The sequence below is a fragment of the Pseudomonas sp. HMSC057H01 genome, from assembly GCF_001836405.1.
Classification (GTDB): Bacteria; Pseudomonadota; Gammaproteobacteria; order Pseudomonadales; family Pseudomonadaceae; genus Pseudomonas; species Pseudomonas aeruginosa.
The window spans coordinates 134,367-190,695 of record NZ_KV828379.1; the positions used below are offsets into that span (position 1 = coordinate 134,367).

Annotated in this window: 53 protein-coding genes (1 of these 53 running past the window's edge); 16 read left to right on the top strand and 37 right to left on the bottom strand. The window is 65.5% G+C overall.

Going from position 1 to position 56,329, the window contains the following annotated elements:
* Positions 1-94: 94 nt before the first annotated feature.
* Entirely contained in the window at positions 95-601 is a 507-nt protein-coding gene (locus tag HMPREF2581_RS01075) for a CinA family protein (RefSeq protein ID WP_003092262.1), read from the bottom strand.
* Positions 602-748: 147 nt separating this feature from the next.
* On the opposite strand from HMPREF2581_RS01075, the gene HMPREF2581_RS01080 reads away from it, so the two are divergent.
* From HMPREF2581_RS01080 to fdxA, 3 genes are all read left to right on the top strand, one after another.
* Positions 749-1,756, top strand: a complete 1,008-nt coding sequence (locus tag HMPREF2581_RS01080; protein ID WP_003092265.1) for a TolB family protein — start codon at positions 749-751, stop codon at positions 1,754-1,756.
* A gap of 125 nt (positions 1,757-1,881) precedes the next feature.
* Positions 1,882-4,449 carry a DNA mismatch repair protein MutS gene (gene mutS / locus HMPREF2581_RS01085; protein ID WP_003122151.1) on the top strand — a complete coding sequence of 856 codons (2,568 nt, stop codon included), beginning with the start codon at positions 1,882-1,884 and terminating at the stop codon, positions 4,447-4,449.
* Positions 4,450-4,515: 66 nt separating this feature from the next.
* Positions 4,516-4,839, top strand: coding sequence for a ferredoxin FdxA (gene fdxA / locus HMPREF2581_RS01090; protein ID WP_003092272.1), 324 nt, complete (start codon positions 4,516-4,518; stop codon positions 4,837-4,839).
* Positions 4,840-5,264: 425 nt separating this feature from the next.
* Here fdxA and rpoS read toward each other — a convergent pair whose 3' ends face one another.
* The 8 genes from rpoS to HMPREF2581_RS01130 form a co-directional block, all read right to left on the bottom strand.
* Positions 5,265-6,269 (bottom strand): RNA polymerase sigma factor RpoS, encoded by a 1,005-nt coding sequence (rpoS, locus tag HMPREF2581_RS01095; RefSeq protein ID WP_003113871.1) that lies wholly within the window; start codon positions 6,267-6,269, stop codon positions 5,265-5,267.
* A gap of 104 nt (positions 6,270-6,373) precedes the next feature.
* Positions 6,374-7,267, bottom strand: a complete 894-nt coding sequence (locus HMPREF2581_RS01100) for a peptidoglycan DD-metalloendopeptidase family protein (protein WP_003138035.1) — start codon at positions 7,265-7,267, stop codon at positions 6,374-6,376.
* A 45-nt stretch (positions 7,268-7,312) separates the two neighbouring features.
* On the bottom strand, positions 7,313-7,948 hold the full coding sequence (locus HMPREF2581_RS01105) for a protein-L-isoaspartate(D-aspartate) O-methyltransferase (protein WP_003098558.1): 636 nt from the start codon (positions 7,946-7,948) through the stop codon (positions 7,313-7,315).
* Positions 7,949-7,980: 32 nt separating this feature from the next.
* The gene (gene surE / locus HMPREF2581_RS01110) at positions 7,981-8,730 is read right to left on the bottom strand and encodes a 5'/3'-nucleotidase SurE (RefSeq protein ID WP_003092341.1); all 750 of its coding nucleotides are present in this window, start codon (positions 8,728-8,730) and stop codon (positions 7,981-7,983) included.
* Positions 8,718-9,785, bottom strand: coding sequence for a tRNA pseudouridine(13) synthase TruD (gene truD / locus HMPREF2581_RS01115; protein WP_003092343.1), 1,068 nt, complete (start codon positions 9,783-9,785; stop codon positions 8,718-8,720). The genes surE and truD overlap by 13 nt, the downstream gene beginning before the upstream one ends.
* On the bottom strand, positions 9,782-10,255 hold the full coding sequence (ispF, locus tag HMPREF2581_RS01120; protein WP_003092346.1) for a 2-C-methyl-D-erythritol 2,4-cyclodiphosphate synthase: 474 nt from the start codon (positions 10,253-10,255) through the stop codon (positions 9,782-9,784). Before ispF ends, truD begins: the two co-directional genes overlap by 4 nt.
* 70 nt (positions 10,256-10,325) lie before the next feature.
* Positions 10,326-11,177, bottom strand: a complete 852-nt coding sequence (gene fghA / locus HMPREF2581_RS01125; protein WP_003138034.1) for an S-formylglutathione hydrolase — start codon at positions 11,175-11,177, stop codon at positions 10,326-10,328.
* 53 nt (positions 11,178-11,230) lie between these two features.
* Complete coding sequence (locus HMPREF2581_RS01130; RefSeq protein ID WP_003124150.1) at positions 11,231-12,343, bottom strand: S-(hydroxymethyl)glutathione dehydrogenase/class III alcohol dehydrogenase; 1,113 nt, start codon at positions 12,341-12,343, stop codon at positions 11,231-11,233.
* A gap of 131 nt (positions 12,344-12,474) precedes the next feature.
* On the opposite strand from HMPREF2581_RS01130, the gene gfnR reads away from it, so the two are divergent.
* From gfnR to yedF, 3 genes are all read left to right on the top strand, one after another.
* A complete protein-coding gene (gfnR, locus tag HMPREF2581_RS01135; RefSeq protein WP_003138033.1) occupies positions 12,475-13,383 on the top strand; it encodes a glutathione-dependent formaldehyde neutralization regulator in 909 nt (302 codons plus the stop codon).
* 75 nt (positions 13,384-13,458) lie between these two features.
* A complete protein-coding gene (gene yedE, locus HMPREF2581_RS01140) occupies positions 13,459-14,685 on the top strand; it encodes a selenium metabolism membrane protein YedE/FdhT (protein WP_003138032.1) in 1,227 nt (408 codons plus the stop codon).
* The gene (yedF, locus tag HMPREF2581_RS01145) at positions 14,651-14,899 is read left to right on the top strand and encodes a sulfurtransferase-like selenium metabolism protein YedF (RefSeq protein ID WP_003138031.1); all 249 of its coding nucleotides are present in this window, start codon (positions 14,651-14,653) and stop codon (positions 14,897-14,899) included. Before yedE ends, yedF begins: the two co-directional genes overlap by 35 nt.
* Before the next feature lie 60 nt (positions 14,900-14,959).
* Here the strand turns inward: yedF and ispD are convergent, their stop codons facing one another.
* The 24 genes from ispD to rpsB form a co-directional block, all read right to left on the bottom strand.
* Complete coding sequence (gene ispD / locus HMPREF2581_RS01150) at positions 14,960-15,664, bottom strand: 2-C-methyl-D-erythritol 4-phosphate cytidylyltransferase (protein WP_003138030.1); 705 nt, start codon at positions 15,662-15,664, stop codon at positions 14,960-14,962.
* A 19-nt stretch (positions 15,665-15,683) separates the two neighbouring features.
* Positions 15,684-15,968, bottom strand: a complete 285-nt coding sequence (ftsB, locus tag HMPREF2581_RS01155) for a cell division protein FtsB (protein ID WP_003098569.1) — start codon at positions 15,966-15,968, stop codon at positions 15,684-15,686.
* Between the two features lie 64 nt (positions 15,969-16,032).
* Positions 16,033-17,322: a phosphopyruvate hydratase gene (eno, locus tag HMPREF2581_RS01160; RefSeq protein ID WP_003092364.1), complete on the bottom strand. Its 1,290-nt coding sequence runs from the start codon at positions 17,320-17,322 to the stop codon at positions 16,033-16,035.
* A 45-nt stretch (positions 17,323-17,367) separates the two neighbouring features.
* Positions 17,368-18,213 (bottom strand): 3-deoxy-8-phosphooctulonate synthase, encoded by an 846-nt coding sequence (kdsA, locus tag HMPREF2581_RS01165; RefSeq protein WP_003092365.1) that lies wholly within the window; start codon positions 18,211-18,213, stop codon positions 17,368-17,370.
* Between the two features lie 2 nt (positions 18,214-18,215).
* Complete coding sequence (locus HMPREF2581_RS01170) at positions 18,216-19,844, bottom strand: CTP synthase (protein WP_003092366.1); 1,629 nt, start codon at positions 19,842-19,844, stop codon at positions 18,216-18,218.
* Between the two features lie 170 nt (positions 19,845-20,014).
* Positions 20,015-21,343, bottom strand: coding sequence for a tRNA lysidine(34) synthetase TilS (tilS, locus tag HMPREF2581_RS01175; RefSeq protein WP_003138026.1), 1,329 nt, complete (start codon positions 21,341-21,343; stop codon positions 20,015-20,017).
* A gap of 69 nt (positions 21,344-21,412) precedes the next feature.
* A complete protein-coding gene (gene accA / locus HMPREF2581_RS01180) occupies positions 21,413-22,363 on the bottom strand; it encodes an acetyl-CoA carboxylase carboxyl transferase subunit alpha (RefSeq protein WP_003109333.1) in 951 nt (316 codons plus the stop codon).
* Between the two features lie 149 nt (positions 22,364-22,512).
* Positions 22,513-26,034, bottom strand: a complete 3,522-nt coding sequence (dnaE, locus tag HMPREF2581_RS01185) for a DNA polymerase III subunit alpha (protein ID WP_003098578.1) — start codon at positions 26,032-26,034, stop codon at positions 22,513-22,515.
* Positions 26,035-26,163: 129 nt separating this feature from the next.
* Positions 26,164-27,579, bottom strand: coding sequence for an alanine/glycine:cation symporter family protein (locus tag HMPREF2581_RS01190; RefSeq protein ID WP_003138024.1), 1,416 nt, complete (start codon positions 27,577-27,579; stop codon positions 26,164-26,166).
* Between the two features lie 216 nt (positions 27,580-27,795).
* Positions 27,796-28,401 (bottom strand): ribonuclease HII, encoded by a 606-nt coding sequence (gene rnhB, locus HMPREF2581_RS01195; RefSeq protein ID WP_003092371.1) that lies wholly within the window; start codon positions 28,399-28,401, stop codon positions 27,796-27,798.
* Positions 28,401-29,537: a lipid-A-disaccharide synthase gene (gene lpxB / locus HMPREF2581_RS01200; protein WP_003109334.1), complete on the bottom strand. Its 1,137-nt coding sequence runs from the start codon at positions 29,535-29,537 to the stop codon at positions 28,401-28,403. Before lpxB ends, rnhB begins: the two co-directional genes overlap by 1 nt.
* Positions 29,538-29,540: 3 nt before the next feature.
* The gene (gene lpxA, locus HMPREF2581_RS01205) at positions 29,541-30,317 is read right to left on the bottom strand and encodes an acyl-ACP--UDP-N-acetylglucosamine O-acyltransferase (protein ID WP_003092373.1); all 777 of its coding nucleotides are present in this window, start codon (positions 30,315-30,317) and stop codon (positions 29,541-29,543) included.
* Positions 30,314-30,754 (bottom strand): 3-hydroxyacyl-ACP dehydratase FabZ, encoded by a 441-nt coding sequence (gene fabZ / locus HMPREF2581_RS01210; protein ID WP_003092375.1) that lies wholly within the window; start codon positions 30,752-30,754, stop codon positions 30,314-30,316. Before fabZ ends, lpxA begins: the two co-directional genes overlap by 4 nt.
* Positions 30,755-30,799: 45 nt before the next feature.
* Positions 30,800-31,861 carry a UDP-3-O-(3-hydroxymyristoyl)glucosamine N-acyltransferase gene (lpxD, locus tag HMPREF2581_RS01215; RefSeq protein ID WP_003092378.1) on the bottom strand — a complete coding sequence of 354 codons (1,062 nt, stop codon included), beginning with the start codon at positions 31,859-31,861 and terminating at the stop codon, positions 30,800-30,802.
* Positions 31,861-32,367 carry an OmpH/Skp family outer membrane protein gene (locus HMPREF2581_RS01220; RefSeq protein WP_003098586.1) on the bottom strand — a complete coding sequence of 169 codons (507 nt, stop codon included), beginning with the start codon at positions 32,365-32,367 and terminating at the stop codon, positions 31,861-31,863. The genes lpxD and HMPREF2581_RS01220 overlap by 1 nt, the downstream gene beginning before the upstream one ends.
* 50 nt (positions 32,368-32,417) lie before the next feature.
* Positions 32,418-34,802 (bottom strand): outer membrane protein assembly factor BamA, encoded by a 2,385-nt coding sequence (bamA, locus tag HMPREF2581_RS01225; protein WP_003138020.1) that lies wholly within the window; start codon positions 34,800-34,802, stop codon positions 32,418-32,420.
* A 70-nt stretch (positions 34,803-34,872) separates the two neighbouring features.
* Positions 34,873-36,225 (bottom strand): sigma E protease regulator RseP, encoded by a 1,353-nt coding sequence (rseP, locus tag HMPREF2581_RS01230; RefSeq protein WP_003138017.1) that lies wholly within the window; start codon positions 36,223-36,225, stop codon positions 34,873-34,875.
* Between the two features lie 25 nt (positions 36,226-36,250).
* Positions 36,251-37,441: a 1-deoxy-D-xylulose-5-phosphate reductoisomerase gene (gene ispC / locus HMPREF2581_RS01235; protein WP_003109337.1), complete on the bottom strand. Its 1,191-nt coding sequence runs from the start codon at positions 37,439-37,441 to the stop codon at positions 36,251-36,253.
* Positions 37,438-38,253 carry a phosphatidate cytidylyltransferase gene (cdsA, locus tag HMPREF2581_RS01240; RefSeq protein WP_003092388.1) on the bottom strand — a complete coding sequence of 272 codons (816 nt, stop codon included), beginning with the start codon at positions 38,251-38,253 and terminating at the stop codon, positions 37,438-37,440. Before cdsA ends, ispC begins: the two co-directional genes overlap by 4 nt.
* On the bottom strand, positions 38,247-39,002 hold the full coding sequence (gene uppS / locus HMPREF2581_RS01245; RefSeq protein ID WP_003129937.1) for a polyprenyl diphosphate synthase: 756 nt from the start codon (positions 39,000-39,002) through the stop codon (positions 38,247-38,249). The genes cdsA and uppS overlap by 7 nt, the downstream gene beginning before the upstream one ends.
* Before the next feature lie 15 nt (positions 39,003-39,017).
* Complete coding sequence (gene frr, locus HMPREF2581_RS01250) at positions 39,018-39,575, bottom strand: ribosome recycling factor (protein ID WP_003092390.1); 558 nt, start codon at positions 39,573-39,575, stop codon at positions 39,018-39,020.
* Between the two features lie 2 nt (positions 39,576-39,577).
* Positions 39,578-40,315 carry a UMP kinase gene (pyrH, locus tag HMPREF2581_RS01255; RefSeq protein ID WP_003092391.1) on the bottom strand — a complete coding sequence of 246 codons (738 nt, stop codon included), beginning with the start codon at positions 40,313-40,315 and terminating at the stop codon, positions 39,578-39,580.
* A 198-nt stretch (positions 40,316-40,513) separates the two neighbouring features.
* Positions 40,514-41,383 (bottom strand): translation elongation factor Ts, encoded by an 870-nt coding sequence (gene tsf / locus HMPREF2581_RS01260; RefSeq protein WP_003092393.1) that lies wholly within the window; start codon positions 41,381-41,383, stop codon positions 40,514-40,516.
* 130 nt (positions 41,384-41,513) lie between these two features.
* A complete protein-coding gene (gene rpsB / locus HMPREF2581_RS01265) occupies positions 41,514-42,254 on the bottom strand; it encodes a 30S ribosomal protein S2 (RefSeq protein ID WP_003092394.1) in 741 nt (246 codons plus the stop codon).
* A gap of 264 nt (positions 42,255-42,518) precedes the next feature.
* On the opposite strand from rpsB, the gene map reads away from it, so the two are divergent.
* The 3 genes from map to dapC all read left to right on the top strand — a co-directional run bounded on the left by map (position 42,519) and on the right by dapC (position 47,399).
* Positions 42,519-43,304 carry a type I methionyl aminopeptidase gene (gene map / locus HMPREF2581_RS01270; RefSeq protein ID WP_003092395.1) on the top strand — a complete coding sequence of 262 codons (786 nt, stop codon included), beginning with the start codon at positions 42,519-42,521 and terminating at the stop codon, positions 43,302-43,304.
* Between the two features lie 166 nt (positions 43,305-43,470).
* Entirely contained in the window at positions 43,471-46,173 is a 2,703-nt protein-coding gene (locus tag HMPREF2581_RS01275; RefSeq protein ID WP_003138013.1) for a [protein-PII] uridylyltransferase, read from the top strand.
* Positions 46,174-46,190: 17 nt separating this feature from the next.
* Positions 46,191-47,399, top strand: a complete 1,209-nt coding sequence (dapC, locus tag HMPREF2581_RS01280; protein WP_003138011.1) for a succinyldiaminopimelate transaminase — start codon at positions 46,191-46,193, stop codon at positions 47,397-47,399.
* A 50-nt stretch (positions 47,400-47,449) separates the two neighbouring features.
* Here dapC and HMPREF2581_RS01285 read toward each other — a convergent pair whose 3' ends face one another.
* Positions 47,450-49,195, bottom strand: coding sequence for a Na+/H+ antiporter (locus HMPREF2581_RS01285; RefSeq protein ID WP_003109341.1), 1,746 nt, complete (start codon positions 49,193-49,195; stop codon positions 47,450-47,452).
* A 237-nt stretch (positions 49,196-49,432) separates the two neighbouring features.
* On the opposite strand from HMPREF2581_RS01285, the gene HMPREF2581_RS01290 reads away from it, so the two are divergent.
* Positions 49,433-49,792 carry a hypothetical protein gene (locus HMPREF2581_RS01290; protein WP_003092416.1) on the top strand — a complete coding sequence of 120 codons (360 nt, stop codon included), beginning with the start codon at positions 49,433-49,435 and terminating at the stop codon, positions 49,790-49,792.
* Positions 49,793-50,113: 321 nt separating this feature from the next.
* Positions 50,114-50,407 (top strand): hypothetical protein, encoded by a 294-nt coding sequence (locus HMPREF2581_RS01295; RefSeq protein WP_003138008.1) that lies wholly within the window; start codon positions 50,114-50,116, stop codon positions 50,405-50,407.
* 14 nt (positions 50,408-50,421) lie between these two features.
* On the opposite strand, the gene HMPREF2581_RS01300 is transcribed toward HMPREF2581_RS01295, so the two are convergent.
* Positions 50,422-50,775 (bottom strand): YkgJ family cysteine cluster protein, encoded by a 354-nt coding sequence (locus HMPREF2581_RS01300; RefSeq protein WP_003092421.1) that lies wholly within the window; start codon positions 50,773-50,775, stop codon positions 50,422-50,424.
* 302 nt (positions 50,776-51,077) lie between these two features.
* Here HMPREF2581_RS01300 and HMPREF2581_RS01305 point away from each other — a divergent pair, with 302 nt between their 5' ends.
* The 5 genes from HMPREF2581_RS01305 to HMPREF2581_RS01325 all read left to right on the top strand — a co-directional run bounded on the left by HMPREF2581_RS01305 (position 51,078) and on the right by HMPREF2581_RS01325 (position 54,844).
* Entirely contained in the window at positions 51,078-51,425 is a 348-nt protein-coding gene (locus HMPREF2581_RS01305) for an ArsC family reductase (protein ID WP_003092424.1), read from the top strand.
* A gap of 12 nt (positions 51,426-51,437) precedes the next feature.
* Positions 51,438-52,061 carry a LysE family translocator gene (locus tag HMPREF2581_RS01310; RefSeq protein ID WP_003109344.1) on the top strand — a complete coding sequence of 208 codons (624 nt, stop codon included), beginning with the start codon at positions 51,438-51,440 and terminating at the stop codon, positions 52,059-52,061.
* Between the two features lie 29 nt (positions 52,062-52,090).
* Positions 52,091-53,125, top strand: coding sequence for a 2,3,4,5-tetrahydropyridine-2,6-dicarboxylate N-succinyltransferase (dapD, locus tag HMPREF2581_RS01315; RefSeq protein ID WP_003092431.1), 1,035 nt, complete (start codon positions 52,091-52,093; stop codon positions 53,123-53,125).
* 94 nt (positions 53,126-53,219) lie between these two features.
* Complete coding sequence (locus tag HMPREF2581_RS01320) at positions 53,220-54,425, top strand: cysteine desulfurase (RefSeq protein ID WP_003098634.1); 1,206 nt, start codon at positions 53,220-53,222, stop codon at positions 54,423-54,425.
* Positions 54,422-54,844, top strand: coding sequence for a SufE family protein (locus HMPREF2581_RS01325; protein WP_003092439.1), 423 nt, complete (start codon positions 54,422-54,424; stop codon positions 54,842-54,844). Before HMPREF2581_RS01320 ends, HMPREF2581_RS01325 begins: the two co-directional genes overlap by 4 nt.
* Positions 54,845-54,850: 6 nt before the next feature.
* Here HMPREF2581_RS01325 and HMPREF2581_RS01330 read toward each other — a convergent pair whose 3' ends face one another.
* Together HMPREF2581_RS01330 and HMPREF2581_RS01335 are read right to left on the bottom strand one after the other, a co-directional pair.
* Positions 54,851-55,831, bottom strand: a complete 981-nt coding sequence (locus HMPREF2581_RS01330) for a DUF4340 domain-containing protein (protein WP_003138004.1) — start codon at positions 55,829-55,831, stop codon at positions 54,851-54,853.
* A 3-nt stretch (positions 55,832-55,834) separates the two neighbouring features.
* A protein-coding gene (locus HMPREF2581_RS01335) for a GldG family protein (protein WP_003092447.1) crosses the window boundary here: on the bottom strand, positions 55,835-56,329 show its end. It continues 1,353 nt past the right edge of the window; the window shows 495 of its 1,848 coding nt (coding positions 1,354-1,848); the start codon falls outside the window, past its right edge; its stop codon occupies positions 55,835-55,837.

Here is a 56,329-nt window from a genome sequence, read left to right on the forward strand (position 1 = left end):
ACAACTGTATAAGTAGACAGTATTATTCCACAGGGCAAGTCGCTCGCCTACCCCCGACGGGAAGAATGTTCCGAACGGTTGCCCGCAGGCGCGGCTAGCCCGGGTTCTCGCCGTTGCTCATGCGCAGCAGGCCGGTCAGCGCGGTCGCCACCGTCTGCCGGCGCACGGCGTCGCGGTCGCCGTTGAACTGGCAGCGCTCACTGACCAGCCGCTCGCCGTCGGCCCAGGCCAGCCAGACCGTGCCTACCGGCTTTTCCGGCGAGCCGCCGTCGGGCCCGGCGACACCGCTCACCGCCACCGCGAAACGCGCCCCGCTGTGCCGCTGGGCGCCGCGCACCATGGCCTCGACCACTTCCCGGCTGACCGCGCCGACTGCCGGGAACAGCGACTCGGGCACCTCCAGCTGGAGGGTCTTCTGGCGGTTCGAGTAGGTCACGTAGCCAGCCTCGAACCAGCCCGAACTCCCCGGGATGCGGGTGATCGCCTCGGCGATGCCGCCACCGGTGCAGGATTCCGCCGTGCTGACCTGCTCGCCCAGGTAACGAAGGCTTTCGCCGAGGCGGGCGGCCAGTGCGGTCAGGTCGGACTCCATCAGGGTCATCACTGTTCTCCAGGGTAGAAACGGAAAGGGACTACCCTACACCATCGGCTTTTCCATTCAGAAGCAGCTTTCGGACAAGCGCAACCGCGCGAAGGCAGCGAATGCGCGAACATGCGTGTTCCATCACCGTCCAAGGAAAGGCACCCCATGAACATCGCGCCACTCAAGGTCTCTCTGCTCTCCCTCGCCCTGCTCCTCTCCCCCGTAGCCAGCCTCCCCGCCCATGCGGCCTGCACCGCCAACCTGGCCCTGCAACCCGCCAGCAGCCTGCCCGCGCTCGGCGGGCGCCTGGTCTACCACAGCTATATGGAGTACGGGGACGGCTCCTCGAACCTCTACCTGCACGATTTCAAGAGCAAGAGCACCCGCCAGCTCAACCAGCCCGGCTGGAACATCGAGGACCCGATGAATGCGCATTTCTCCCCGGACGGCCGCTACCTGACCTTCATGGGCCGCCAGAATGGCGCCTGGCACGTGTTCGCCTGGGCCATCGGCGGTACCCAGGCGCCGAGCAACCTGACCGCGGCCATCGGCGGTCGCAACGAGGACCCGAAGTTCTCCTTCGATGGCCGCCAGGTCGTGCTCAAGCACGAGGGCGACATCCGCCTCGCCACCCTGGTCTTCAATGGCGATGGCAGCGTCGGCGTGAGCGCCTGGAAAGCCGTGACCAGCGACGGCTGGAGCACCGAGGAGTCGATGCCGTTCCTCACCCCCTCAGGCAAGTACGTGGTCTACGCGACAGGAGCCGGCGACAGCCTGCGGGTGGTGCGCAGGAACCTGGAGAACGGCCAGGTCAGCCCCCTCGCCACCCCGGCCGCGGGGGGCCGCGACTATTACCCGGTGGTACGCGACTACACCGCCTACTTCCTCTCGCGTACCCAGCCGGCCGGCAACGACCAGTTGGCCATGGTCGTACCCAACAGCCCGCCCGGCACCCCGGCGATCCTGCCGCTCAACCACTGCCAGGGCGACAATTCCGATGCCGCGCCGGTGAACGAGGACTACCTGATCTTCTCCAGCACTTCGTTCGACCCGACCTACAGCCTGCTCCTCGGTGACATCGCCGCGGCGCGGGTCTGGCGTCTCGACCCGGCGCAGATCAACCTGCCCGACGGTCGGCAGAAGCTCGGCGCCAGCTATACCGCGGCACGCTGAAAGCAGCCCGCACAGGCGCGGACCTGAGGGTCCGCGCCGGTTCCGAACGGACCCGACACAGGCCGGTGAATCGGGTTAACATTGCCCTCTTTTGCACCGTCCAAAGCCCGCTTCCGAAGGCCCGTATGACCGACCTCTCTCAGCACACGCCAATGATGCAGCAGTACTTCAAACTGAAGCATCAGCACCCCGACCAATTGATGTTCTATCGCATGGGCGACTTCTACGAGCTGTTCTACGAGGACGCGAAGAAGGCCGCCAAGCTGCTCGACATCACCCTGACCGCGCGCGGCCAGTCCGGCGGCAAGGCGATCCCGATGGCAGGCATTCCCTTCCATTCGGCGGAGGGCTACCTGGCCAAGCTGGTCAAGCTCGGCGAGTCGGTGGCGATCTGCGAGCAGATCGGCGACCCGGCCACCAGCAAGGGGCCGGTGGAGCGCCAGGTGGTGCGGATCATCACCCCCGGCACGGTGAGCGACGAGGCGCTGCTCGACGAACGCCGCGACAACCTGCTGGCGGCAATCCTCGGCGACGAGCGCCTGTTCGGCCTCGCCGTGCTGGACATCACCAGCGGCCGCTTCAGCGTCCAGGAGATAAAAGGCTGGGAAACCCTGCTGGCCGAACTGGAGCGCCTCAACCCGGCCGAGCTGCTGATTCCCGACGACTGGCCACAGGGCCTGCCGGCGGAGAAGCGCCGCGGCGTACGTCGCCGCGCGCCGTGGGACTTCGATCGCGACTCGGCGCACAAGAGCCTCTGCCAGCAATTCGGCACCCAGGACCTGAAAGGCTTCGGCTGCCAGAACCTGACCCTGGCCATCGGCGCCGCCGGCTGCCTGCTCGCCTACGCCAAGGAAACCCAGCGTACCGCCCTGCCGCACCTGCGCAGCCTGCGCCACGACCGCCTCGATGACACGGTGATCCTCGACGGCGCCAGCCGCCGCAACCTGGAGCTGGATATCAACCTCAGCGGTGGCCGCGAGAACACCCTGCAATCGGTGGTCGACCGCTGCCAGACCGCCATGGCCAGCCGCCTGATGAGCCGCTGGCTGAACCGTCCGCTGCGTGACCGCGCGGTGCTGGAAGCCCGCCAGGAGTCCATCGCCTGCCTGCTGGAACGCTATCGCTTCGAGAACCTGCAACCGCAGCTCAAGGAAATCGGCGACCTCGAACGTATCCTCGCCCGCATCGGCCTGCGCAACGCCCGCCCTCGCGACCTGGCGCGCCTGCGCGACGCGCTGGCGGCGTTGCCGGACCTGCAGAACGCCATGACCGAACTGGAAGCGCCGCACCTGCAGGCGCTGGCCACCACCATCGGCACCTATCCCGAACTCGCCGAACTGCTGGCCAAGGCGATCATCGACAACCCGCCGGCGGTGATCCGCGACGGTGGCGTGATCAAGACCGGCTATGACGCCGAGCTGGACGAGCTGCAGGCGCTGAGCGAAAACGCCGGGCAATTCCTGATGGACCTGGAAGCGCGCGAGAAGGCCCGCACCGGCCTGCCCAACCTGAAGGTCGGCTACAACCGCATCCATGGCTACTTCATCGAGCTGCCACGGGTGCAGGCCGAACAGGCGCCGGCCGACTACATCCGCCGGCAGACCCTGAAAGGCGCCGAGCGCTTCATCACGCCGGAACTGAAGGCCTTCGAGGACAAGGCGCTGTCGGCCCAGAGCCGCGCCCTGGCCCGCGAGAAGGCACTCTACGAAGAGCTGCTGGAACGTCTGATCGGCCACCTCGCTCCGCTCCAGGACAGCGCCTCGGCGCTGGCGGAGCTGGACGTGCTGGCGAACCTCGCCGAACGCGCGCTGAACCTCGACCTGAATCGCCCGCGGTTCGTCGAACACACCTGCCTGCACATCGAGCAGGGCCGCCATCCGGTGGTCGAGCAGGTGCTGGAGACGCCGTTCGTGGCCAACGACCTGGCGCTGGATGCCGACACCCGGATGCTGGTGATCACCGGTCCGAACATGGGCGGTAAATCCACCTACATGCGGCAAACCGCGCTGATCGTGCTGCTTGCGCATATCGGCAGCTTCGTTCCGGCTGCGCGCTGCGAGCTGTCCCTGGTGGACCGCATCTTCACCCGCATCGGCTCGTCCGACGACCTTGCCGGCGGCCGCTCGACCTTCATGGTGGAGATGAGCGAAACCGCCAACATCCTGCACAACGCCACTGACAAGAGCCTGGTGCTGATGGATGAGGTCGGCCGCGGCACCAGCACCTTCGACGGCCTGTCGCTGGCCTGGGCAGCGGCCGAGGACCTGGCCCGGACTCGCGCCTTCACCCTGTTCGCCACCCACTACTTCGAGCTGACCGTACTGCCGGAAAGCCAGCCCGCGGTAGCCAACGTGCACCTGAACGCGACCGAGCACAATGAACGCATCGTGTTCCTGCACCATGTACTGCCGGGACCGGCGAGCCAGAGCTACGGCCTCGCGGTGGCCCAGTTGGCCGGCGTGCCGACTCCGGTAATCCAGCGCGCCCGCGAACACCTCAAGCGCCTGGAAACCACCAGCCTGCCGCACGAGATGCCGAGCCAGCAGAGCGGCAAGCCCGCCTCGCCGATGCAGAGCGACCTGTTCGCCAGCCTGCCGCACCCGGTGATCGATGAATTGTCGAGGATCAATCCCGACGATATCAGCCCGCGGCAAGCTCTCGATCTGTTATATGCATGGAAGATGCGGGTCTGACGGACTACCGCACAAGCTGCTAGAATCGCGCGCGCTTAGCCGCCCGCCTGAGGAGAGAACTAGAAAATGACCTTCGTCGTCACCGACAACTGCATCAAGTGCAAATACACCGACTGCGTGGAAGTCTGCCCGGTAGACTGCTTCTACGAAGGACCCAACTTCCTGGTCATCCATCCGGACGAGTGCATCGACTGCGCCCTGTGCGAGCCCGAATGTCCGGCCCAGGCGATTTTCTCCGAAGACGAAGTGCCGGAGAACATGCAGGAATTCATCGAGCTGAACAGCGAGCTGGCGGAAGTCTGGCCGAACATCACCGAGAAGAAGGATGCCCTGCCCGACGCTGAGGAATGGGACGGCGTCGCCGGCAAGCTCCAGCATCTGGAGCGCTGATACGCCAAGGCCCGCAAACAGCGGGCCTTTTCTTTGGCGACGAGTAAAACGGCAGGCAAAAAAAGGGGCGGGGTATTACCCCGCCCACTCTTCAGTCCCTCGTCATCGTCCTGATGAATCGCCTCCCTGGCGACGTCCCTTCCCCGATCCTTCGGGGTTGCGTGTTCCCTGTACGCAGGAGTGATATTAGCGATTCCCTGTGCTCCCGCAACCTGCCAGAAAACCCAGCGAAGCTTCTTCGGCAGTCATTTTATAAAAATATATTCCTTTATTTTCAATAAGTTACTTAAATTCACCGAGCGTTTTTGGCAAACCTCCCGGACATTTATCTACTTAGGCTCACACGCCGTGTAAGTTAATGCTTACAAGAGCAGACACAAAAAACCCGGCGAACGCCGGGTCTTCAGTGGGTCTAAGGTTTTCCGTCACTGGAACAGCGCGTCACTCGACAGGCCGTTCTTCTCCAGGATCTCCCGCAGGCGCTTCAGCGCCTCGACCTGGATCTGACGAACCCGCTCGCGGGTCAGGCCGATTTCCTGACCGACCTCTTCCAGCGTGCTGCTTTCGTGCCCGCGCAAGCCGAAGCGGCGAATCACCACCTCACGCTGCTTGTCGGTGAGTTCCGTCAGCCACTGGTCGATGCTTTCGCTGAGATCGTCATCCTGCAGCAGCTCGCACGGATCGGTGGGGCGATCGTCGGTGAGCGTATCCAGCAGGGTCTTGTCCGAGTCCGGACCAAGAGAGACGTCTACCGAAGTCACCCGTTCGTTCAGGCCGAGCATGCGCTTGACCTCGGCGACCGGCTTCTCCAGCAGGTTGGCGATTTCTTCGGGTGAAGGTTCGTGGTCGAGCTTGTGGGTCAGTTCCCGCGCCGCACGCAGGTAGACGTTGAGCTCCTTGACCACATGGATCGGCAAGCGAATGGTCCGGGTCTGGTTCATGATGGCCCGTTCGATGGTCTGGCGGATCCACCAGGTGGCGTAGGTCGAGAACCGGAATCCGCGCTCCGGATCGAACTTCTCCACGGCGCGGATCAGGCCTAGGTTGCCTTCCTCGATCAGGTCGAGCAGGGACAGTCCGCGATTGACATAGCGCCGGGCGATCTTCACCACCAACCGCAGGTTGCTCTCGATCATCCGCTTCCGACCAGCGGGATCGCCCTTCTGCGCCAGACGAGCGAAGTGGACTTCCTCTTCGGGCGTCAACAGGGGCGAGAAACCGATTTCGTTGAGATACAGCTGCGTTGCGTCCAACGCGCGCGTGTAGTCGATGTGCTTGTGTTGTTTGGAAGAGAAGGAAGTGGTGGCTTTTGGAGTTGCCCGGGGAGAAGGCTGCTCGTCGGCAGACGACTCGTCCAGCATGATGCCGGGCTCCAGGAGGAGCACTTCATCATCGTGGTCAAACTCCGGCCCTTCTTTTTTGAGTGCCATGTCGTTATCCCTTGCATGAGTTCGACTCAAGCCCGGGCGATTCCTTTCCCGCTGGACACGCCCGGACCCGCTCACCTACATGATGTGGGCGGGCGAACTCCCGGTCAGCGACGTGGCAAATATTGCAGTGGATCGACAGGCTTACCCTGGCGGCGAATCTCGAAGTGCAGCTTCACCCGATCGGTTCCTGTGGAGCCCATCTCGGCAATCGATTGCCCTACCTTGACCTGTTGCCCTTCCCGCACCAGCAGCCTGCGGTTGTGACCGTAGGCACTCACGTAGGTCTCGTTGTGTTTGATGATGACCAACTCGCCGTAGCCCCGCAAACCACTACCGGCGTATACAACGGTCCCACCAGACGCAGCCAGGACAGGCTGGCCCAATTGACCGGCTATATCAATCCCTTTATTCAAACTTCCGTTTGAGGCAAAACGGCCGATCAGACTACCGCTCGCAGGCCATGCCCAACCGCCCACCGCAGGCCCCGCAACGACGGGAGTCGCGCCGCTGCTGGGTGGGGTCGTGGTCGAGGCCGGAGCCGGTGCGGGCTTGGCAGGTACCGACGTACTAACAGCGGGTGGAACCGGGGCAGGCTTGGTCGCCACGGGCGGAGCGACGACCGGCGTGTTTTTCGCGACGGACGGTTGCGCCGGTGCCCGCCCACCAAATTGGATAGCTTGACCGACCTGGATGGTATAGGGCGGCGCGATGCCATTGCGCGCGGCCAGGGCTTTCCAGTCCCAGCCGAAGCGGAAGGCAATGGAATACAGGGTGTCGCCGCGGCGCACGATGTACTGCCCGCTGGTGACCGGCGTACGCCGCGCAGCGGCAGGCGCGGAACCGTTGCGATCGACGACCTTGACCCCGCCGGGAGGCGACGACGAACAGGCGGCGAGAAGGGAACAGACGACGGCCCCGAGCAACAGGTGGCAGCCACCGTAGAGCCGAGTCCATTGCCGCAGGGTCGCTGCTAGCCTCAATCCTTCCCCCTTATCCATCTTCTTCGCTTTCGTTCAATCGGGCCGGCGACGCCGGCCGCCGGCTCAGGCGATCGGGCCGTTGAGCAGCGGGACGAAACGTACCGAGTCGAGTACCTGGCGGCTGAACCCGTCCTCGGTGCGGACGATCAGCATCAGTTGCTGGACCTCGCCGCCACCGACCGGGATCACCAGACGGCCCCCCGGCGCCAACTGGTCCAGCAACGACTGCGGGACTTCCGTGGCCGCCGCGGTGACGATGATTCCATTGTAGGGAGCCAACGCCGACCAGCCCTCCCAGCCATCGCCCCAACGAAAGACAACATTACGCAGGTTTAGCTCCGCAAGACGCTCCTTGGCCTTGTCCTGCAACGCCTGGATCCGCTCGACGGAGAAGACCCGCTCGACCAGTTGGGCCAGCACCGCGGTCTGGTAGCCGGACCCGGTACCGATCTCCATGACCTTGTCCAGCGGGCCGGCCGCCAGCAGCAACTCGGTCATCCGCGCCACCATGAACGGCTGGGAAATGGTCTGGTTGTGGCCGATCGGCAGGGCAGTGTCTTCGTAGGCGCGATGCGAGAGCGCCTCGTCGACGAACAGATGACGCGGCGTGCGGCGGATCACCTCGAGCACGTGGGCGTTGGACAGACCTTCTTCGTACAGGCGCTGGATCAGGCGCTCTCGGGTACGCTGGGAGGTCATGCCGATACCCCGGCGATGCAGATCTTCGGACATCACGTCAGTCCTCCCAGCCACTCGTCGAGGCCGCCGAAGGCTTCGTGGAAGGTACGGTCCAGCTGCAACGGAGTGATCGACACGTAGCCTTGCATGACCGCGTGGAAATCCGTCCCCGGCCCGCCATCCTCGGCATCGCCGGCCGCGGCGATCCAGTAGCCTTCCTTGCCGCGCGGATTGACCACCTTCACCGGTGCGGCGGCACGGGCGCGGTGCCCGAGGCGGGTCAGCTGGATACCGCGTACGCGATCCAGCGGCAGGTTCGGGATATTGACGTTGAGCACGGTACGCGGCGGCACGGCCAGGCGCTCGTGGGCGGAGACCAGCAGGCGGGCGAAGTGCATGGCGGTGGGCAGGTTGTCCGTCAACCGCGAGACCAGCGAGAAGGCGAAGGCCGGCCCCTTCAGGAAGCGCCCTTCGATGGCCGCCGCCACGGTACCGGAATAGAGGACGTCATCGCCGAGGTTGGCGCCCAGGTTGATACCCGAGACCACCATGTCCGGCAATTCCTCCAGCAAGCCGTTCAGGCCCAGGTGCACGCAGTCGGTCGGCGTGCCGTTGAGGCTGATGAATCCGTTGTCCAGGCGCTGCGGGTGCAGCGGGCGGTCCAGCGTCAGGGAACTGCTGGCGCCGCTCTTGTCCTGGTCGGGGGCGATCACTACGCAATCGGCATGATCCGCCAGCGCGTCGTAAAGCGCGGCGATACCGGGTGCGGTCACCCCGTCGTCGTTGGCAATCAGTATGCGCATGGGTTTTCCGTCTGCCCTGTCGGTACCAGGTCGAGGATTTCACGCACCACTACGGTGGCGAAACAACCGGCCGGCAGGACGAATTCCAGTTGCAGAACATCAGGTTCGGGATAATGCCACGCCAGCCCCTGGATGGGGAGCCGCAGGATGCGCCGTTCGTGCGCCATGCCCGCCTTCGCCAGCCAGCGGCAGAGCGCCGGCTCGCTCCCGGCCAGGGCCAGCTCGCGGTCGAGGACGCCGGCGCCGCTCGGCGGATCGCCCTCGCCCCAGAGCGGTCCGGTGGGGTGCAGGTCGAGGGCGGCCAGACGGGCATCGCGGCATTCTTCCTCGCCAGCGAGGAAAAAGCTGCGGCTGTCGGTGAAGGCCAGCAGGTCGCCAACCGCTGCCCGGTTCCAGCTACCCTCCGCGACCCGCTCGGCGAGCAGGCGGTTGAACAGGTAGCTGCGCCCGGCGGAAAGGAAGCGCGAACGCAGGTTGCGGTTCGCCGGCAGCAGGTCCTGTTCCGCGCAACTGCGCGCGTCGACCAGGTTGCCGCCGCCGTGGCCGAAGCGTTGCAGGCCGAAATAGTTGGGCACGCCGTCCGCGGCGATACGTTCCAAGCGCGCGTCGAGAAGGGCACGCTCCGCCCGCAGCCCGGTCAGACGCAGGGTGAAGCCGTTGGCGGCATGCGCGCCTCGCTGCAACTTGCGCGAATGACGGGTGCGGCGAAGAATCCGCAGGTCCGCGCCCTCGGCTGCGCCCAGGTCGGGATCGGCCTTGCCCGGCAGGTGCAGGCTGAACCATTGCCGGGTCAGGGCCTGGCGGTCCTTCAACCCGGCGTAGCTGACGTTCTTCTGCTGCACGCCGGCGGCGCGGCCGAGGCGACGGGCCGCCTCCTCGGTGTTCAATCCGCGCTTTTCCACCCACAACCAGAGGTGCTCGCCTTCACCGCTGAGGGGAATGTCCAGCACCTCGTCGACCTGGAAGTCCTCGGCCACGGCCTTGAGCACCGCCTCGCCGCAGGCTGCCCCATGGGCGCGCGGCCCGAGCAAGTCGAGTTCGCCGAGAACGCTCATCGGGCCATCAGCAAAGCGACCGCATGTACAGCAATGCCCTCTTCGCGTCCGGTGAAACCTAGCCGCTCGGTAGTGGTGGCCTTGACGTTGACCTGGTCGACCGCGACGCCGAGGTCCTCGGCGATCGACCCGCGCATGGTTTCGATGTGCGGCGCCATCTTCGGTGCCTGGGCGACGATGGTGGCGTCGACGTTGCCGACCTTCCAGCCCTTCTCGGCGACGATGGCGACCACGTGTCGCAGCAGCGCGCGACTGTCGGCGCCCTTGAACCGCGGGTCGGTGTCCGGGAAGTGCTTGCCGATGTCGCCCAGCGCCGCCGCGCCGAGCAGCGCATCGGACAAGGCGTGCAGCAGCACGTCGCCGTCGGAGTGGGCGACCAGCCCATGTTTGTGGGGAATGCGCACGCCGCCGAGGGTGATGAAGTCGCCCTCGCCGAAGCGATGCACGTCGTAGCCATGGCCAATTCGCATGAAAAAACGCCCTGGTTGGAATCAGGGCGTGATTCTACCCCGGATCGGGGCAGGCTTCAGGTATCGCGGATCAACCGTTGAGAACCTGGGCATGGTGGCGCAGGTGATCCTCGATGAAACTGGCGATGAAGTAGTAGCTGTGGTCGTAGCCTGGTTGCAGACGCAGCTCCAGCGGGTGGCCGGCCTTGTCCGCCGCATTGCGTAGCGCTTCCGGCTTGAGCTGGACGGCGAGGAAGTCGTCGCGCTCGCCCTGGTCGACCAGGATCGGCAAGCGTTCGGACGCACCCTCGAGCAACGCACAGGCATCCCACTCGCGCCAGGCCGCCGGGTCCTCGCCCAGGTAGCGAGAGAACGCCTTCTGGCCCCAGGGGCAATCGCTCGGATGGCAGATCGGCGCAAAGGCCGACAGCGACAGGTAGTGCCCCGGGTTGCGCAGCGCGCAGACCAGCGCGCCATGCCCGCCCATCGAGTGCCCGCTGATGCCGCGCCGCCGGGACACCGGGAAATGCGCCTCGATCAGCGCCGGCAACTCGTGCACCACGTAGTCGTGCATGCGGTAGTGCGCGGACCAGGGCTCCTGCGTGGCGTTCAGGTAGAAGCCTGCGCCCAGGCCGAAGTCCCAGGCGCCGTCGGGATCGCCGGGGACACCGCTGCCGCGCGGGCTGGTATCCGGCGCCACCAGTACCAATCCCAGTTCGGCGGCGACCCGCTGGGCGCCGGCCTTCTGCATGAAGTTCTCGTCGGTACAGGTCAGCCCGGACAGCCAGTACAGGGCCGGCAGCGCCGCCTCCGGCTCGGCCTGGGGCGGCAGGTAGATGGCGAAGACCATCTCGCAGTTCAGGGTCCGGGAAAAATGACGGTAACGCTGGTGCCAGCCGCCGAAGGTCTTCTGGCTGCCGATCAGTTCGAGGGAATCCTTCACGTGACCTCCGTGAAACAGTCGTGGCGAGCCGCAGCGCCCGCCGCGACGGCTTGTCAGTAATGAATGACGGTGCGGATGCTCTTGCCTTCGTGCATCAGCTCGAAGGCCTCGTTGATGTCCTCCAGCCCCATGGTGTGGGTGATGAAGGTATCCAGCGGGATCTCGCCCTTCTGCGCCTTCTCGACATAGCTCGGCAACTCGCTGCGCCCGCGCACCCCGCCGAACGCCGAACCGCGCCAGACGCGGCCGGTGACCAGTTGGAACGGCCGGGTGCTGATTTCCTGGCCGGCGCCGGCGACACCGATGATCACCGACTCGCCCCAGCCCTTGTGGCAGCATTCCAGCGCGGCGCGCATCAACTGCACGTTGCCGACGCACTCGAAGGAGTAGTCGACGCCGCCATCGGTCAGTTCGACGATGACGTCCTGGATCGGCTTGTCGTAGTCCTTCGGATTGATGAAGTCGGTGGCGCCCAGCTCCCTGGCGATGTCGAACTTGCCCGGGTTGATGTCGACCGCGATGATGCGCGCGGCCTTGGCCATCTTCGCCCCGATGATCGCCGCCAGGCCGATACCGCCCAGGCCGAAGATGGCAACGGTAGCGCCCTCTTCCACCTTGGCGGTATTCAGCACGGCGCCGATCCCGGTGGTGACGCCGCAACCAAGCAGGCAGACCTTATCCAGCGGCGCGTCCTTGGGAATCTTCGCCAGGGAGATTTCCGGCAGCACGGTGTATTCGGAGAAGGTCGAGCAGCCCATGTAGTGGAAGACCGGCTCGCCCTTGTAGGAGAAACGGCTGGTGCCGTCGGGCATCAGGCCCTTGCCCTGGGTGGCGCGCACGGCCTGGCAGAGGTTGGTCTTGCCGGACAGGCAGAATTTGCACTTGCCGCACTCGGCGGTGTACAGCGGGATGACATGATCGCCCACCTGCAGGGAGGTCACGCCCTCGCCCACCGCTTCGACGATGCCGCCACCTTCGTGGCCCAGAATGCACGGGAACACCCCCTCGGAATCCTGGCCGGACAGGGTGTACGCATCGGTATGGCAGACGCCGGTGGCGACGATGCGCACCAGTACCTCGCCCTTCTGCGGCGGCGCCACATCCACCTCGACGATTTCCAACGGCTTGTTGGGGGCGAAGGCGACGGCGGCACGGGACTTGATCATCTGGGAACTCCTGAACGATAGAAGCCGGCGGGCCGCTAAGCGACCCACTGAAACGGAAAGTGTAGAAAACCGCGTTTCAAGGAATAATCAGGCAATAATCAAAACATTATTGCCATACAGGGACAATCCAGATGAATCGCTGGGAAGGACTCGACGAATTCGTCGCTGTCGCCGAAACCGGGCAGTTCACCGCGGCAGCCGAACGCATGGGCGTTTCCTCGTCGCACATCAGCCGCCAGGTCGCCCGCCTGGAGGAGCGCCTGCAGACCCGCCTGCTCTACCGCAGCACCCGGCGAGTGTCGCTGAGCGAAGCCGGACAGACCTTCCTGCAACATTGCCAGCGCCTGCAGGACGCCCGCGACGAAGCCCTGCGCGCGGTCAGCGACCTCTCCGCGGAGCCCAAGGGCCTGCTGCGCATGACCTGCGCCGTGGCCTACGGCGAACGTTTCATCGTGCCGCTGGTGAATGCCTTCATGGCCGACTATCCGCAACTGCGGGTCGACATCGAGCTGTCCAACCGCCAACTGGACCTGCTCCACGAGGGCTTCGACCTGGCCATCCGCCTCGGCCGCCTGAGCGATTCGCGATTGGTCGCCACACGGTTGGCGCCACGCGTCATGTACCTCTGCACCACCCCGGAATACCTGCGCCGCCACGGTACTCCGCAGTCGCCGACGGAACTCGGCCAGTTCAACTGCCTGATCGGCAGCAGCGACCTGTGGAGCTTCCTCGAGGACGGCCGGGAAACCCAGCACCGGGTCCAGGGCAACTGGCGCTGCAACAGCGGCCAGGCGGTGCTCGACGCCGCCCTACGCGGCTTCGGCCTGTGCCAGTTGCCTGACTACTATGTGATCGAGCATCTGCGCAGCGGCCGCCTGGTCTCCCTGCTGGAAGGCCACCAGCCGCCGAATACCGCGGTATGGGCGCTGTACCCGCAGCAGCGGCACCTGTCGCCGAAAGTCCGGCAACTGGTGGACTATCTCAAGGAAGGCCTGGCGCAATCCCATCCGGGACTCGCCGGGGAGAAAAACCTGCGCTGAAGCAGTAAGGCGTTTCGCCGCTGCGATAGACTTGGCAGTTTCCCGCTCCACCCGCTATCGATTCAAGGAAGTCGCATGTCTGCCCTCAATGCGTTTCGCCAACGCTACCTGGTGAGGTTCTGGTCGCCGCTGCCGGCGCTGGTCGCCCTCGGCGTCGCCTCCGCCTACTACTTCGCGCTCACCGGCACCTTCTGGGCGGTGACCGGCGAATTCACCCGCTGGGGCGGCCACGTGCTGTCCTGGTTCGGCTACCAGCCACAGGACTGGAGCTACTTCAGGCTGATCGGCCTTCAAGGCACGCCGCTGGACCGGATCGACGGAGTGATGATCATCGGCATGTTCCTCGGCGCCCTGTGCTGCGCCCTCTGGGCCGGCAACGTCAGCCTGCGCTGGCCGACCAGCAAACGTCGCCTGCTGCAGGGCCTGGTCGGCGGTATCGTCGCCGGCTTCGGCGCACGCCTGGCGATGGGCTGCAACCTGGCGGCGTTCTTCACCGGTATCCCGATGTTTTCCCTGCACGCCTGGGCCTTCATGTTCGCCACCGTCGGCGGCGCCTGGATCGGCGTGAAGATCAGCCTGCTGCCGTTCCTGCGCACGCCGCTGAAAGTCGGCGCCACGGCCAGCGCCCTGCCCAGCGCCGAAAGCCTGGCCCGACGCGCACGCCTGCAGGCCCGCCTGGGCCTGGCGGTGCTGGCGCTCGCCGCGCTGTTCGCCGCCTGGCGCTTCGAGGTATCGCTGGTGCTGGGCATGGCCTGCCTGTTCGGCCTGCTGTTCGGCGGCCTGATCGAGCGCGCGCAGATCTGCTTCACCAGCGCCGCACGGGACCTCTGGACCACAGGCCGGACCCGCGCCGCCTTCGGCATCCTGCTCGGCATGGCGGCCGCCTGCATCGGTACCTTCGCCGTGATCCGCCTGGGCGTCGCGCCGAAGATCTTCTGGATGGGCCCGAATGCGATCATCGGCGGCATTCTCTTCGGCATCGGCATCGTCCTCGCCGGCGGTTGCGAGACCGGCTGGATGTACCGCTCGATGGAGGGCCAGCTGCACTTCTGGGTGGTCGGCATCGGCAACGTCATCGGCGGAACCCTGGTGGCAATCTTTTGGGACCAGTTGGGTACCCGCCTCGCCCTGCCCTATCCCAAGCTCGACCTGCTGGAAAGCTTCGGGCCCGGCAACGGCCTGCTGTTGACCTTCGCCGGCCTGGCCCTGTGCCTGTTGCTGGTGCAACTGAACGCCTCCCGATTCACCCGACCGCGGAAACCGAACCATGAGCCAGCCCGACAAACCGACCCTGTCGCTTGACCTGCGCGGCGAACATTGCCCGTACAACGCCATCGCCACCCTGGAAACCCTGGCGACCATGCAGCCGGGCGAACGCCTGGAAGTGGTCACCGACTGCTCGCAGTCGGTCCACGGGATTCCCGAAGACACCCAGCGCCAGGGCTACAAATGCCTGGCGGTGGAGCAGCACGGCGCGCTGTTCCGCTTCCTCATAGAGGTGCCGCTGGAAAGCTGAACGAGCGAGTCTGCAACGACAAGAAAGCCGACCCTCGGGTCGGCTTTCTTGTGCCAGGGATCAGTGCGGAAAACTGCGCTGCAGGCGCAGTAGGTCTTCCGGGGTGGTGATCTTCAGGTTGTCGGCGCGCCCTTCCACCAGTTTCGGCGCATAGCCGGCCCACTCCATCGCCGAAGCCTCGTCGGTGATCGCCACGCCGGCCACCAGCGCATCGGCCAGTGCCCGGTGCAGGGCGCCGAGGCGGAACATCTGTGGCGTATAGGCCAGCCAGACCACCGAGCGGTCGATGGTTTCGCTGACCCGGCCGTCGCGGTCGGCACGCTTGAGGGTGTCCCTCGCCGGCACCGCCAGCAGCCCGCCGACCGGATCTTCGGCGAGTTCTTCGAGCAGGCGGTCGAGGTCGCCGCGGGTCAGGTTCGGTCGCGCAGCGTCATGCACCAGCACCCAATCGTCGGCCTGTGCCCCCAGCTCCAGCAGGCGCAGCAAGCCGCTCAACACTGAGTCGGCGCGTTCGACGCCCCCGGCGGCGCGCTGCACATGCCGGCTGGCGGCGCAGTCCAGCCCGGGCCAGTAGGGATCGTCTTCGGCCAGGCAGACCACCAGGCCCCTGAGCATCGGGTGCTCGAGGAAACAATCGAGGGTGCGCTCGATCACGGTACGGCCGGCAAGATCGAGATATTGCTTCGGGCGGTCGGCGCGCATGCGCGAACCCACGCCGGCGGCGGGGATCACCGTCCAGAAGGCGGGAAGGTCGGAAGTCGTCATCGGGAGAAGGGTCGTCAGCTCACTTGGCGAGCTGGTAGAGGGTTTCGCCGTCCTTGACCATGCCAAGCTCGTGCCGCGCACGCTCCTCGACGGTCTCGGTGCCTTTCTTCAACTCGGCGACTTCGGCTTCAAGAATCCGGTTGCGCTCCAGCAGGCGCTCGTTCTCGCCATGCTGGTCGGCGATCTGCTTCTGCAGGTCGCGTACCTGCGCCAGGCTGCCATCGCCGACCCACAGGCGATATTGCAGGCCCGCCAGCGCCAGGATCAGCACCACGAACAGCCAGTAGGGGCTACGTAACCTCAAGCCTCGAACTCCTTGAGAAGAAAAGGGGTGGCTCTTGCCACCCCTTCACCGTACCAGACTAGGCTCAGCCGCGGAATTCCGCGCGACCACGGTACGGCGCCTTGGCGCCCAGCTGCTCTTCGATGCGCAGCAGCTGGTTGTACTTGGACACGCGGTCGGAGCGGCACAGCGAACCGGTCTTGATCTGACCGGCGGCGGTACCCACGGCCAGGTCGGCGATGGTCGAGTCCTCGGTTTCGCCGGAGCGGTGCGAGATCACCGCGGTATAGCCGGCGGCCTTGGCCATCTGGATGGCCTCCAGGGTCTCGGTGAGCGAACCGATCTGGTTGAACTTGATCAGGATCGAATTGCCGATGCCCTTCTCGATGCCTTCCTTGAGGATCTTGGTGTTGGTCACGAACAGGTCGTCGCCGACCAGTTGGACCTTGGCGCCGATCTTGTCGGTCAGGCCTTTCCAGCCGGCCCAGTCGGACTCGTCCATGCCGTCCTCGATGGAGATGATCGGGTAGCGCTGGGTCAGGCCGGCCAGGTAATCGGCGAAACCGGCGGCGTCGAATACCTTGCCTTCGCCTTCCAGGTCGTACTTGCCGTCCTTGAAGAATTCGCTGGAGGCGCAGTCCAGGGCCAGGGTCACGTCGTCACCCAGCTTGTAGCCGGCCTTCTCGACGGCCTCGGCGATGGCGGCCAGGGCGTCTTCGTTGGACGACAGGTTCGGCGCGAAGCCGCCTTCGTCACCGACGGCGGTGTTCAGGCCACGGGCCTTCAGCACGGCCTTGAGGTGATGGAAGATCTCGGCGCCCATGCGCAGCGCCTCGGCGAAGTTCTTCGCGCCGACCGGCTGGACCATGAATTCCTGGATATCGACGTTGTTGTCCGCATGCTCGCCGCCGTTGATGATGTTCATCATCGGCACCGGCATGGAGTACTGGCCGGGGGTGCCGTTGAGGTCGGCGATGTGCGCGTACAGCGGTACGCCCTTGGCCTGTGCGGCGGCCTTGGCGGCAGCCAGGGACACCGCGAGGATCGCGTTGGCGCCCAGCTTGGCCTTGTTCTCGGTGCCGTCCAGCTCGATCATCGCGTGGTCGAGGGCTTTCTGGTCGGCCGCGTCCTTGCCCAGCAGCAGGTCGCGGATCGGGCCGTTGATGTTGGCCACGGCTTTCAGCACGCCCTTGCCCAGGTAACGGCTCTTGTCGCCATCGCGCAGCTCGAGGGCCTCGCGGGAACCGGTGGAAGCACCGGAAGGCGCGCAGGCGCTGCCGACGATGCCGTTGTCCAGGATCACGTCCGCTTCAACGGTAGGGTTGCCGCGGGAGTCCAGGACCTCACGGCCCTTGATGTCGACGATCTTTGCCATTCTTGTTAACACTCCGAAGTGAATGAACGGGGCGGTCTGAGGAGACTAGGCAGTCTCGATTGCAGGAAAGCTCTTGATCAGCTCGTCCAGTTGCTTGAGCTGGGACAGGAAGGCTTCGAGTTTGTTCAGGCGCAGCGCGCACGGACCGTCGCACTTGGCGTGCTCGGGGTCCGGATGGGCCTCGAGGAACAGCCCGGCGAGCTTCTGGCTGAGCCCGGCCTTGGCCAGGTCGGTGACCTGGGCGCGCCGGCCGCCGGCGGAGTCCGCGCGACCGCCGGGCATCTGCAGGGCGTGGGTGACGTCGAAGAATACCGGGTACTCGAACTGCTTCATGATGCCGAAGCCGAGCATGTCGACCACCAGGTTGTTGTATCCGAAGGAGGAGCCGCGCTCGCAGAGGATCAGGCGGTCGTTACCGGCTTCCTCGCACTTGGTCAGGATGTGCTTCATCTCCTGGGGCGCGAGGAACTGGGCCTTCTTGATATTGATCACCGCGTTGGTCCTGGCCATCGCCACCACCAGGTCGGTCTGCCGCGAGAGGAAGGCCGGCAGCTGGATGATGTCGCAGACCTCGGCCACCGGCTGGGCCTGGAACGGCTCGTGGACATCGGTGATGACCGGCACCTTGAAGGTCTTCTTGATCTCTTCGAAGATCTTCATTCCCTCTTCCAGGCCCGGGCCACGGAACGAGTGGATCGAGGAACGGTTGGCCTTGTCGAAGCTGGCCTTGAACACATAGGGGATACCGAGTTTCTCGGTAACCCGTACGTATTCTTCGCAGACCTGCATGGCCAGGTCGCGCGACTCCAGCACGTTCATGCCGCCGAACAGCACGAACGGCAGGTCGTTGCCGATCTGGATATCGCCGACGCGAACGATCTTCTGTGCCATGCTCAGGCCTTCCCGGAATATTTCAGCGCGGCGTTGACGAAACCGCTGAACAGCGGGTGGCCATCACGCGGTGTGGAGGTGAATTCCGGGTGGAACTGGCAGGCAACGAACCACGGATGCTCCGGGGCCTCGACCACTTCCACCAGGGCGCCGTCGCCGGAGCGGCCGGAAATCTTCAGGCCGGCCTGTTCCAGTTGCGGCAGCAGGTTGTTGTTCACTTCGTAGCGATGGCGATGGCGCTCGACGATCACGTCCTTGGCATAGCAGTCGTGCACCAGGGTGCCGGTCTGCAGCTGGCACTCCTGGGCGCCCAGGCGCATGGTGCCGCCCAGGTCGGAAGCTTCGGTGCGGATCTCGGTGGCGCCGGTCGCGTCCTGCCATTCGGTGATCAGGCCGACCACCGGATGGCCGCTGGACTTGTCGAACTCGGTGGAGTTGGCGTCGCTCCAGCCGAGCACGTTGCGGGCGTATTCGATGACCGCGACCTGCATGCCCAGGCAGATGCCCAGGTAGGGGATCTTGTTCTCGCGGGCGTACTGCACGGTGCTGATCTTGCCTTCCACGCCGCGCAGGCCGAAGCCGCCCGGGACCAGGATGGCGTCGACGCCTTCCAGCAGGCTGGTGCCCTGCTGCTCGATGTCTTCGGAGTCGATGTAGCGCAGGTTGACCTTGGTGCGGCTCTGGATGCCGGCGTGGGTCATCGCCTCGATCAGCGACTTGTACGCGTCCAGCAGTTCCATGTACTTGCCGACCATGGCGATGGTGACTTCACGCTCGGGGTTGAGCTTGGCATCGACCACGCGGTCCCATTCGGACAGGTCGGCCTGCCCGCACTCCAGGCCGAAGCGCTCGACGACGATGTCGTCCAGGCCCTGGGCATGCAGCACCGACGGGATGCGGTAGATGGTGTCGACGTCTTCCAGGGCGATCACCGCGCGCTCCTCGACGTTGGTGAAGAGCGCGATCTTGCGCCGCGAGGAGACGTCGATCGGGTGGTCGGAACGGCAGACCAGCACGTCCGGTTGCAGGCCGATGGAGCGCAGCTCCTTGACCGAGTGCTGGGTCGGCTTGGTCTTGGTCTCGCCGGCGGTGGCGATGTACGGGACCAGGGTCAGGTGCATCAGCATCGCGCGCTTGGCGCCGATCTCGACGCGCAGCTGGCGGATCGCCTCGAGGAACGGCTGCGACTCGATGTCGCCGACGGTGCCACCGATCTCCACCAGGGCGACGTCGGCATCGCCGGCGCCCTTGATGATGCGCCGCTTGATCTCGTCGGTGATGTGCGGGATCACCTGCACGGTGGCGCCCAGGTAGTCGCCGCGGCGTTCCTTGCGCAACACGTCCATGTAGACGCGGCCGGTGGTGAAGTTGTTGTTCTGGGTCATGGTGGTACGAACGAAGCGCTCGTAATGGCCCAGGTCCAGGTCGGTCTCGGCGCCGTCCTGGGTCACGAAGACCTCACCGTGCTGGAACGGGCTCATGGTGCCCGGGTCCACGTTGATGTAAGGGTCCAGCTTGAGCATCGTGATCTTCAGGCCACGCGCTTCCAAGATCGCAGCCAGAGAAGCCGAAGCGATGCCTTTCCCCAATGAAGAAACAACACCACCCGTGACGAAGATGTAGCGCGTCATGAAAAACCCTAGAAGTCAGCGTTTAGGCGGGATCAACCGCCGGGGATTCGGAGAAGGGAGGCCAGCTCCCGCCACGGACAAATCCGTGGGCAAAGCAAACTCCTGCTGATTCCGGAGGGAATCGGCGGGAGCAGTACAAGACGGGAGCGTAGTCTACTGGAAACGGCTTACTAGCTCAAACCCGGGTCGTTCGTCGGCGGGCTCCAGGACAGTCGCCAGCCCCCCTCGCGGGGACTGTCCAGGCCAGGAATGTTGGCCACCGCGAGCAGTTCGTCGGCTCGGAAGAGCAGCGGCAAACGACCGCGCAGGAAGCTCGGTACGCCCGCTTCGTTGAGCAATCGCTTGAGGTCGCGGCGACCGCGCCCGGCCAGGGCCAGCACCTCCCCACCCCGCCGGTAGTCGACGCGCAACGGCCCCGCCGGAACCTCGCCGAGCAACGCCAGCCGACCATTGCCGGGAAGAAGCAAGGGATGAGCGGGACGCTCCCAGACGAACGGTCCCGCCGCCGCCCGCCAGTCCGCCGGCAACCACCAGATCCGCCCCGCGCCGCGACGCAGCTCGCCGCTCTCCAGGCGCCAGATCGGGTCGGCATCGTCGCCGGCATCGCGCAACGACTCCCAGCCGGCCCAGTGGTCGCTGTCCGGCAACCGCGTCAGCTGTCCCAGCCAGGCCCGCAGCAGGTTGCGCTGGCGCGCAGCGCTGAGGTGGCGCAGAGGCTCCAGGGCGATCCGGGGCAGATCCAGCCAGTCCGGCCAATCCAGTTCCGAGGGTTGGCGGCAGGCCCGGAGGTCGATGGCGGCCAGTTCAGCCAGCAGGTCTTCGGCCTCGCGCAGATGCGCCGCGCAGCGCGCCATGCCGGCGACGGCCTGCGGCCAGTGGGAGGCGAGACGCGGCATGATCTCCCGGCGCAGGTAGTTGCGCGAGAAGCGCGGATCCTGGTTGGAAGGATCCTCCACCCAGTCCAGCCGGTGCGTCTGCGCATAGGCTTCCAGTTCGGCGCGGGAAACCCCGAGCAAGGGTCGGCACAGGCGGCCGCCGCCCAGCGGCCGGCTCGCCGGCATCGCCGCCAGGCCGCGCAGGCCCGCTCCACGCAACAGGCGGAACAGCAAGGTCTCGGCCTGGTCGTCGAGGTGCTGCGCGGTGAGCAGCACCTGTCCCTCGCCCAGGTTCGCCTGGAATGCGCGATAGCGGGCGTCGCGCGCCGCCTGCTCGATGCTGCCGCCAACGGCGACCTGTACCCGCTCGACCCGCAGCGGGATACCCAGCGACCGGCAGACCGCCTGGCAGTGCGCCGGCCAACCGTCCGCCGCAGCCTGCAAGCCATGGTGGACATGCAGCGCCGACAGCGCCGGCAAGGCTTCGCTCCGGGCCAACTGGGCGAGCAGATGCAGCAACACCGTCGAATCCAGCCCGCCGGAAAACGCCACGCACCAGCCCCCCGCTTCGCGCCAGGGCGCCAGGGCCTGTAACAGACGGGATTCGAGCGGCACTGCCGGCATGCTTGCGCTCCTCATGCGACAAGCCCGGCGAATGCCGGGCTTGTCGATCGTACCAGTGCGCCGGATGGTTTACGGCGCGCCGTAGCTCATCAGGCGGTCGTAACGACGCTCCAGCAACTCACCCATTTCCAGGCCCTGGAGCATCTTCAGTTGCGCCAGCAGTTCGCCACGGATCGATTCGGCCATGCTCGCCGGATCGCGATGGGCGCCGCCCAGCGGTTCGTCGATGACCTTGTCGACGATGCCCAGGCCTTTCAGGCGCTCGGCGGTGATACCCATGGCCTCGGCGGCTTCCGGCGCCTTCTCGGCGGTCTTCCAGAGGATGGAGGCGCAGCCTTCCGGCGAGATCACCGAATAGGTGGAGTATTGCAGCATGTTCAACTGGTCGCAGACACCGATGGCCAGCGCGCCGCCGGAACCGCCCTCGCCGATCACGGTGGCGATGATCGGCGTCTTCAGTCGCGCCATCACCCGCAGGTTCCAGGCGATCGCCTCGCTCTGGCCGCGTTCCTCGGCATCGATGCCCGGGTAGGCGCCGGGCGTGTCGATGAAGGTCAGGATCGGCATCTTGAAGCGTTCGGCCATTTCCATCAGGCGGCAGGCCTTGCGATAGCCTTCCGGACGCGGCATGCCGAAGTTGCGCCGGACCTTCTCACGGACTTCGCGGCCTTTCTGGTGGCCGATGACCATCACCGGGGAACCGTCGAGGCGGGCAACGCCGCCGACGATCGCCGGGTCGTCGGCGAAATGCCGGTCGCCGTGCAGTTCCTCGAAATCGCTGAACAGGTAGCCGATGTAGTCGAGGGTATAGGGACGCTTGGGATGGCGCGCGAGCTGGGCGATCTGCCAACTGGACAGATTGCCGAAGATGTTTTCGGTGAGCGCCTTGCTCTTGTCCTGCAGACGCGAGATTTCGTCGCTGATGTTCAGCGCATTGTCGTTGCCCACCAGGCGCAGCTCTTCGATCTTGGCTTGCAGGTCGGCGATCGGCTGTTCGAAATCAAGAAAGTTCGGGTTCATAGGCTTCCGTCGTGCGCAGATTCTAGTGGGCCGTTTCCGTTTGGCGCCCTACCTTACGGGATCGGGCGCCAGGGGTCGAGCCGGGAGCAAGGGCGATCCGCGTTTTCCCGCCGCAGAGCGCGGAACAACGGCGTTATCGCCCATCGCGATTAACGATAATTGAGGAAGACGTTGTCGCGCCCGAACTGGTCACGCAATGCCTGGATCAGATCGTCCGCCGGATCCACCCGCCAGCTCTCGCCGAACTGCAGCAGGGCCTTGGCGTCGGCGCTGGTGTAGTCCAGGGTGATCGGGCAGGAACCGCGATGGCGGTTGAACAGCTCGCCCAGCCAGCGCAGGCGGTCGCCCTTCAACAGGTCGGCGTGCAGCTTCATCCGCAGGCTCTCCGCCAGGCCGGTACGCGCTTCCTCCAGGCTCATCACGCGCTTGGCGCGCAGGCGCAGTCCGCCGGAGAAGTCGTCCTGGCTGACCTCGCCCTCGACCACCACCAGCGCGTCGGTCTGCAGCAGCGACTGGGCCGCGGCGAAGGCTTCGGAGAACAGCGAGGCCTCGATCCGTCCGGAGCGGTCGTCGAGGGTGACGAAGCCCATCTTGTCGCCCTTCTTGTTCTTCATCACCCGCAGGTTGACGATCAGCCCGGCCACCGTCTGGGTATCGCGCGCCGGCTTCAGCTCGACGATGCGCTGGCGGGCGAAGCGCCGCACCTCGCCTTCGTACTCGTCGATCGGATGGCCGGTCAGGTACAGGCCGAGGGTGTCCTTCTCGCCCTTCAGGCGTTCCTTGAGGGTCAGCTCCTTGACCTTGCGGTGGTTGGCGTAGACATCCGCCTCCGGCTCGGCGAAGACTCCGCCGAACAGGTCCATGTGCCCGCTGTCGTGACTGCGCGCGGTCTGCTCCGCGGCCTGGATCGCTTCCTCCATCGCCGCCAGCAGCACGGCGCGGTTGAGGTCGACGGTAGCCTGGTAGGCCTTTAGCTCATCGTGGTAGTGCGGCCCCAGGCGATCCAGCGCACCGGCGCGGATCAGCGCTTCCAGGGTGCGCTTGTTGATGCGCTTGAGGTCGACGCGGTCGCAGAAATCGAACAGGGTGTTGAACGGCCCGCCTTCGGCGCGGCATTCGGTGATCGCCTCCACCGGCCCCTCGCCGACGCCCTTGATCGCACCCAGGCCATAGACGATCCGGCCATCGTCGTCGACGGTGAAGCGGAACTCGGAGTTGTTCACGTCCGGCGCCACGATGCGCAGCTTCATGTGCCGGCATTCTTCGATCAGCGTCACCACCTTGTCGGTGTTCTGCATATCCGCGGTGAGTACCGCGGCCATGAACGGCGCCGGGAAGTGGGTCTTCAGCCAAGCGGTCTGGTAGGAGACCAGGCCGTAGGCTGCCGAGTGTGACTTGTTGAAGCCGTAGCCGGCGAATTTTTCCACCAGGTCGAAGATGTTGCCCGCGAGATCGGCATCGATGCCGTTGTTCTTGCAACCCTCGATGAAACCGCCGCGCTGCTTGGCCATTTCCTCGGGCTTCTTCTTGCCCATCGCCCGGCGCAGCATGTCCGCGCCACCGAGGGTATAGCCGGCCATGACCTGGGCGATCTGCATCACCTGTTCCTGGTACAGGATGATGCCGTAGGTGGGTTTGAGCACCGGCTCCAGGCCGGCGTACTGGTAATCGGGGTGCGGATAGGACAGCTCGGCGCGACCGTGCTTGCGGTTGATGAAGTCGTCCACCATGCCCGACTGCAGAGGACCCGGGCGGAACAGCGCCACCAGTGCGATGAGGTCTTCCAGGCAGTCCGGCTTGAGCTTCTTGATCAGCTCCTTCATGCCGCGCGATTCGAGCTGGAACACCGCAGTGGTCTCGGCCTTCTGCAGCAGCGAATAGGTCGGCTTGTCGTCCAGCGGGATGAAGTCGATGTTCACCGGCTCCAGGCCCTTCTTGGCCTGCTCGCGGTTGATGATCTCCATCGCCCACTTGATGATGGTCAGGGTCCGCAGGCCGAGGAAGTCGAACTTCACCAGGCCGGCCGCCTCCACGTCGTCCTTGTCGAACTGGGTCACCAGGCCGCCGCCTTCCTCGTCGCAGGCGATCGGCGAGAAGTCGGTCAGCTTGGTCGGCGCGATCACCACGCCACCAGCGTGCTTGCCGGTACCGCGGGTGATGCCTTCCAGCTTGAGGGCCATCTCCCAGATCTCGGCGGCTTCCTCGTCGCTCTTGAGGAAGTCGCGGAGCATTTCTTCCTGCTCGTAGGCCTTATCCAGGGTCATGCCGACTTCGAACGGAATCATCTTCGACAGCCGGTCGGCGAGACCGTAGGACTTGCCCTGGACCCGCGCCACGTCGCGTACCACCGCCTTCGCCGCCATCGTGCCGAAGGTGATGATCTGGCTCACCGCGTTGCGCCCGTAGGCGTCGGCCACGTAGTCGATCACCCGGTCGCGGCCCTCCATGCAGAAGTCGACGTCGAAGTCGGGCATGGAGATCCGTTCCGGGTTGAGGAAACGTTCGAACAGCAGGTCGTAGGCCAGCGGATCGAGGTCGGTGATCTTCAGCACGTAGGCCACCAGCGAGCCGGCGCCCGAGCCCCGCCCGGGGCCTACCGGCACGCCGTTGTTCTTCGCCCACTTGATGAAGTCCATCACGATGAGGAAGTAACCGGGGAAACCCATCTGGATGATGATATCGAGTTCGAAGTTCAGACGGTCGACATAGACCTGGCGCTTAGCCTCGTAGTCCGGGGTGTCCTTCGGCAACAGCACCTCCAGGCGCTCCTCGAGACCTTCGAAGGAGGCGTGCCGCAGGTAGTCGTCGATGCCCATGCCATTGGGCGTGGGGAAGTCCGGCAGGAAGTACTTGCCCAGCTGCACCTCGATGTTGCAGCGCTTGGCGATCTCGACGGTGTTTTCCAACGCTTCCGGCAGGTCGCTGAACAGCTCGGCCATTTCCGCCGGCGACTTCAGGTATTGCTGGTCCGAATAGGTACGCGGCCGCCGCGGATCGTCGAGGGTCCGCCCCTCGCCGATGCAGACGCGGGTCTCGTGGGCCTCGAAGTCTTCCTGCTTGATGAAGCGCACGTCGTTGGTCGCCACCAGCGGCGCGTTACAGCGTGACGCCAGAGCCACCGCCGCGTGGAGGTGCTCCTCGTCGTTGACCCGGCTGGTACGTTGCACTTCGACGTAGAAGCGCTCGGGGAACACCTCCATCCACTCGCGCAACAGCGCCTCGGCCTTGGCCTCCTCGCCGTCGAGCAGCGCGTGGCCGATCTCGCCTTCCTTGGCCGCGGACAGCGCGATCAGGCCTTCCGCCGCCTCCTTGACCCAGTCGCGCTCGATGATGATCTCGCCATTGCGCTGGCCTTCGCTCCAGCCGCGGGAAATCAGCTCGGTGAGGTTGCGATAGCCCTTCGCGTTCATCGCCAGCAGGCTCAGGCGGCTGAGCGGGCCATCTTCCTCGCGGCTGGCGAGCCAGATGTCGGCCCCGCAGATCGGCTTGATGCCGGCGCCCATGGCGGTCTTGTAGAACTTCACCAGCGAGCACATGTTGCTCTGGTCGGTGACCGCCACCGCCGGCATGCCCAGCCCCGCCACCGCCTTGGCCAGGGGCTTGACCCGGACCAGGCCGTCGACCAGGGAGAATTCGGTATGCAGACGCAGGTGAACGAAGGATACGGTCATGAAGGCCCCGGAGCAGAAATAACGCAAAAACGACAAGGCCCGGATTGTACCGGGCCCGGTGGCAAAGCTACAGGTTCAAGAGCGGACGATGCGCCTCGGCTGCGCCGAGAAACGTCGCCCGCCCCGCGCTCAGGCGCGGCGGTCGTCCCAGATACCCGGTTCGAGCTTCTGCTGGACTTCGGGGAACTGGCTGGCGTCGAAGGTCGGCAGCTTGCCGGCCTTGCGCTGGGCGTTGTAGTCCTTGGCCAGCTTGATCGCGAGGTTGGACAGCAGCAGGATGGCGATCAGGTTGGTGATCGCCATCAGGCCCATCGACACGTCGGCGAGGTTCCAGACGAACGGCAGCGAAGCCAGCGCGCCGAACATCACCATCGCCAGCACGATCAGGCGGAAGATCAACAGGCCCGCCAGGTGGTTGTGCTCGAGGAATACCAGGCAGTTCTCGGCATAGAAGTAGTTGGCGACGATCGAGGTGAAGGCGAAGAACAGGATGATCACCGCCAGGAAGTAGCGGCCCCAGTCGCCGACCTGGCTGGTCAGGGCATTCTGCACCAGCATGATGCCCTCGCCTTCCTGCGGTCCGGCCAGCAGGATGATGGCGGCGGAAGCGGTGCAGATCAGCAGGGTATCGATGAACACGCCGGCCATCTGCACGTAGCCCTGGGACGCCGGGTGCGGCGGATAGGGCGTGGCCGAGGCGGCGGCGTTGGGCGCCGAGCCCATGCCTGCTTCGTTGGAGAACAAGCCGCGCTTGAAGCCGTTGAGGATCGCCGCGCCGATGCCGCCGGCGGCGGCCTCGTGCCAGCCGAAGGCACTCTTCACCACCATCTCCAGGACGCCCGGCAGTTCGCTGAGATTGAACAGGATGATGCCCACCGCCAGCAGCAGGTAGGCCACCGCCATGAAGGGTACCGCCAGCTCGGAGAAGCGCGCGATGGAGCGCAGGCCGCCGAAGATGATCAACGCGGTGAGGATCACCACGGCGATGCCGCTGATCCAGGTCGGCACGCCGAAGGCGCCCTGCATGGCACCGGTGATGGTATTGGCCTGCACCGAGTTGAAGACGAAACCGAAGGCGATGATCAGGAAGATCGAGAACAGGATGCCCATCCAGCGCGCGCCCAGGCCCTTCTCCATGTAGTAGGCCGGGCCGCCACGGAACTGGCCCTTGTCGTCGCGAATCTTGAACAACTGGGCCAGGGTCGCCTCGACGAAGCCGGTCGCCATCCCCACCAGGGCGATCGCCCACATCCAGAACACTGCGCCGGGACCGCCGAGCGTGATCGCTACCGCCACGCCGGCGACGTTGCCGGTACCGACCCGCGCCGCCAGAGAGGTGCAGAGCGCCTGGAACGAGGAGATTCCCGAGTCGTCCGACTGGCGGCTGCCCTTGAGCACGCTGAAGGTATGGCCGAAGTGGCGGAACTGGATCAATCCCAGGCGCACAGTGAAGTACAGGCCGCAACCGACCAGCAGCCAGATGAGGATCTTGCCCCAGATAAGGCCGTTGAGCAGGTCGACGACCTGAGTGGCGAATTCTTGCATGGATAACTCCCCTGTTCCGCTTATGGCGGATTGTTGTCAGCCGACCTCCCGGGTAGAAGGCCGCGTGTTTCGGACACACACGGAATGACGTGCGAGCCGAAGGAAATTTCGCTGTGAATGGTACCTGGCAGGAAGGGGCAGGACTTTCCGCTATTGACGCCGCTCACCGCTTGTCACCAGGCGACGGATACGGTCAGTCACGCGACATCCGCTCAATTATTGAACAGGGACATCCAGCAATTCGCGAACCGGAGCAAACGAGCGTCGATGGATCGGCGTCGGGCCGAGACGGGAAAGCGCCTCGAGATGGACAGCGGTCGGATAGCCCTTGTGCCCGGCCATGCCATAGCCCGGATAGACCCGGTCCAGCTCGACCATTTCCCGGTCGCGACTGACCTTGGCCAGGATCGACGCCGCGGCGATCGCCGGTACCTGGCTGTCGCCCTTGACCACCGGCGCGCTGGGCACCGCCAGTTTCGGACAGCGATTGCCGTCGATCAGGGCCAGCCGCGGAGTCACGCTGAGGCCTTCGACCGCGCGTTGCATGGCGAGCATGGTGGCATGCAGAATGTTCAGCCGGTCGATCTCCTCGACCTCGGCGCGGGCGATGCACCAGGCCAGGGCCTTCTCGCGGATCTCTTCGAACAGCGCCTCGCGGCGGGCTTCGCTGAGCTTCTTCGAGTCGTTCAGGCCGAGGATCGGGCGGCTCGGGTCGAGAATCACCGCGGCGGTGACCACCGGACCGCACAACGGACCGCGACCGACCTCGTCGACGCCCGCGACCAGATCCTCCACCAGATTGAAATCCAGGCCCAGTTGCATCAGCGGCGCTCCACCAGTTGCAGGACGGCTTCCGCCGCCTGTGCCGAAGCATCCTGGCGCAAGGCCCGATGGATGGCATCGAAGAATTCCACCTGCTGCGAGCCGTCGTCCAGCAGCGGCGAGAGGGTTGCGGCCAGCGCTTGCGGGGTGGCGGCGTCCTGGATCAGTTCCGGCACCAACAGGCGTCCGGCCAACAGGTTCGGCAGGGAGATGTAAGGGCTTTTCACCAGGCGCTTGAGAATCCGGTACGTCAGCCCGGCGACCCGATAAGCCACCACCATGGGCCGCTTGTAGAGCAGCGCCTCGAGGGTCGCGGTACCGGAGGCGATCAGCACCGCATCGCAGGCGGCCAACGCTTCATGGGAAGCGCCGTCGAGCAGCGTCAGCGGCAGAGGCTCGCGGCCCTGGAGCATCTGCTCGATCTGTTCGCGCCGTGCAGCGCTGGCGCAGGGCAGCACGAAACGCAGGCCCGGCCGTTCGACGAGCAGGCGCTGGGCGGTGTCGAGGAACAAGGCGCCGAGCTTGCCGACCTCGCCGCCGCGACTGCCCGGCATCAGCGCCACCACCTGTCCGTCCGCCGGCAATCCGAGCCGCGCGCGGGCCGCAGCGCGATCCGCCTGCAGGGGAATGGTGTTGGCCAGGGGGTGGCCGACGAAACGCACGGGCACCCCATGCTCTTCGTAGAAACGTGCTTCGAAGGGGAACAATGCCAGCATCAGGTCGCAGGCCTCGCGAATCTTCAGCACCCGCTTCTGCCGCCAGGCCCACACCGAAGGGCTGACGTAATGCACGGTGCGCAGGCCAGCCTGGCGCAGCTTGTGTTCGACGCCGAGGGTGAAGTCGGGAGCGTCGATGCCGATCATCACATCCGGCCGGGCCTCGATGAGCGTGCGGATCAGGCGCTTGCGCCGTCGCAACAACTCCGGCAGCCGGCCCAGTACTTCGACCAGACCCATCACCGACAGGCGCTCCATGGGGAAATAGCTGGACAGCCCTTCGGCCTCCATGCGCGGCCCACCGACGCCGATGAACTCGATATCCGGGTGCCGCGCCCGCAGCGCCTGCATCAGTCCGGACCCGAGGATATCGCCGGAGGCCTCGCCGGCGACCAGGGCTACGCGCAATCCGTCAGCCATGGCTCAGCGGGTGATGCCGCGGGTTGCGCTCTGGATGGAATCACGGAACACCGCGACCTCGGGGAACTGGGCAGCGCTTTCGGCCAGCTCGGCCAGGGCTTCCTCGACGGTATGTCCCTGGCGATAGACCACCTTGTAGGCACGCCGCAGGGCATGGATGGCCTCGCTGCTGAAGCCGCGCCGACGCATGCCTTCGAAGTTCATGCTGCGGGCTTCGGCCGGGTTGCCGAAGACCGTCACGTAGGCCGGGACGTCCTTGCCGATGGCGCTGCCCATGCCGGAAAAGCTGTGCGCGCCGATCCGGCAGTACTGGTGCACCAGGGTGTAGCCGGACAGGATCGCCCAGTCGTCCACGTGGACATGCCCGGCCAGCGCCGTGTTGTTCACCAGGATGCAATGGTTGCCGATCACGCTGTCATGGCCGATGTGCGCATAGGCCATGATCAGGTTGTGGTCGCCAATGGTGGTTTCCGCGCGATCCTGGACGGTTCCGCGATGGATGGTCACGCCTTCGCGGATCACGTTGTGGTCACCGATCACCAGGCGCGTCGGCTCGCCCTTGTATTTCAGGTCGGGAGTGTCCTCGCCGACGCTGGAAAACTGGTAGATGCGGTTGTGCTTGCCGATCTTCGTGGGGCCCTTGAGCACCACGTGCGGACCGATCACCGTCCCTTCACCGATCTCCACTTCCGCCCCGACGATGGACCACGGGCCCACCTGGACGTCAGCCGCCAGCCTGGCGCTCGGATCGATGATGGCGCGAGGATCGATCAAACTCATAGTTTGCGTTCCGCACAGATGATTTCAGCCGAGCATACCGGCTTGTCGTCGACGGTAGCGTGGCAGTCGAATTTCCAGATGCTGCGCTTCACGCTGATGAACTTGGCGTGCAGTTGCAGTTGGTCGCCCGGCAGGACCGGCTGGCGGAAGCGCAGCTTGTCCGAACCGACGAAGTAGTAAAGGGTGCCGTCGGCGGGCTTCACGTCGAGCATCTTGAAACCGAGGATACCGGCCGCCTGGGCCATCGCCTCGATGATCAGCACGCCCGGCATGATCGGGTGCTCGGGGAAATGTCCGTTGAAGAACGGCTCATTGATACTGACATTCTTGTAGGCGCGAATGCGCTTGCCCTCGATGTCCAGCTCTACCACCCGATCCACCAGCAGGAAAGGATAGCGATGAGGCAGGTATTCGCGAATCTCGTTGATGTCCATCATGTTAGGGGGAGCCTGTTCAGAAAAGGGTGACGCAAAAAACGTCAATTACGCATCAGATGAAGCGTCACCGCTTGAGGTCACGGCAGCCAGGCGTTTTTCCAGCTGCTGAAGTCGACGCGCCATGTCGTCCAGTTGACGAATGCGCGCGGCGCTTTTTTTCCATTCGGCCGCCGGTTGCATGGCGGTACCGGAGGAATACGATCCCGGCTCGGTGATCGAGCGGGTCACCATGGTCATGCCGGTCACGAAAACGTTGTCGCAGATCTCGATATGGCCGACCAGGCCAACGCCGCCGGCGAGCATGCAATGCCTGCCGATCTTGGCGCTGCCGGAAATGCCGACGCAAGCGGCCATGGCGGTATGATCGCCGATCTGCACGTTGTGCGCGATCATGATCTGGTTGTCCAGCTTCACACCGTTGCCGATCAGCGTATCGGACAGTGCTCCACGGTCGATGGTGGTGTTCGCGCCGATCTCGACGTCGTCGCCGATGGTCACCCCGCCGATCTGGGCGATCTTCTGCCAGACGCCCTTCTCGTTGGCGAAACCGAAGCCTTCGCCGCCGATCACCGCGCCCGACTGGATACTCACCCGCGCGCCGATGGTGACGTCGTGGTAGAGCGTGACCCGCGGCGCCAGCCAGCCGCCTTCGCCGATCACGCTACGGGCGCCGATTACGCAGTGCGCGCCGATGCTGACGCCAGCGCCGATGCGGGCGCCACTCTCGATCACCGCATAGGCGCCGACGCTGGCGCTCGGATCGACCTCGGCGTCCGCCGCGACGATGGCGGTGGGATGGATACCGGCGGCCGCCTTCGGTTTGCGATCGAACAGGTGCGACAGGCTGGCATAGGCCAGGTAGGGATTGGCCACCACCAGCGCGGTACCGGAGAACCCGTCGGCGTCGGCAGCCGTCAGCAGGACGGCGCCGGCACGGCTTTCGGGCAGGTACTTGCGATACTGCGGGTTGGCCAGGAAGCTCAGCTGAGCCGGTCCGGCCTCCTGCAAGGTCGCCAGGCCCTGGATCGGCAGGTCCGCGTCGCCACGGAGTTCCGCGCCGACATGCGCGGCCAGCTGGCCCAGGGTGTAGGACAAGGTACTCATCATCAACGCAGCTGGTTCATCCGCTCGATCACCTGGCGGGTGATGTCGTATTGCGGCTTGACGTCGACCACGGCGCCACGCTCGATGACCATGTCGTAGCCGCCTTTCTTGATGGTTTCCTCGACGGCCTGGTCCAGCTTCGGCTTGAGCTTCTTCAGCATGTCGCGGTCGGCGGCGGCCTTCGACTCGTTCAGTTCCTTGGACTGGAACTGGAAGTCACGGGCCTTCTGCTTGAAGTCCAGCTCGGCCTTCTCGCGGTCGCCCTGGGACATCTTGCTGCCGTTGGAAACCAGCTTGTCCTGCAGCGCCTTGGCGTCGCGTTCGAGGTTCTTCAGCTTGTTCAGCTGGGGGCCGAACTTCTTCTCGGCATCCACGGCGTATTGCTTGGCGGCATCGGACTCGAGCAGCGCCATCTGGTAGTTGAGCACCGCGATCTTCATTTCAGCGAACGCCGAAGGAGCCGCCATGATGGCTGCGGTGATCAGGACGAACTGGGTGAACTTACGCACGATGCACTCCTGCACAAAGCATGGTTTCGTTACTCGGTACTACGTACAAATCAGAAGGTCTGGCCCAGGGAGAACTGGAAGACCTGGGTTTCCGCGTTGTCCGGCTTCTTGATCGGCGTCGCCAGGCTGAAGCTCAGCGGGCCCAGCGCGGTGATCCAGGTCAGGCCGACGCCCACGGAACTGGCGAGGTTGTCGGTCTTGATGCCGTCGCAGTTGGTGGTGGTATTGGTCGGGCAGTCGGTATCGAAGGTGCTACCCACGTCCCAGAACAGCACGGTACGCAACTGGCGCTGGTCCTTGACGAACGGCAGCGGGAACAGCAGCTCGGCGCCGCCGGTGATCAGGATGTTACCACCGAAGGCTTCGGGATCCTGGTCCGGGTCGGTGTAGCGACCACGTTCATCAGGCCCAGGAATGATCTTCCCATCCTTGTAAGCCCTAGAGGGAGTACTACGAGGCCCCAGCGTGCTGTCCTTGAAGCCTCGCACCGAGTTGAAGCCGCCGGCGTAGTAGTTCTCGTAGAACGGCAGGCGCTCGGTGGATCCGTAGCCGTCGCCATAGCCCAGCTCGGTGTGGAAGCGCATGGTGTAGTTGTCGGTCAGCGGGGCAAAGACCTGCCCGCGGTAGTCGATCTTGTAGAACGACAGGTCGCTGCCCGGCAGGGTGGTTTCCAGGGTCAGGCTCTGCGAGTGACCACGGGTGGCCAGCACGCCCTTGTTCAGGGTCGATTCGGACCAGCCGATGGAAGCCTTGAAGTTGGTGAAGTTGTCGCCTTCCTTGTCGAGGAAGTCGTAGATCTCGTCCACGGTGTAGCGGCCGGTGTCGATCTGGTCGCGCTGCACGCTCAGCCCATAGGTCAGGCGCGAGGTCTCGCTGATCGGGTAGCCGATGCTCATGCCGGCGCCCAGGCTGTTCACCGAGTAGCTGGCGACGTCGACGTCGAGTTCGTCGTAGTCGGTCTTCCGGTAGAAGGCGTTGTAGCCGAGGCTGACGCCGTCGACGGTCCAGTAGGGGTCGACGAAGCCGAAGTTGTAGCGGGTCTGGTATTCGCTGCGGGTCAGGCCGATGCTGACCTTGTTGCCGGTACCCAGGAAGTTGTTCTGGCTGATCGAGCCACCGAGGATCAGGCCGGCGCTCTGGGCGAAGCCGACGCTGGCGGTGATCGAGCCGGACGGTTGCTCTTCGACGCTGTAGTTGACGTCGACCTGGTCGTCGGTGCCGGGAACCGCCGGGGTCTCGACGTTGACTTCCTTGAAGTAGCCGAGGCGCTCCAGACGGGCCTTGGACTGGTCGATCAGGTAGGTGGAGGCCCAGCCGCCCTCCATCTGGCGCATTTCGCGGCGCAGCACTTCGTCTTCGGTCTTGGTGTTGCCGCGGAAGTTGATGCGGTTGACGTAGGCGCGCTTGCCCGGGTCGACGACGAAGGTCACCGAGACGGTCTTGTCGTCGTCATGGGCTTCCGGCACGCCGTTGACGTTGGCGAAGGTGTAGCCCTCGTTGCCCAGGCGACGGGTGATCAGGTCGGAGGTGGTGGTCATCACCTTGCGCGAGAACACCTGGCCCTTCTGTACCAGCAGCAGGCGCTTCACTTCCTCTTCCGGCACCTTCAGGTCGCCGGTCAGCTTCACGTCGCGGATGGTGTACTTCTCACCCTCGTTGATGTTGACGGTGATGTAGACGTGCTTCTTGTCCGGGGTGATGGATACCTGGGTGGAGGCGATATCCATGTTGATGTAGCCGCGGTCCAGGTAATAGGAGCGCAGGCGCTCAAGGTCGCCGGAGAGCTTTTCGCGGGCGTACTTGTCGTCGTTCTTGAAGAACGACAGCCAGTTGGTGGTCTTCAGTTCGAACAGGTCGGTCAGGTCTTCTTCGGAGAAGACGGTGTTGCCCACCACGTTGATGTGGGAAATCGCAGCGACCGTGCCTTCGTTGATGTTGATCTTCAGCGCGACGCGGTTGCGCGGCTGCGGGATCACTTCCGCGTTGATCTCGGCCGAGTAGCGGCCCTGGGCCACGTACTGGCGTTGCAGCTCGTTGCGCACGCCTTCGAGGGTGGCGCGCTGGAAGATCTCGCCCTCGGCCAGGCCGGACTGTTTCAGGCCCTTGAGCAGGTCTTCCTTGGAAATCGCCTTGTTGCCCTCGATCTCGATGCTGGAGATCGACGGGCGCTCGACTACAGTGACTACCAGCACGTTGCCATCGCGGCCGAGCTGGATGTCCTGGAAGAAACCGGTCTTGAACAGGGAGCGGGTGGCCTGGACCAGGGCCTGGTCGTCGATGGTCTCGCCGACGTTCAGCGGCAGGGCGGCGAACACGCTACCGGCGGACACGCGCTGCAGGCCATTGACCCGGATATCGGAAACAGTGAAGGACTCGGCGTGAACCTCGGCGATCATCAGCGCTGACAGCAGCGCGGGTAGCAGAAAGCGTTTCATGGAGTCCTTTTTTTCCAACTGACAAATAGAGAATCTGCCGCAAAGGGCGGCAGATTCGAATTCAACATGACTACAGACGACTCAGATCGTTGACCAGAGCGAGCAACATCACGCCAACGACCAGACTGATGCCGATCTGCATCCCCCAAGCCTGTACCCGTTCGGATAATGGGCGCCCGCGCACCCACTCAACCAGATAGAACAGCAGATGCCCGCCATCGAGGACAGGGATCGGCAGCAGGTTGAGAACCCCCAAGCTAATGCTCAGATAGGCCAGGAAATTGAGAAAATCCCCCACGCCAGACTGGGCTGAAGCGCCCGCCACTTTAGCAATGGTTATCGGCCCGCTCAAGTTTTTTACCGAGAGCTCGCCGAGCAACATTTTCTTTATGGAGTCGAGCGTTAGCAGGCTCATGGTCCAGGTTCGGGAAAGCGCCTGACCCACCGCCTCCAGCGGTCCGTAGCTCACTTCGCGGAGCATTTCCGCCGGCCATTCGGTACCGGCGACCCCCGCCCCCATGTAGCCGCTCCGGGCCTTGCCCTCGCCGCGCACCGCCAGCTCCAGGGCAACATCCAGCACTTCGCCGTCGCGCAGTACCTTGAGCTGGACGCGCTGCCCGGGACGGGCACGGACGCTTTCCACCACCTGCTGCCAGTCGTCGACGGCGATGCCATCGATGCTCTGCAAGCGGTCGCCGAGCTTCAGCCCGGCGGCCTGCGCCGGCCCCTTGGGGTCGAGTTCGGCCAGCACCGGCGGCAAGGCCGGCCGCCAGGGCCGGATGCCCAGCGAGGCGATGGGATCGGGATTGTCCTCGCCCTTCAGCCAGCCATCCAGACGCACCTGGTGGGTGGAATCAACATTCGAGCCCTTTTCCTGCACCCGCACTTCCAGCGTACCGCTCTCGCCGAGACGGCGAACCAGCTGCAGGTTGACCCCGCTCCAGCCGGTGACGGGCTCGCCGTCCACCGCCAGCAGTTCCTGCCCGGCCTCCAGGCCGGCCTGGGCGGCCAGGCTCTCCGGCGCCACGGAACCGATGACCGGGCGCACCTGCTGGCTACCGAGCAGGGCGACGACCCAGAAGAACAGAATCGCCAGTAGGAAATTGGCGATGGGACCAGCCGCGACGATGGCGATCCGCTGACGGACCGTCTTGCGATTGAAGGACTGTTCGAGCAGATGGGCCGGTACTTCCGCCTCGCGCTCGTCGAGCATCTTGACGTAGCCGCCCAGCGGAATGGCCGCCACCACGAACTCGGTGCCGTGCCGGTCGTGCCAGCGCACCAGCGGCGTGCCGAAGCCGACGGAGAAGCGCAGGACCTTCACCCCGCAGCGTCGCGCGACCCAGAAGTGGCCGAATTCGTGGAACGTCACCAGCACGCCCAGGGCCACCAGGGTACCGACGATCATGTAAAGCGCACTCATCTCCTACCTCCAGGCCGTCCGAAGACTAGCCGGCGTGTCGGGTCAACCATTGCCCGGCGACCGAACGGGCGCGGCGATCGGCGGCCAGGACCTGATCGAGCGATTCGACTGCGGTCACCGCCTCGCGGTTCAGCACGTCCTCGATGATAACCGCGATGTCGCTGAAGCGGATGCGCCGCTCGAGAAATGCGGCCACGGCCACCTCGTTCGCGGCATTCAGCATGGCCGGGGCGCTGCCGCCGGTTTCCGCGGCCTGGCTCGCCAGGCGCAGGCAGGGGAAGCGCTGCTCGTCGGGGCGCTGGAAATCCAGGCGACCGACGGCGAACATGTCCAGCGGCGAAACGCCGGAATCGATTCGCTCCGGCCAGGCCATGGCATAGGAAATCGGCGTGCGCATGTCCGGATTGCCGAGCTGGGCGATCACCGAGCCGTCGACGTAGTCCACCATCGAGTGGATCACGCTCTGCGGGTGGATCACCACCTCGACCTGGCTCGGCTGGGCGTCGAACAGCCAGCACGCCTCGATCAGTTCGAGCCCCTTGTTCATCATGCTGGCGGAATCGACGGAAATCTTCCGCCCCATCGACCAGTTCGGGTGCGCACAAGCCTGCTCCGGCGTCACCGAAGCGAGTTGCTCCAGCGGCGTCTCGCGGAACGGGCCGCCGGAGGCGGTCAAGAGGATCCGGCGCACGCCGACCCGCTCCAGGCCATCGGCATAATTGCGCGGCAGCGACTGGAAGATCGCGTTGTGCTCGCTGTCGATCGGCAGGAGCACCGCGCCGCTGCGCTTGACCGCCTGCATGAACAGCGCGCCGGACATCACCAGCGCTTCCTTGTTGGCCAGCAGTACGCGCTTGCCGGCCTCGACGGCCGCCAGGGTCGACGGCAGCCCGGCGGCGCCGACGATGGCCGCCATTACCATGTCCACTTCGGGCGCGCTGGCCACTTCGCACAACGCCTGCTCGCCGAACAGCACCCGGGTGCGGATACCCGCCGCGGCGAGCGAGCCCTGCAAGGCGATCGCCGCGGCCTGCTCCGGCACCACCGCATAGACGGGGCGGTGCCTGAGGCACAGCGCCTCGAGTTCGGCCAGGCGGCTGAAGCCGGTCAGGGCGAAGGCTTCGTAACGATCGGGATGACGCTGGACGACGTCCAGGGTGCTCAGGCCGATCGAGCCGGTCGCGCCGAGCACGCTGATCCGCTGCGGTCGACTCATGGCGCACCCCAGCCGGCGGCCCAGAGCAGGGCCGCGAATACCGGGATGGCTGCCGTCAGGCTGTCGATGCGATCCAGCACGCCACCGTGGCCGGGCAGCAGGTTGCTGCTGTCCTTGATTCCGGACTGGCGCTTGAACATGCTTTCGGTGAGGTCGCCGACGATCGAGACGAACACCACCAGCGCCGCGCCGAGCAGGGCCAGGAGCAGCGCGCCGAGGGACCAGCCGCGGTAGAGGCCGACCGCCAGGGTGATCGCCAGGCTGGCCGCCAGGCCGCCGTAAACGCCTTCCCAGCTCTTGCCGGGGCTGACCCGCGGCGCCAGCTTGCGCTTGCCGAAGGCCTTGCCGGAGAAGTAGGCGCCGATATCCGCGCCCCAGACCAGCACCATCACGGCGATGATCAGGCCATTGGCCAGCGGCCACTGCTTGAGCAGGACCAGCCCCTGCCAGGCCGGCAACAGGATCAGCAGGCCCATGCCCAGGCGGCGCCAGCGTCCGCCCCAGTAGCCGACGCTTTCCGGGTAGGTGAGCACCAGCACAGTGGCCAGCGTCCACCAGACCAACGCCAGCAGCAGCACGGCTCCGGCAAGCTGCGGCAGATGGTAGAGAGCGACCATCAGTACGGCGACCGTCGCCGCGTAGGCAACGCGGCCGAACTGCTGTTCATAGCCGGCCAGGCGTGCCCATTCCCAGGCCCCCAGGCTCACCACCGCGCCGATGAACAGGGCGAAGAACGCCCCTTCGAGAAGGAAAAAACCACCCAGCGCGATGGGCAGGAGCACCAGCGCCGTGATGATCCGTTGTTTCAGCATGACGGACGGGCCTCGGCCTCGACTTGCTCGCTGGTCTTGCCGAAGCGGCGCTGGCGCTTGGAGAAATCCGCCAGGGCAGCCCGCATCGCCGCGTGCTTGAAGTCGGGCCAGAACAGGTCGGAGAAATACAGCTCGGCGTAGGCCAGCTGCCAGAGAAGGAAATTGCTGATGCGATGCTCGCCGCCGGTGCGGATGCACAGGTCGGGCAGCGGCTGGTCGCCGGTCACCAGGCAACCCTGGAGCAGCTCGGCGGAGATATCGTCCGCCGCCAGGTGCCCGCCCTGGACCTCGCGCGCCAGGCGCTGTGCGGCCTGGACGATGTCCCACTGGCCGCCGTAGTTGGCGGCGACCTGGAGGAGGAAACGGGTATTGCTGGCAGTGGCGGCTTCCGCTTCGCGCATGGCCGCCTGCAACTCCGGATGGAAACGCGTGCGATCGCCGATGATGCGCAGGCGGATGCCGTTCTCGTCGAGCTTGCGCACCTCGCGGCGCAGGGCCACGAGAAACAGTTCCATCAGCGCGCTGACTTCGTCCGCCGGACGCTGCCAGTTCTCGCTGGAGAACGCGAACAGGGTGAGGACCTCGACCCCTGCCTCGGCGCAGACCTCGATCACCGCCCTGACGGCATCGACACCGGCCTTGTGGCCGGCGACGCCGGGCAGAAGACGCTTCTTCGCCCAGCGATTGTTACCGTCCATGATAATGGCCACGTGGCGTGGCACGCACACATCCTTCCGGGTCTTTTCCATGACGTCAGCCCGGCCTCAGACAGCCATGAGGTCCGCTTCTTTGGCTTCCAGTGCCTTCTCGATCTCACCGATGAACTTGTCGGTCAGCTTCTGCACGTCGTCGCCGGCGCGGCGCTCTTCGTCCTCGCTGATTTCCTTTTCCTTCTGCAGGTCCTTCAACTGGGCCAGCGCATCGCGACGGATGTTGCGCACGGAAACCCGCGCCTGCTCGGCCTCGGCACGCGCCTGCTTGGTGTAGCCCTTGCGGGTCTCCTCGGTCAGGGCCGGCATCGGTACGCGGATGGTGGTGCCGGCGGTGGCCGGGTTGAGCCCCAGGTCGGAGGTCATGATGGCCTTCTCGACCGCCTGGATCATGCTCTTGTCGAACACGGCCAGGGCCAGGGTGCGGGAGTCTTCCACGGTGACGTTGGCGACCTGGCGCAGCGGCGTATCGGCACCGTAATAGGAAACCATCACGCTATCCAGGATGCTCGGATGCGCGCGACCGGTGCGAATCTTCGCGAAGGCATGGCCCAGCGCTTCCAGGGTCTTGCCCATGCGCTCCTGCGCTTCCTTCTTGATCTCGTTGATCATTCTCAACCCTCCTCGATCAGGGTGCCTTCGGCACCACCAACAACAATATTCAGCAATGCGCCCGGCTTGTTCATGTTGAACACCCGCAGCGGCATGTTCTGGTCACGGCACAGGCAGATGGCGGTCAGGTCCATCACGCCGAGCTTGCGATCGAGCACTTCATCATAGGTCAGGCGCTCGAACTTCTCGGCATTCGGGTCCTTGAACGGGTCGGCAGTGTACACGCCATCGACCTTGGTAGCCTTAAGGACCACGTCGGCGTCGATCTCGATGGCGCGCAGGCAAGCCGCCGAGTCGGTGGTGAAGAACGGGTTGCCGGTACCGGCGGAGAAGATCACCACCTCGCCACCGCCGAGGTGGCGCATGGCCTTGCGGCGGTCGTAGTGGTCGGTCACGCCGACCATGGAGATCGCCGACATCACCAGCGCGGGGATGTTCGAGCGCTCCAGCGCATCGCGCATCGCCAGGCCGTTCATCACGGTGGCCAGCATCCCCATGTGGTCGCCGGTCACCCGGTCCATGCCGGCCGCGGACAGGGCCGCTCCGCGGAACAGGTTGCCGCCGCCGATGACCAGGCCGACCTGCACGCCGATCCCGACCAACTGGCCGATTTCCAGCGCCATGCGGTCCAGCACCTTGGGATCGATGCCGAACTCCTCCGAGCCCATCAGGGCTTCGCCGCTCAACTTTAGAAGAATGCGTTTATAGCGAGGTTGACGAGCGCTCAGTTGCTGAGCCATGACCTTTTCTCCTGCGGCGATAAAAATACGTGACGGCCGGGCCGTCGTGGGCGGAGACGACTTTGCGCCTGCGTTGCGTGCGAGCCCGCCGAGCGGGCCGGCAACGCGGAAGCTGCCCCGAACGCTTCCCCATTTGACGAAGAGGCCGCACGCATCAGCGGGCAGCCTCTTCCGGGGCGACAGTCGAAACCGTCTTTGTTACTGCTTGGTGGCGGCTACTTGAGCGGCAACTTCGGCAGCGAAGTCCACTTCGGCCTTCTCGATGCCTTCGCCCACTTCGTAACGAACGAAGGAAACGATTTCGGCGCCGGCCTGCTTGGCCAGATCGCCGACCTTCACTTCCGGGTTCTTCACGAAAGGCTGCTCGACCAGGCTCGCTTCGGCGAGGAACTTGCTGATGCGGCCCTTGACCATGTTCTCGACGATGTTCTCCGGCTTGCCGGCGATCTTGTCGGCGTTCAGCGCCAGGAAGATTTCCTTCTCTTTCGCGATCGCTTCTTCGGAAACTTCCGAAGCGCTCAGGAACTGCGGGTTGCTGGCGGCGACATGCATGGCGATGTCCTTGGCCAGTTCCGGGTTGCCGCCTTTCAGGTTGACCACGACACCGATGCGGTGGCCGTGCAGGTAGGCGCCGACCACGTCGCCCTCGACGCGGGTCAGGCGGCGGATGTTGACGTTCTCGCCGGTCTTGGCGACCAGGGCCAGACGAGCCTCCTCACGCGCTTCGACCAGCGGAGCGGCGTCGGTCAGCTTCTCGTTGAAGGCCTTTTCCAGGCTCTCGGCGACGAAGCCCTTGAAGTCGTCCTGGAGGGCCAGGAAGTCGGTCTGGGAGTTGACTTCGATGATCACGGCGGCCTTGTTGTCGGCAGCGATCTTGACGGCGATCGAGCCTTCGGCGGCAATGTTGCCGGCCTTCTTGGCAGCCTTGATCGCACCGGCAGCGCGCATGTCGTCGATGGCCTTCTCGATGTCGCCGCCAGCGGCGGTCAGCGCCTTCTTGCACTCCATCATGCCCAAGCCGGTACGCTCGCGCAGTTCTTTAACCATGGCTGCAGTAATTTCTGCCATTTCGAAATCCTCTTGAGTGGTAGCTCTCAAAAAACCTTTGTGCCCGGCCTGCCGGGCAGAAACTCAAAGGTGGCAAAAAGGGGGCCTAGCCCCCTTCCTGCGCACCGTCGGACGTCTGAACGTCCCGGAATCAGCCTTCGGCGGATTCGGCCGGCGCTTCCTCGACGAACTCGTCGGCGCTGGTGGCAGCGCCCTGCTTGCCGCGGATTACCGCTTCGGCCATCGAGTTCAGGTAGAGTTGCACGGCGCGGATGGCATCATCGTTACCGGGAATTACATAGTCGACGCCTTCCGGGCTGCTGTTGGTATCGACAACGCCGATGACCGGGATGCCCAGCTTGTTGGCTTCGGTGATGGCGATGCGCTCGTGGTCGACGTCGATCACGAACAGAGCGTCCGGCAGGCCGCCCATGTCCTTGATGCCGCCCAGGCTGCGCTCGAGCTTCTCGAGGTCACGGCTGCGCATCAGGGCTTCTTTCTTGGTCAGCTTGTCGAAGGTGCCGTCCTGGGACTGGGTTTCCAGGTCGCGCAGGCGCTTGATCGACTGACGGATGGTCTTGTAGTTGGTGAGCATGCCGCCCAGCCAGCGATGGTCGACGTACGGCATGCCGCAACGAGCGGCTTCCTCGCGAACGATCTTGCCAGCGGAACGCTTGGTGCCGACGAACAGGATCTTGTTCTTGCCAGCGGCCAGGCGCTCAACGAAGGTCAGGGCCTCGTTGAACATCGGCAGGGTCTTTTCGAGGTTGATGATATGGATCTTGTTGCGCGCGCCGAAAATGAACTTGCCCATTTTCGGGTTCCAGTAACGGGTCTGGTGGCCGAAGTGCACACCGGCCTTCAGCATATCGCGCATGTTGACTTGGGACATGATAGTTCCTCGATAAGTCGGGTTAGGCCTCCACGCATCCCAATGACCAACCCTTGCGGGCACCCAGGCCATCGTGTCGATGCATGTGTGGGTTTGTGCTCCGGAAAAGGCCGCAGCCTCGGAGCGGGGCGCTTTATACCATAACCGTGGACGCAGTGAAACCCGCCGCGGATGGCCGGGCGGGAGTAGATCGGTCGGTCAGGTCTGCTAGAATCGCGTATTCCTTATTATTCATGCGTGCTTGCACGCCCGAAGAGAATTCGCATGACCGTCACCATCAAGACGCCGGACGATATCGAGAAGATGCGCATCGCCGGCCGCCTGGCCGCCGAAGTGCTGGAAATGATCGGCGAACACATCAAGCCCGGCGTGACCACCGAGGAGCTGGACCGCATCTGCCACGACTATATCGTCAACGAGCAGAAGGCGATTCCCGCCCCGCTGAACTACAAGGGCTTTCCCAAGTCGATCTGCACCTCGATCAACCATGTGGTCTGCCATGGCATCCCCAACGAGAAGCCGCTGAAGGAAGGCGACATCCTCAACGTCGACATCACCGTCATCAAGGACGGCTACCACGGCGACACCAGCAAGATGTTCCTGGTCGGCAAGACCCCGGAATGGGCCGACCGCCTCTGCCAGATCACCCAGGAATGCATGTACAAGGGCATTTCCGTGGTGCGTCCGGGCGCGCACCTGGGCGATATCGGCGAAATCATCCAGAAGCACGCGGAAAAGAACGGCTTCTCGGTGGTCCGCGAATACTGCGGCCATGGCATCGGCAAGGTGTTCCACGAGGAGCCGCAGGTCCTCCACTACGGTCGTGCGGGTACCGGCATCGAGCTGAAGGAAGGCATGATCTTCACCATCGAGCCGATGATCAACCAGGGCCGCCCGGAGACCCGCCTGCTCGGCGACGGCTGGACCGCGATCACCAAGGACCGCAAGCTGTCCGCGCAATGGGAGCACACCGTGCTGGTCACCGCCGATGGCTACGAGATCCTCACCCTGCGCAACGACGAAACCTTCCCGCGCACCTCGGCCGCCTGATCCGGCCCGGCTTTTGCTGCCAGCCGTGCGCCTCGACGCCCCGCCCCATTCGGGCGGGGCCGACGCCCCGATTCGGCGCAGCGCGCGCACCAATACAGCGCAAAAACGCACCAAGACGGGGCGCTCGCGTATCGAACCCAACCGCTAGCAGATAAAGGAAGGCCGCATGCCGCAGGTGGATCCCGAATTGTTCGATCGCGGGCAGTTCCAGGCGGAACTGGCCTTGAAGTCCAGCCCGATCGCCGCCTTCAAGAAGGCCATCCGGCAATTCCGCGAAGTGCTCGACAACCGTTTCAACAGCGGCCGCGACATCCGCCGCCTGATCGAAGATCGCGCCTGGTGCGTCGACCAGATCCTGCAACAGGCCTGGCAGCGCTTCGACTGGGGAGACGACGCCGACATCACCCTGGTCGCCGTGGGCGGCTACGGCCGCGGCGAACTCCACCCCTACTCCGACGTCGACCTGCTGATCCTCCTCGACAGCGAGGACCAGGAGAGCTTCCGCGAACCGATCGAAGGCTTCCTCACCCTGCTCTGGGACATAGGCCTGGAAGTCGGCCAGAGCGTGCGCTCGGTGCAGCAGTGCGCGGAGGAAGCACGCGCCGACCTGACGGTGATCACCACCCTCATGGAGTGCCGCACCATCTGCGGCCCTGACAGCCTGCGCCAGCGCATGCTGCAGGTTACTGGCAGCGCGCACATGTGGCCGAGCAAGGAGTTCTTCCTGGCCAAACGCCACGAACAGCAGCGCCGCCACGCCAAGTACAACGACACCGAGTACAACCTCGAGCCCAACGTCAAGGGCTCCCCCGGCGGCCTGCGCGACATCCAGACCATCCTCTGGATGGCCCGCCGCCAGTTCGGCAGCCTCAACCTGCACGCCCTGGTGCGCGAAGGCTTCCTGGTGGAAAGCGAGTGCAGCATGCTGGCCTCCAGCCAGGAGTTCCTCTGGCGGGTCCGCTATGCCCTGCACATGCTCGCCGGGCGCGCCGAGGATCGCCTGCTGTTCGATCACCAGCGCAGCATCGCCCGTCTGTTCGGCTACGAAGACAACGACGTCAAGCTGGCGGTCGAACGCTTCATGCAGAAGTACTACCGGGTGGTGATGGCGATCTCCGAGCTGAACGACCTGATCATCCAGCACTTCGAGGAAGTCATCCTGCCCTGCGAGCAGCCGGTGCAGATCCAGCCGCTGAACAGTCGCTTCCAGTTGCGCGATGGCTACATCGAGGTGACGCACCCGAACGTCTTCAAGCGCACCCCGTTCGCCCTCCTGGAAATCTTCGTGCTGATGGCCCAGCACCCGGAAATCAAGGGCGTGCGCGCCGACACCATTCGCCTGCTGCGCGACAGCCGACACCTGATCGACGACGAGTTCCGCCACGACATCCGCAACACCAGCCTGTTCATCGAGCTGTTCAAGAGCAGCCAGGGTATCCACCGCAACCTGCGGCGGATGAACCGCTACGGCATCCTCGGCCGCTACCTGCCGGAGTTCGGCCATATCATCGGGCAGATGCAGCACGACCTGTTCCATATCTATACGGTGGACGCCCACACCCTCAACCTGATCAAGCACCTGCGCAAGCTGAATCGGCCGGAGATGGCCGAGAAATATCCGCTGGCGAGCAAGATCATCGATCGTCTGCCCAAGCCGGAACTGATCTACATCGCCGGTCTCTACCACGACATCGCCAAGGGCCGTGGCGGCGACCACTCGGAACTCGGTGCGGTGGACGCCGAGGCCTTCTGCCAGAGCCACCAGTTGCCGCCCTGGGACACCCAACTGGTGTCCTGGCTGGTGCAGAACCACCTGGTGATGTCGACCACCGCGCAACGCAAGGACCTCTCCGACCCGCAGGTGATCTTCGATTTCGCCCAACTGGTCGGCGACCAGACCCACCTCGACTACCTGTACGTGCTCACCGTGGCCGACATCAACGCCACCAACCCGACGCTCTGGAACTCCTGGCGCGCCAGCCTGCTCCGGCAGCTCTACACCGAGACCAAGCGCGCCCTGCGCCGCGGCCTGGAGAACCCGGTGGACCGCGAGGAGCAGATCCGCCAGACGCAGACCGCGGCCCTCGACCAACTGGTACGCAACGGCATCGACCAGGACGATGCAGAGCAGTTATGGAGCCAGCTCGGCGACGACTACTTCCTGCGCCACACCGCCGGCGACGTGGCCTGGCACACCGAGGCGATCCTCCAGCACCCGGACGACGGCACGCCGCTGGTGCTGATCAAGGAAACCACCCAGCGCGAGTTCGAGAGCGGTTCGCAGATCTTCATCTACGCCGCCGACCAGCACGATTTCTTCGCGGTCACCGTGGCCGCCATGGACCAGCTCAACCTGAGCATCCAGGACGCGCGGATCATCACCTCCACCAGCCAGTTCACCCTCGATACCTATATCGTGCTCGACGCCGACGGCGACTCCATCGGCAACAACCCGGAGCGCATCGCCGAGATCCGCGAGGGGCTTATCGACGCGCTGAAGAACCCCGACGACTACCCGACCATCATCCAGCGCCGGGTGCCGCGCCAGCTCAAGCACTTCGCCTTCGCCCCGCAAGTGACCATCTCCACCGACGCGCTGCGCCAGGTCTCGGTGCTCGAGGTCATCGCCCCCGACCGCCCAGGCCTGCTGGCGCGGATCGGCGGCATTTTCCTGGATTTCGACCTGTCGGTGCAGAACGCCAAGATCGCCACCCTCGGCGAGCGCGTGGAGGACGTCTTCTACATCACCGATGCGCGCAACCAGCCGCTCGCCGACCCCGACCTGTGCAAACGCCTGCAGGCCGCCCTGGTCGAGCAGCTGTCACAAGACAACGGACGGGACACCCTGCCTACCCGGATAAACTTCTGAGAAGCCTTGCCAACGCCATGAATACCGCACTCGACAACCTCCAGCCCTACCCCTTCGAGAAGCTCCGCGCCCTGCTCGGCGGCGCCCGGCCGCCCGCGACGCTGAAGCCGATCGCACTGTCCATCGGCGAGCCCAAGCACCGCTCGCCGAGCTTCGTCGCCGAAACCCTGGCGGAGAACCTGGACCAGCTCGCGGTCTACCCGACCACCCTCGGCCTGCCGGCCCTGCGCGAAGCCATCGCGCGCTGGTGCGAGCGGCGCTTCTCGGTACCGGCCGGCTGGCTGGATGCGGCGCGCCACGTACTGCCGGTGAACGGTACCCGCGAGGCGCTGTTCGCCTTCACCCAGACCGTGGTCCGCCGCAGCGAGCCCGGCGAGGCGCCCGGCCTGGTGGTCAGCCCGAACCCTTTCTACCAGATCTACGAAGGCGCGGCGCTGCTCGCCGGAGCCGTGCCGCACTACCTGCCCTGCCGCGAGGAAAACGGCTTCAACCCCGATTTCGACGCGATCGACGAGGCGACCTGGCAGCGCTGCCAGATTCTCTTCCTCTGCTCGCCGGGCAACCCCACCGGGGCCCTGGTACCGCTGGAGACCCTGAAGAAGCTGATCGCCCTGGCCGACCGCTACGACTTCGTGATCGCCGCCGACGAGTGCTACAGCGAACTCTACTTCGACGAAAACGCCCCGCCGCCCGGCCTGCTCAACGCTTGCGCCGAGCTGGGCCGCACGGACTTCAGCCGCTGCGTGGTGTTCCACAGCCTGTCCAAGCGCTCCAACCTGCCCGGCCTGCGCTCGGGCTTCGTCGCCGGCGACGCGGAGATCCTGAAGAAATTCCTCCTCTACCGCACCTACCACGGCTGCGCCATGCCGGTGCAGACCCAGTTGGCGAGCATCGCCGCCTGGAACGACGAGGTCCATGTGCGCGCCAACCGCAGCCTCTACCGCGAGAAATTCGACGCCGTGCTGGCGATCCTCGACGGCGTGCTCGACGTACAGCGCCCGGACGGCAGTTTCTACCTGTGGGCACGCACCCCGGTGGACGACACCGTATTCACCCGCGAACTGTTCGAGCAGCAGCACGTGACGGTGGTGCCGGGTTCCTACCTGTCGCGCGAGGTGGACGGCGAGAACCCCGGCGCCAACCGCGTGCGCATGGCCCTGGTGGCACCACTGGCCGAGTGCGTCGAAGCCGCCGAGCGCATCCGCGACTACCTGCGGGCGCGCTGAAGCCTGCGCGGAGAAACGAAAAGGGATCGCCGCGGCGATCCCTTTTTCGTTCACACCCAGCGGGCGAAGCGATTGGTCAGCCAGCTTTCCTGCTGGTCCAGCTCGCGCAGGATATCGCCCAGGGTCTCGTCGTCGATCTCGTTGTTACGCCGCTGCCGGTACAGTTCCAGGCGCTGCGCGCGCAACGCCTTCAGGCGCAAGGCCTTGTCGGCGATCTCCAGGGCTTGGGCCTGGTCGCGGGCCTCATCGGTGGTCGGTGCGGTATCCAGCGACTGGCGGTATTCAGCCATAATCTGCGCACGCGCCTCGGCGACCCGCGAAGTATTCGCCGCATCGTTGCCTTCCACCTGCGGCAGTTCCTCGCTCTCCAGGGCCCGGATCGCCGCCTCCGCGGTCTTGCGCCAGGCCTCGCGCCGCTCGCGCTCGTGGGCGCCATTGTTGCTCGCCGGCAGCCCGCGCAGCAGCAGCGGCAGGCCGATGGTCGCGCCGATCAGGGAAATCAGGATCACGCTGGTGGCGATGAAGATGATCAGGTCGCGCTGCGGGAAGGCGCTGCCATCCATCAGGCTCATCGGTACCGACAGCACCGCCGCCAGGGTCACCGCACCACGCACGCCGCTCAATGCACTGAGGGCGGAGAGACGGCGCAGGGAGATGCCGCTCAGCCCGGGCGGGCTCTTGCCGCGCCAGCGGTCGATGCGCAGCGACAACTTCCAGTAGCCATAGACCCAGCCGTAGCGGATCAGCATCAGCACGGCGGTGATCGCCGCCACGTAGGCCAGCAGCAGCGAGGAACGCCAGAGCAGGTCGCCGTGGTGGTTGGCCACCGACTTCATGATGTCCGGCAACTGCAGGCCGAGCAGCAGGAACACCACGCCGTTGAAGGCGAACTCCAGCATCGACCAGACGCTGCGGTTGAGCAGGCGCGTGGAAGTCTGCCGCGGCAGCAGGTCGACCCAGCTCTGCATCATGCCGGCCGCCACCGCCGAGAGAATCCCGGAGACGCCCAGGTGTTCCGCCACCATGTAGGAGGCGAACGGCAGCAACAGCATCAGTACCACGTGGGTCGCCGGGTCGTCCCAACCACGGGAGATCATCCAGGCGCGGATGCGGCCCAGCGACCAGCTGAGGAACACCCCGATGGCCAGGCCGCCGACCGCGACCAGGAGGAAGTTGAGGCTGGCGTCCACCAGCGAGAACACGCCGGTCATCGCCGCGGCGATGGCGAACTTGAATGCCACCAGGCCAGAGGCATCGTTCATCAGCGCCTCGCCCTCCAGCAGGTGCATCAGGCGCTTGGGCAGCCGCCCCTGGGTGATCGCCGAGACCGCCAGGGCGTCCGTGGGCGACAGCACGGCGGCGAGGGCGAAGGAAGCCGCCAGGGGAATTTCCGGGATCAGCAGGTGGATGAAATAGCCGGCGCCGACCACGGTGAAGAACACCAGGCCGAACGCCATCATCAGGATCGGCCAGCGCATCCGCCAGACTTCCCGCTTGGGAATGCGCCAGCCATCGACGAACAGCAGCGGCGGAATGAACAGGAAGAGGAACAGCTCCGGGTCGAGGGCAATGTGCAGCCCGAGGGACGGCAAGGCCAGCAGGGCCCCGGCGGCGATCTGGATCAGCGGTAGCGGCAAGGGCAGCAACTGGGCGGCCAGGCGGGTGGCGCCGACGACCAGCAGCAGGGTCAGAACGGTGTACACGGTTTGCATGAGGGCGGGGATCTCCGGCTTCGTCCCTGGACGATGCGACTGCGCCGATTGCACCATCGCGATCGGTAGGCAGCTATCCGACATTCGCACAATCCGTACGGTCTTTCCTAGCCCCGCCGCTCTACCCCGCGCGTCCGCCCCCTCCGCGGCGACGACCGGGGCGCCCGGCCAAGGTTCCCGCACTAGTACATCCGAGCTATTTCATAGCGGTGCGAGACGCTCCTACACTCCCCTTCAGTCCAGGCCCGCCGTAGCGTCGGCCAGGACGACGCCCCGAAGGAGTACGGGGTGCAGCGCCCACTCAGACAAAGGAATGCCGCCATGACAAGCAAGGGACTTACTTCCGCACTGCTGCTCGCCTCGATGTTCGCCGCCACCTCCGGCTGCCTCCAGCAGAACGCACTGACCCAGGGCTACCGCACCACCCAGCCCGGGCAACCCGGCCAGGCCCAGGTAGCCTCCGCCAACACCCCTTGCACCCCCAGCGCCACCAATGACCTGATCGCTACCGGTCGCAGCCTGCTGGACATCACCACCAACCTGATCAAGACCCGCAACCAGATGAGCGACGGCGGCAGCATCATGCGCGACGTCGACGACGTGCAGAAGGTCGGCAAGGGCCATGCCGTGCTGGACAGCGTCGAGAGCATGACCGGCGGTCCGCAGCAGCCCTGCGGCTAAGCGCACCACGACGATTCATCCCGGACAGCGAGCCCCCGCACGCTGTTCTCCCCCTGAGCCTCGCCTACCCGGCGGGGCTTTTTTTGTCCTGCGCCAAACAGCCGCCGCCCCGCATCAAGGAACTCGCCCATCACCCGGCCATGCAGACCAGGCCGCTTCGAGTCCCGTTCGTCACCTGTGCAAGGCGTCTGGAACGCGGCTATTGTCCGACGATCGAAGTGATGGCAATGTAGAATTACACCTTTGGATGTAGTCGTTTCGGGTAGGTCGCGAGATGGAACGAGCTTTTTCCCCTACCGCGGAATCGCGGAGCAGCGGCCCATGAGGCGCGCCGAGATGCTGTTGCTGAAGAGCCTGGCGGAAACACTGATGGCCGACCGGGACAACCGCCACGACGACTTGCAGGCGACCATGCGGCTGGCGCACCTGAGTTCGCCGGAGATGATCCTGTACATGGTCAACCGGGTGCTCGAGCTCGAAGAGAGCATCGAGCGGATCGCCGCGGTTCTCCAGAAACTCTCTGCGGACGAGCCGATGCCCCTAGAGGAAACGCCGCCCGAACCAGCCTTCGAACCGTCCCTGCAGTCCCGCGCCACCGAGACCGCGGAAACCTAGCGGCTGGCAGGCCGCTACACCAGCACCTGGCGAGTGCTGGCGATCAGCGCATGGACCTGTCGCTCCACCTGCTCCGCCACCGGCACTTCGGGCCCCCGCCCCTCCGGGCAGGGCAGGTTCGGCGTGGTGCCGAACAGCCGGCAGATCAGCGGACGTTCCTCATAGGCCTCGCAGCCGTTCGGTCCGAGATGGACGCAGTTCCACTCGGCCAGGGCGGCGTCGTGTTCGGCCTCGCTCTTCAGCGGCAGGCGGGCCATCTCTTCCGACGAGGCGGTAACCGGCCCGCAGCAATCGTGGCAGCCGGGCTTGCAGGCGAAGCCCGGTATCTGCAGGCGTAATTGGTCTATCTGGCGACCGATGCAACTCATGGGAAATCTCCTCGGCGGGGGAAGGATTGTACAGCGCGGACCGGAGCATTCCGAAAGTACCGGTAAGGATGCTCTCCAGCGAGCCGAATCGACCTGTTCAACCTGCGCTCTCTCCGTTCCCGGCCAGGGAAACAGCCCGGCTCCCTGTCCGCCCGCCCGTCCACGGCTATCTGCCGTCACGCCGCTCCCGAGCGCGGTAGCCCCGAGACCGCACAGGGGCGGAACGACGTGGCATAATCCGGCGATCACCTTTCGGCGACCTATCGGCAGGGCCCGGGAAGACCCGGGCCTCGGGAGAAGCAATGACCTACGTTCTCTACGGCATCAAAGCCTGCGACACCATGAAGAAGGCTCGGACCTGGCTCGACGAGCACAAGGTCGCCTACGACTTCCACGACTACAAGGCCGTCGGCATCGACCGCGAACACCTGCAGCGCTGGTGCGCGGAGCACGGCTGGCAGACCGTCCTCAACCGCGCCGGCACTACCTTCCGCAAGCTCGACGAAGCGCAGAAGGCCGATCTCGACGAAGCCAAGGCGATCGAGCTGATGCTGGCCCAGCCGTCGATGATCAAGCGCCCGGTGCTGGAACTGGGCAGCAGGACGCTGGTCGGCTTCAAGCCCGACGCCTACGCCGCCGCGCTGGCCTGAACGGGAGGCCGCATGAGCATCGCCTGGGCCCTGTTCGTACCCGCCTGCTTCGCCCTCAACCTGGCGCCGGGGCCGAACAACCTGCTGTCGCTGAACAACGCCGCGCGGCACGGTTTCGCCACCGCCTCGCTGGCCGGCGGCGGGCGCCTGCTGGCATTCGCCGGCATGCTCGCCCTGGCCGCCTCCGGGCTGGCGCTGGTGCTGCACACCTCGGCCTGGCTGTTCCTGGCGATCAAACTGCTCGGCGCTGCCTACCTGTTGTGGCTTGCGGTGCAATTGTGGCGGGCCGATGCGCAGCCACTGGCGAACGAAGCCAGCCCGGCGCGTCCCAGCCTCTGGCGCCTGGGGCGCCAGGAGTTCCTGGTGGCGGCGGGCAACCCGAAAGCGATCCTGATCTTCACCGCCTTCCTGCCGCAGTTCGTCGATCCCGGCCAACCGCTGGGCGCCCAGTTCGCCCAGCTCGGCGCGGCATTCCTGCTGCTCGAATGGCTGGCCATCGCTCTTTATTCCTATGCCGGGCTCCACCTCGGCCGGCTGCTCGCCGGCCAGCGGGCCCGGCGTCTGTTCAACCGCGGTTGCGCCGCGCTGCTCGGCAGCGCGGGACTGGGCCTGCTGCTCAGCCGCCGTCCGGCCTGACCGTTCCACTCCGTTTCGAGGAAACCCACATGTCGCAATCCCTGTTCAGCCTGGCCTTCGGCGTCGGCACCCAGAACCGCCAGGAAGCCTGGCTGGAAGTGTTCTACGCGCTGCCGCTGCTCAAGCCTTCGAGCGAAATCGTCGCTGCCGTCGCACCGATCCTTGGCTACGCAGCCGGCAACCAGGCGCTGACCTTCACTTCGCAGCAGGCCTACCAGCTGGCCGACGCCCTGAAGGGTATCGACGCCGCTCAGTCGGCCCTGCTCTCGCGCCTGGCGGAAAGCCAGAAGCCGCTGGTCGCCACCCTGTTGGCGGAAGACGCCGCGCCGTCCTCCACCCCGGAGGCCTACCTCAAGCTGCACCTGCTCTCCCACCGCTTGGTCAAACCGCACGCTGTGAACCTGAGCGGCATCTTCCCGCTCCTGCCGAACGTGGCCTGGACCAACATCGGCGCGGTGGACCTGGCCGAACTGGCCGAACTGCAACTGGAAGCGCGACTGAAGGGCAAGCTGCTGGAAGTCTTCTCCGTCGACAAGTTCCCGAAGATGACCGACTACGTGGTCCCGGCCGGCGTACGCATCGCCGACACCGCCCGCGTGCGTCTGGGCGCCTACATCGGTGAAGGCACCACGGTGATGCACGAAGGTTTCGTCAACTTCAACGCCGGCACCGAAGGCCCGGGCATGATCGAAGGTCGCGTATCCGCCGGCGTGTTCGTCGGCAAGGGGTCGGACCTGGGCGGCGGCTGCTCGACCATGGGCACCCTTTCCGGTGGCGGCAACATCGTCATCAGCGTCGGCGAAGGCTGCCTGATCGGCGCCAACGCCGGCATCGGCATCCCGCTGGGCGATCGCAACATCGTCGAGGCCGGCCTGTACATCACCGCCGGCACCAAGGTCGCCCTGCTCGACGAGCAGAACGCTCTGGTGAAAGTGGTCAAGGCCCGCGACCTGGCCGGTCAGCCCGACCTGCTGTTCCGCCGCAACTCGCAGAACGGTGCGGTGGAGTGCAAGACCAACAAGACCGCCATCGAGCTGAACGAAGCGCTGCACGCGCACAACTGAGCCCAGCTCGCCTCCCCGCTCGCCCGACGGCGCTCGCCAGCGCCGCCGGGTGCGCTACCCTTTCCCCTGTAACCGTCCTCGCACAGTGTCCGCCATGTCCCTGCCGTCTCCCTGGCGCGCCGACTTTCCGGCCTTTTCCGCCTTCGCCGCGGAAGGCCTGACCTACCTCGACAGCGCCGCCACCGCCCAGAAGCCACAGGCCGTACTCGACGCCCTGAACGGCTACTACCTCGGCGGCGCCGCCAACGTCCACCGCGCCCAACATGTCCCCGGCGAGCGCGCCACCCGGGCCTTCGAGGCCGCGCGCAGCCGCGTCGCCCACTGGCTGCACGCCGGCAACCCGGCCGAGGTGCTGTTCACCCGCGGCACCACAGAGGCGATCAACCTGGTGGCCTATGGCCTGGAGCGGCATTTCCGGCCTGGCGACGAACTGCTGGTCAGTGCCCTGGAACACCATGCCAACCTGCTTCCCTGGCAGCAGTTGGCCCTGCGCCGCGGCCTGGTCCTGCGCGTATTGCCGCTGGACGAGCGCGGGGTGATCGACCTGGAGCAGGCTCGCCATATCATCGGCGAGCGTACCCGCCTGCTGGCGATCAGCCAGTTGTCCAACGTTCTCGGCACCTGGCAACCAGTGGTGGAGTTGATCCAGCTGGCCCGCGAGCGCGGTGCCTGGACCCTGGTGGACGGCGCCCAGGGCAGCGTCCACGGACGCCACGACCTGCCGGGCCTGGGCTGCGACTTCTACGCATTCTCCGGCCACAAGCTCTACGGCCCCGACGGCATCGGCGTGCTCTGGGGTCGCCCACAGGCCCTGGAGCAACTGGCGCACTGGCAGTTCGGCGGCGAGATGGTACGCCACACCGGCTTCCACGAAGCCAGCTTCCATGCCGCTCCGCTCGGCTTCGAGGCGGGCACCCCGGCGGTTTCCGCGGCGATCGGCCTGGGCGCGACCATCGACTGGCTGGCCACCCTGGACGAAGCCGAAGTCGCCGCCCACGAAGGCGCCCTCCACGCCCGCCTGCTCGCCGGCCTGCTGGCGCGCGACGGCGTCAGCCTGCTCGGCGAACCGCAGGCAGCGCTGGCCAGCTTCTGCGTCGACGGCGTGCACGTCGCCGATCTCGCCCACCTGCTCGGCGAACAGGGCATCGCGGTGCGCGCCGGCCACCATTGCGCGATGCCGCTGCTGCAACGCCTCGAGGTACCCGGCGCCCTGCGTGTCTCGCTGGGCTTGTACAACGATGCCGACGACCTGGAGCGCTTCTTCCTGGCTCTCGACCGCTCACTGGAGTTGCTGCGATGAACCCGGTTCTCCCCGAACAGGCCCAGGAGGCACTGGACGCCTTCGGTCACACCGCCAGTTGGGAACAGCGTGCGCGTCTGCTGCTGCAATGGGGCGAGCGCCTGGCGCCGCTCGCGGAACACGAACGCCAGGAAGAGCATCGCGTGCACGGTTGCGAAAGCCTGGTCTGGCTGCTCGGCGAGCAGCGCGACGGCCACTGGCGCTTCCGTGCCGACAGCGACGCGCGCCTGATCCGCGGCCTGCTGGCGGTGCTGCTGGCACGGGTCGACGGCATCGAGACCCGCGAACTGGCGCGCCTGGACCTCAACGACTGGTTCACCTGCCTGGGTCTTTCCCGCCAACTGTCGCCCTCGCGCAGCAACGGCCTGAACGCCGTGCTGCAACGCATGCGCGAACTGGCCGGCCAGACCGCCGGCTGAGCCCGCTCAGCGCGCCAGCAGCTCCGGCAGGTGCCGGGCCAGGGCGCGGTAGCGGTCCTCTTCGATCCGATAGGCCCAGTCAGGATGGGCGGCGACCTCGCCCTCGGCGAAGCCCTCGACGCTCTTCGGCAACAACCAGTATTGCTCGCCCTGGCGCCGAATCTCGCCATCCAGGCGCGCGCCGGAAAACGTCCGCAGGCTGAACACCAGGAGCAATGGCGCCTGTCTGAATCCCACCTGCGCCAGCGGCGCTACATCGGCGAAACGCAGGTCGGCGAACAGCGTCGCCGCGCCGTTGGCCGCTGCCTCATAGGCCAGCTTGCGCCCTGTGGGCAATTGCCGAACCTGCAGGTTCGGCTGCCCGGCGTCGTCGCGATAGAGATCCAGGCGTTCGCCCTTCGGATAGCGCAGTTGCAGTTCGCGCACCCGGGCGAAGGGCAGCGTGGCGATCCGCCGGTCGAGCCACTCCAGCTCGTTGTTCGGCAACGGCAGCCGCTTGTCGATCAGCCAGGCCTGCGGGTCGCCCAATCGTCGTACGAAGCTACCGCCATGCTGCGCATCCTTGCCCACCAGCAGCACCAGAGACTCGCCGGACTGCCAATGCAGGCTCAGGCGTAGCGCCTGCCCCTCGCCACGCTCCGCCAGGCCAAGCAGCGCGTGGTTCTTCGGGTTGGCGCTCTTCGCCTCGACCTTGCGCGCCTCTGCCAACGCCTCGAGCAGCGCCGACAAGCGTAGCCGGTCGGCCGGATAGTCGGCCTTGGCCGGCAGGACCCACGCGCCCGCACGCCGCTCGACCCGGATATCCGGCGAACCGTCGGCAAACTGCATGTGCAGACCACTCAGCGTCGCGCTGTCCAGTTCCGGCAGCCAGCGCTCTGCCGCCGGCAAGGCAGGTACCTCGGCTGCGCGCTCGCGCTGCAGCCAGGCGAAGGTTCCGGCCAGCGCCGCCACCAGCGCCAGCAGGACGATCAGCGTATTGCGCCGCATGCGTCAATGCCCTCCCCGGGCCATGCGCCGGCGCCGCCAGAGCCAGCCGAGCAGCACGCCGACCGTGAGCAACGAGGGAACCAGGGCGATATTGACCAGCTTCAGGGTGCGGCCCAGTGCGTCGATATCGGCGTTCAACTGGTACTGCACCTCGCGCAGCTCCTTGCGGATGCGCAGCTTCTCCTGCATGTACTGGCGCACCGTGGCCTGCTGTTCGGGCGTCAGTTCGACGGCCTTCTCCGGGTCGGCACCCTGCTGTAGGGCGGCGAGTTGCTGCTCGGTATCGGCGAGGCGCTGCTTGAGCTGCTCCTCCTTCTGCCGGAAGCTCGTCTCGGCCTCGCGCTGCAGGCGCTCGACCACCACGAACGGCCGGCTGAACCGGCCGCGGGAGCGCACGCTGATCAGCGCGTCGGTGCCCGACAGGTTGTCCAGCGCGTTGACCACCAGCGCGCCGTTGTCGGCCCAGGGCTGCGGCACGCGCTGGCCGAAGAAGTCCTG

Bases quoted from the DNA above. Each gene is read 5' to 3' on its own strand.
- pyrH (WP_003092391.1), bottom strand. From the start codon at position 40,315: ATGGCTCAGCAACTGAGCGCTCGTCAACCTCGCTATAAACGCATTCTT.
- rnhB (WP_003092371.1), bottom strand. From the start codon at position 28,401: ATGCAACTGGGCCTGGATTTCAATCTGGTGGAGGATCTGGTCGCGGGC.
- surE (WP_003092341.1), bottom strand. From the start codon at position 8,730: ATGCGCATACTGATTGCCAACGACGACGGGGTGACCGCACCCGGTATC.
- HMPREF2581_RS01295 (WP_003138008.1), top strand. From the start codon at position 50,114: ATGAGGCGCGCCGAGATGCTGTTGCTGAAGAGCCTGGCGGAAACACTG.
- HMPREF2581_RS01080 (WP_003092265.1), top strand. From the start codon at position 749: ATGAACATCGCGCCACTCAAGGTCTCTCTGCTCTCCCTCGCCCTGCTC.
- HMPREF2581_RS01105 (WP_003098558.1), bottom strand. From the start codon at position 7,948: ATGACCTCCCAGCGTACCCGAGAGCGCCTGATCCAGCGCCTGTACGAA.
- rpsB (WP_003092394.1), bottom strand. From the start codon at position 42,254: ATGTCCCAAGTCAACATGCGCGATATGCTGAAGGCCGGTGTGCACTTC.
- gfnR (WP_003138033.1), top strand. From the start codon at position 12,475: ATGAATCGCTGGGAAGGACTCGACGAATTCGTCGCTGTCGCCGAAACC.
- HMPREF2581_RS01170 (WP_003092366.1), bottom strand. From the start codon at position 19,844: ATGACGCGCTACATCTTCGTCACGGGTGGTGTTGTTTCTTCATTGGGG.
- lpxD (WP_003092378.1), bottom strand. From the start codon at position 31,861: ATGATGAGTACCTTGTCCTACACCCTGGGCCAGCTGGCCGCGCATGTC.
- truD (WP_003092343.1), bottom strand. From the start codon at position 9,785: ATGAGCGTTCTCGGCGAACTCGACTTGCTCGGGCCGCGCGCCCATGGG.
- HMPREF2581_RS01305 (WP_003092424.1), top strand. From the start codon at position 51,078: ATGACCTACGTTCTCTACGGCATCAAAGCCTGCGACACCATGAAGAAG.
- bamA (WP_003138020.1), bottom strand. From the start codon at position 34,802: ATGAAACGCTTTCTGCTACCCGCGCTGCTGTCAGCGCTGATGATCGCC.
- HMPREF2581_RS01325 (WP_003092439.1), top strand. From the start codon at position 54,422: ATGAACCCGGTTCTCCCCGAACAGGCCCAGGAGGCACTGGACGCCTTC.
- HMPREF2581_RS01310 (WP_003109344.1), top strand. From the start codon at position 51,438: ATGAGCATCGCCTGGGCCCTGTTCGTACCCGCCTGCTTCGCCCTCAAC.
- map (WP_003092395.1), top strand. From the start codon at position 42,519: ATGACCGTCACCATCAAGACGCCGGACGATATCGAGAAGATGCGCATC.
- dnaE (WP_003098578.1), bottom strand. From the start codon at position 26,034: ATGACCGTATCCTTCGTTCACCTGCGTCTGCATACCGAATTCTCCCTG.
- HMPREF2581_RS01100 (WP_003138035.1), bottom strand. From the start codon at position 7,267: ATGGATAAGGGGGAAGGATTGAGGCTAGCAGCGACCCTGCGGCAATGG.
- lpxB (WP_003109334.1), bottom strand. From the start codon at position 29,537: ATGGCTGACGGATTGCGCGTAGCCCTGGTCGCCGGCGAGGCCTCCGGC.
- dapD (WP_003092431.1), top strand. From the start codon at position 52,091: ATGTCGCAATCCCTGTTCAGCCTGGCCTTCGGCGTCGGCACCCAGAAC.
- rpoS (WP_003113871.1), bottom strand. From the start codon at position 6,269: ATGGCACTCAAAAAAGAAGGGCCGGAGTTTGACCACGATGATGAAGTG.
- kdsA (WP_003092365.1), bottom strand. From the start codon at position 18,213: ATGGCACAGAAGATCGTTCGCGTCGGCGATATCCAGATCGGCAACGAC.
- HMPREF2581_RS01285 (WP_003109341.1), bottom strand. From the start codon at position 49,195: ATGTCGGATAGCTGCCTACCGATCGCGATGGTGCAATCGGCGCAGTCG.
- dapC (WP_003138011.1), top strand. From the start codon at position 46,191: ATGAATACCGCACTCGACAACCTCCAGCCCTACCCCTTCGAGAAGCTC.
- fabZ (WP_003092375.1), bottom strand. From the start codon at position 30,754: ATGATGGACATCAACGAGATTCGCGAATACCTGCCTCATCGCTATCCT.
- fdxA (WP_003092272.1), top strand. From the start codon at position 4,516: ATGACCTTCGTCGTCACCGACAACTGCATCAAGTGCAAATACACCGAC.
- ispF (WP_003092346.1), bottom strand. From the start codon at position 10,255: ATGCGAATTGGCCATGGCTACGACGTGCATCGCTTCGGCGAGGGCGAC.
- frr (WP_003092390.1), bottom strand. From the start codon at position 39,575: ATGATCAACGAGATCAAGAAGGAAGCGCAGGAGCGCATGGGCAAGACC.
- cdsA (WP_003092388.1), bottom strand. From the start codon at position 38,253: ATGCTGAAACAACGGATCATCACGGCGCTGGTGCTCCTGCCCATCGCG.
- ispD (WP_003138030.1), bottom strand. From the start codon at position 15,664: ATGACGACTTCCGACCTTCCCGCCTTCTGGACGGTGATCCCCGCCGCC.
- HMPREF2581_RS01290 (WP_003092416.1), top strand. From the start codon at position 49,433: ATGACAAGCAAGGGACTTACTTCCGCACTGCTGCTCGCCTCGATGTTC.
- HMPREF2581_RS01075 (WP_003092262.1), bottom strand. From the start codon at position 601: ATGACCCTGATGGAGTCCGACCTGACCGCACTGGCCGCCCGCCTCGGC.
- eno (WP_003092364.1), bottom strand. From the start codon at position 17,322: ATGGCAAAGATCGTCGACATCAAGGGCCGTGAGGTCCTGGACTCCCGC.
- ispC (WP_003109337.1), bottom strand. From the start codon at position 37,441: ATGAGTCGACCGCAGCGGATCAGCGTGCTCGGCGCGACCGGCTCGATC.
- HMPREF2581_RS01330 (WP_003138004.1), bottom strand. From the start codon at position 55,831: ATGCGGCGCAATACGCTGATCGTCCTGCTGGCGCTGGTGGCGGCGCTG.
- HMPREF2581_RS01275 (WP_003138013.1), top strand. From the start codon at position 43,471: ATGCCGCAGGTGGATCCCGAATTGTTCGATCGCGGGCAGTTCCAGGCG.
- yedF (WP_003138031.1), top strand. From the start codon at position 14,651: ATGAGCCAGCCCGACAAACCGACCCTGTCGCTTGACCTGCGCGGCGAA.
- tsf (WP_003092393.1), bottom strand. From the start codon at position 41,383: ATGGCAGAAATTACTGCAGCCATGGTTAAAGAACTGCGCGAGCGTACC.
- tilS (WP_003138026.1), bottom strand. From the start codon at position 21,343: ATGCCGGCAGTGCCGCTCGAATCCCGTCTGTTACAGGCCCTGGCGCCC.
- lpxA (WP_003092373.1), bottom strand. From the start codon at position 30,317: ATGAGTTTGATCGATCCTCGCGCCATCATCGATCCGAGCGCCAGGCTG.
- HMPREF2581_RS01320 (WP_003098634.1), top strand. From the start codon at position 53,220: ATGTCCCTGCCGTCTCCCTGGCGCGCCGACTTTCCGGCCTTTTCCGCC.
- HMPREF2581_RS01300 (WP_003092421.1), bottom strand. From the start codon at position 50,775: ATGAGTTGCATCGGTCGCCAGATAGACCAATTACGCCTGCAGATACCG.
- uppS (WP_003129937.1), bottom strand. From the start codon at position 39,002: ATGGAAAAGACCCGGAAGGATGTGTGCGTGCCACGCCACGTGGCCATT.
- mutS (WP_003122151.1), top strand. From the start codon at position 1,882: ATGACCGACCTCTCTCAGCACACGCCAATGATGCAGCAGTACTTCAAA.
- rseP (WP_003138017.1), bottom strand. From the start codon at position 36,225: ATGAGTGCGCTTTACATGATCGTCGGTACCCTGGTGGCCCTGGGCGTG.
- yedE (WP_003138032.1), top strand. From the start codon at position 13,459: ATGTCTGCCCTCAATGCGTTTCGCCAACGCTACCTGGTGAGGTTCTGG.
- HMPREF2581_RS01190 (WP_003138024.1), bottom strand. From the start codon at position 27,579: ATGCAAGAATTCGCCACTCAGGTCGTCGACCTGCTCAACGGCCTTATC.
- accA (WP_003109333.1), bottom strand. From the start codon at position 22,363: ATGAACCCGAACTTTCTTGATTTCGAACAGCCGATCGCCGACCTGCAA.
- HMPREF2581_RS01130 (WP_003124150.1), bottom strand. From the start codon at position 12,343: ATGATCAAGTCCCGTGCCGCCGTCGCCTTCGCCCCCAACAAGCCGTTG.